Origin of the sequence: Streptococcus sp. SC1, from assembly GCF_030272855.1 — a bacterium.
Taxonomy (GTDB): domain Bacteria; phylum Bacillota; class Bacilli; order Lactobacillales; family Streptococcaceae; genus Streptococcus.
Genome location: NZ_JAQCMU010000004.1, coordinates 1 through 57671, shown reverse-complemented (window position 1 = coordinate 57671; position 57671 = coordinate 1). Strand labels below are relative to the sequence as shown.

Annotated in this window: 47 protein-coding genes, 1 pseudogene and 1 other annotated feature (1 of these 49 running past the window's edge); of the genes and pseudogenes, 44 read left to right on the top strand and 4 right to left on the bottom strand. The window is 41.4% G+C overall.

What is annotated here, in order from left to right:
* The 5 genes in view from trpD to trpA are tightly spaced (each overlapping or abutting the next) and all read left to right on the top strand, a layout consistent with a single transcriptional unit that may run on beyond the window.
* Positions 1 to 667, top strand: the 3' portion of a protein-coding gene (gene trpD, locus PAN94_RS06835; protein WP_125382368.1) for an anthranilate phosphoribosyltransferase. 338 nt of this gene lie to the left of the window's left edge; 667 of the gene's 1005 nt are visible here — the last part of the coding sequence; the start codon falls outside the window, past its left edge; the stop codon is at positions 665 to 667.
* The gene (gene trpC / locus PAN94_RS06830) at positions 664 to 1431 is read left to right on the top strand and encodes an indole-3-glycerol phosphate synthase TrpC (protein ID WP_239191410.1); all 768 of its coding nucleotides are present in this window, start codon (positions 664 to 666) and stop codon (positions 1429 to 1431) included. The genes trpD and trpC overlap by 4 nt, the downstream gene beginning before the upstream one ends.
* Complete coding sequence (locus PAN94_RS06825) at positions 1418 to 2005, top strand: phosphoribosylanthranilate isomerase (protein WP_239191409.1); 588 nt, start codon at positions 1418 to 1420, stop codon at positions 2003 to 2005. Before trpC ends, PAN94_RS06825 begins: the two co-directional genes overlap by 14 nt.
* On the top strand, positions 1995 to 3218 hold the full coding sequence (trpB, locus tag PAN94_RS06820) for a tryptophan synthase subunit beta (protein ID WP_239191408.1): 1224 nt from the start codon (positions 1995 to 1997) through the stop codon (positions 3216 to 3218). Before PAN94_RS06825 ends, trpB begins: the two co-directional genes overlap by 11 nt.
* Positions 3211 to 3990, top strand: a complete 780-nt coding sequence (gene trpA / locus PAN94_RS06815) for a tryptophan synthase subunit alpha (RefSeq protein ID WP_239191407.1) — start codon at positions 3211 to 3213, stop codon at positions 3988 to 3990. Before trpB ends, trpA begins: the two co-directional genes overlap by 8 nt.
* Before the next feature lie 205 nt (positions 3991 to 4195).
* Here the strand turns inward: trpA and PAN94_RS06805 are convergent, their stop codons facing one another.
* Complete coding sequence (locus PAN94_RS06805) at positions 4196 to 5095, bottom strand: helix-turn-helix transcriptional regulator (RefSeq protein WP_239191403.1); 900 nt, start codon at positions 5093 to 5095, stop codon at positions 4196 to 4198.
* 78 nt (positions 5096 to 5173) lie between these two features.
* Here PAN94_RS06805 and PAN94_RS06800 point away from each other — a divergent pair, with 78 nt between their 5' ends.
* A complete protein-coding gene (locus tag PAN94_RS06800) occupies positions 5174 to 5623 on the top strand; it encodes an effector binding domain-containing protein (protein ID WP_125380460.1) in 450 nt (149 codons plus the stop codon).
* On the opposite strand, the gene PAN94_RS06795 is transcribed toward PAN94_RS06800, so the two are convergent.
* Positions 5617 to 6279, bottom strand: coding sequence for a prepilin peptidase (locus PAN94_RS06795; protein ID WP_285875239.1), 663 nt, complete (start codon positions 6277 to 6279; stop codon positions 5617 to 5619). The genes PAN94_RS06800 and PAN94_RS06795 overlap by 7 nt on opposite strands.
* Before the next feature lie 166 nt (positions 6280 to 6445).
* On the opposite strand from PAN94_RS06795, the gene PAN94_RS06790 reads away from it, so the two are divergent.
* The 4 genes and pseudogenes from PAN94_RS06790 to PAN94_RS06775 all read left to right on the top strand — a co-directional run.
* Positions 6446 to 6961 carry a Dps family protein gene (locus PAN94_RS06790; RefSeq protein ID WP_285875238.1) on the top strand — a complete coding sequence of 172 codons (516 nt, stop codon included), beginning with the start codon at positions 6446 to 6448 and terminating at the stop codon, positions 6959 to 6961.
* A gap of 380 nt (positions 6962 to 7341) precedes the next feature.
* A complete protein-coding gene (locus PAN94_RS06785) occupies positions 7342 to 7560 on the top strand; it encodes a YqgQ family protein (RefSeq protein ID WP_285875237.1) in 219 nt (72 codons plus the stop codon).
* Position 7561: 1 nt separating this feature from the next.
* Positions 7562 to 7942, top strand: a complete 381-nt coding sequence (locus PAN94_RS06780) for a rhodanese-like domain-containing protein (protein WP_005590811.1) — start codon at positions 7562 to 7564, stop codon at positions 7940 to 7942.
* A 39-nt stretch (positions 7943 to 7981) separates the two neighbouring features.
* Positions 7982 to 8128, top strand: a pseudogene (locus PAN94_RS06775) (DUF4190 domain-containing protein); the annotation flags it as partial.
* 35 nt (positions 8129 to 8163) lie between these two features.
* Here the strand turns inward: PAN94_RS06775 and PAN94_RS06770 are convergent.
* Positions 8164 to 8889, bottom strand: a complete 726-nt coding sequence (locus tag PAN94_RS06770; protein WP_285875236.1) for a pseudouridine synthase — start codon at positions 8887 to 8889, stop codon at positions 8164 to 8166.
* A gap of 192 nt (positions 8890 to 9081) precedes the next feature.
* Here PAN94_RS06770 and typA point away from each other — a divergent pair, with 192 nt between their 5' ends.
* The 18 genes from typA (at position 9082) to PAN94_RS06680 (ending at position 29764) form a co-directional block, all read left to right on the top strand.
* Positions 9082 to 10929 (top strand): translational GTPase TypA, encoded by a 1848-nt coding sequence (gene typA, locus PAN94_RS06765; RefSeq protein WP_285875235.1) that lies wholly within the window; start codon positions 9082 to 9084, stop codon positions 10927 to 10929.
* A gap of 34 nt (positions 10930 to 10963) precedes the next feature.
* Positions 10964 to 11221, top strand: coding sequence for a DUF3165 family protein (locus PAN94_RS06760; protein WP_005590808.1), 258 nt, complete (start codon positions 10964 to 10966; stop codon positions 11219 to 11221).
* 394 nt (positions 11222 to 11615) lie between these two features.
* Positions 11616 to 12968, top strand: a complete 1353-nt coding sequence (gene murD / locus PAN94_RS06755; protein WP_285875358.1) for a UDP-N-acetylmuramoyl-L-alanine--D-glutamate ligase — start codon at positions 11616 to 11618, stop codon at positions 12966 to 12968.
* Between the two features lies 1 nt (position 12969).
* Positions 12970 to 14040 carry a UDP-N-acetylglucosamine--N-acetylmuramyl-(pentapeptide) pyrophosphoryl-undecaprenol N-acetylglucosamine transferase gene (locus PAN94_RS06750; protein WP_285875234.1) on the top strand — a complete coding sequence of 357 codons (1071 nt, stop codon included), beginning with the start codon at positions 12970 to 12972 and terminating at the stop codon, positions 14038 to 14040.
* Positions 14037 to 15233 carry a cell division protein FtsQ/DivIB gene (locus PAN94_RS06745; RefSeq protein WP_285875232.1) on the top strand — a complete coding sequence of 399 codons (1197 nt, stop codon included), beginning with the start codon at positions 14037 to 14039 and terminating at the stop codon, positions 15231 to 15233. Before PAN94_RS06750 ends, PAN94_RS06745 begins: the two co-directional genes overlap by 4 nt.
* Positions 15234 to 15356: 123 nt before the next feature.
* Complete coding sequence (gene ftsA, locus PAN94_RS06740) at positions 15357 to 16712, top strand: cell division protein FtsA (protein WP_048791714.1); 1356 nt, start codon at positions 15357 to 15359, stop codon at positions 16710 to 16712.
* Positions 16713 to 16728: 16 nt separating this feature from the next.
* Entirely contained in the window at positions 16729 to 17994 is a 1266-nt protein-coding gene (gene ftsZ, locus PAN94_RS06735; protein ID WP_285875231.1) for a cell division protein FtsZ, read from the top strand.
* A 4-nt stretch (positions 17995 to 17998) separates the two neighbouring features.
* Entirely contained in the window at positions 17999 to 18670 is a 672-nt protein-coding gene (locus tag PAN94_RS06730) for a YggS family pyridoxal phosphate-dependent enzyme (protein WP_285875230.1), read from the top strand.
* 9 nt (positions 18671 to 18679) lie between these two features.
* A complete protein-coding gene (locus tag PAN94_RS06725) occupies positions 18680 to 19246 on the top strand; it encodes a cell division protein SepF (protein WP_148887197.1) in 567 nt (188 codons plus the stop codon).
* Positions 19247 to 19249: 3 nt separating this feature from the next.
* The gene (locus PAN94_RS06720) at positions 19250 to 19525 is read left to right on the top strand and encodes a YggT family protein (RefSeq protein WP_061910824.1); all 276 of its coding nucleotides are present in this window, start codon (positions 19250 to 19252) and stop codon (positions 19523 to 19525) included.
* A complete protein-coding gene (locus tag PAN94_RS06715; RefSeq protein WP_125380415.1) occupies positions 19519 to 20304 on the top strand; it encodes a YlmH family RNA-binding protein in 786 nt (261 codons plus the stop codon). The genes PAN94_RS06720 and PAN94_RS06715 overlap by 7 nt, the downstream gene beginning before the upstream one ends.
* A gap of 9 nt (positions 20305 to 20313) precedes the next feature.
* Entirely contained in the window at positions 20314 to 21099 is a 786-nt protein-coding gene (locus PAN94_RS06710; RefSeq protein WP_048764070.1) for a DivIVA domain-containing protein, read from the top strand.
* Positions 21096 to 21299, top strand: a binding site (T-box leader). Its footprint overlaps the gene before it by 4 nt.
* Before the next feature lie 50 nt (positions 21300 to 21349).
* Positions 21350 to 24142 (top strand): isoleucine--tRNA ligase, encoded by a 2793-nt coding sequence (ileS, locus tag PAN94_RS06705; RefSeq protein WP_285875229.1) that lies wholly within the window; start codon positions 21350 to 21352, stop codon positions 24140 to 24142.
* A gap of 193 nt (positions 24143 to 24335) precedes the next feature.
* A complete protein-coding gene (locus PAN94_RS06700; RefSeq protein WP_005590796.1) occupies positions 24336 to 24779 on the top strand; it encodes an NUDIX domain-containing protein in 444 nt (147 codons plus the stop codon).
* Positions 24780 to 24887: 108 nt separating this feature from the next.
* The gene (locus PAN94_RS06695) at positions 24888 to 25190 is read left to right on the top strand and encodes a DUF1827 family protein (RefSeq protein ID WP_005590795.1); all 303 of its coding nucleotides are present in this window, start codon (positions 24888 to 24890) and stop codon (positions 25188 to 25190) included.
* A gap of 274 nt (positions 25191 to 25464) precedes the next feature.
* Positions 25465 to 26589, top strand: a complete 1125-nt coding sequence (locus PAN94_RS06690; protein ID WP_015605492.1) for an AI-2E family transporter — start codon at positions 25465 to 25467, stop codon at positions 26587 to 26589.
* A gap of 97 nt (positions 26590 to 26686) precedes the next feature.
* A complete protein-coding gene (locus PAN94_RS06685) occupies positions 26687 to 28333 on the top strand; it encodes a phosphoenolpyruvate carboxykinase (ATP) (protein WP_285875227.1) in 1647 nt (548 codons plus the stop codon).
* A gap of 90 nt (positions 28334 to 28423) precedes the next feature.
* The gene (locus PAN94_RS06680) at positions 28424 to 29764 is read left to right on the top strand and encodes a hemolysin family protein (RefSeq protein WP_285875226.1); all 1341 of its coding nucleotides are present in this window, start codon (positions 28424 to 28426) and stop codon (positions 29762 to 29764) included.
* 343 nt (positions 29765 to 30107) lie between these two features.
* Here PAN94_RS06680 and treR read toward each other — a convergent pair whose 3' ends face one another.
* A complete protein-coding gene (treR, locus tag PAN94_RS06675) occupies positions 30108 to 30821 on the bottom strand; it encodes a trehalose operon repressor (protein WP_239191383.1) in 714 nt (237 codons plus the stop codon).
* Positions 30822 to 31006: 185 nt separating this feature from the next.
* Here treR and treP point away from each other — a divergent pair, with 185 nt between their 5' ends.
* The 16 genes from treP to PAN94_RS06595 all read left to right on the top strand — a co-directional run.
* On the top strand, positions 31007 to 32974 hold the full coding sequence (gene treP, locus PAN94_RS06670; protein WP_285875225.1) for a PTS system trehalose-specific EIIBC component: 1968 nt from the start codon (positions 31007 to 31009) through the stop codon (positions 32972 to 32974).
* A 62-nt stretch (positions 32975 to 33036) separates the two neighbouring features.
* Positions 33037 to 34662, top strand: a complete 1626-nt coding sequence (gene treC, locus PAN94_RS06665; protein ID WP_285875224.1) for an alpha,alpha-phosphotrehalase — start codon at positions 33037 to 33039, stop codon at positions 34660 to 34662.
* A gap of 378 nt (positions 34663 to 35040) precedes the next feature.
* Complete coding sequence (gene pflA / locus PAN94_RS06660) at positions 35041 to 35838, top strand: pyruvate formate-lyase-activating protein (protein ID WP_285875223.1); 798 nt, start codon at positions 35041 to 35043, stop codon at positions 35836 to 35838.
* A gap of 504 nt (positions 35839 to 36342) precedes the next feature.
* The gene (locus PAN94_RS06655) at positions 36343 to 37566 is read left to right on the top strand and encodes a glycosyltransferase (RefSeq protein ID WP_285875222.1); all 1224 of its coding nucleotides are present in this window, start codon (positions 36343 to 36345) and stop codon (positions 37564 to 37566) included.
* A 170-nt stretch (positions 37567 to 37736) separates the two neighbouring features.
* Positions 37737 to 38996 (top strand): accessory Sec system protein translocase subunit SecY2, encoded by a 1260-nt coding sequence (gene secY2 / locus PAN94_RS06650; RefSeq protein WP_285875221.1) that lies wholly within the window; start codon positions 37737 to 37739, stop codon positions 38994 to 38996.
* A gap of 6 nt (positions 38997 to 39002) precedes the next feature.
* A complete protein-coding gene (gene asp1, locus PAN94_RS06645; protein ID WP_285875220.1) occupies positions 39003 to 40604 on the top strand; it encodes an accessory Sec system protein Asp1 in 1602 nt (533 codons plus the stop codon).
* Positions 40591 to 42150, top strand: coding sequence for an accessory Sec system protein Asp2 (gene asp2 / locus PAN94_RS06640; RefSeq protein ID WP_285875219.1), 1560 nt, complete (start codon positions 40591 to 40593; stop codon positions 42148 to 42150). The genes asp1 and asp2 overlap by 14 nt, the downstream gene beginning before the upstream one ends.
* Positions 42147 to 43181, top strand: coding sequence for an accessory Sec system protein Asp3 (gene asp3, locus PAN94_RS06635; RefSeq protein ID WP_285875218.1), 1035 nt, complete (start codon positions 42147 to 42149; stop codon positions 43179 to 43181). The genes asp2 and asp3 overlap by 4 nt, the downstream gene beginning before the upstream one ends.
* The gene (secA2, locus tag PAN94_RS06630) at positions 43171 to 45558 is read left to right on the top strand and encodes an accessory Sec system translocase SecA2 (RefSeq protein ID WP_285875217.1); all 2388 of its coding nucleotides are present in this window, start codon (positions 43171 to 43173) and stop codon (positions 45556 to 45558) included. The genes asp3 and secA2 overlap by 11 nt, the downstream gene beginning before the upstream one ends.
* Positions 45559 to 45627: 69 nt before the next feature.
* Entirely contained in the window at positions 45628 to 48528 is a 2901-nt protein-coding gene (locus tag PAN94_RS06625) for a serine-rich family protein (protein ID WP_285875216.1), read from the top strand.
* Positions 48529 to 48591: 63 nt separating this feature from the next.
* Positions 48592 to 49767, top strand: coding sequence for a family 1 glycosylhydrolase (locus PAN94_RS06620; RefSeq protein ID WP_285875215.1), 1176 nt, complete (start codon positions 48592 to 48594; stop codon positions 49765 to 49767).
* Between the two features lie 266 nt (positions 49768 to 50033).
* Positions 50034 to 50882 carry a coiled-coil domain-containing protein gene (locus PAN94_RS06615; RefSeq protein ID WP_285875214.1) on the top strand — a complete coding sequence of 283 codons (849 nt, stop codon included), beginning with the start codon at positions 50034 to 50036 and terminating at the stop codon, positions 50880 to 50882.
* A 14-nt stretch (positions 50883 to 50896) separates the two neighbouring features.
* Positions 50897 to 52426, top strand: coding sequence for an accessory Sec system glycosyltransferase GtfA (gtfA, locus tag PAN94_RS06610; protein ID WP_285875213.1), 1530 nt, complete (start codon positions 50897 to 50899; stop codon positions 52424 to 52426).
* 30 nt (positions 52427 to 52456) lie between these two features.
* Positions 52457 to 53785: an accessory Sec system glycosylation chaperone GtfB gene (gene gtfB, locus PAN94_RS06605; RefSeq protein ID WP_285875211.1), complete on the top strand. Its 1329-nt coding sequence runs from the start codon at positions 52457 to 52459 to the stop codon at positions 53783 to 53785.
* 70 nt (positions 53786 to 53855) lie between these two features.
* Positions 53856 to 54032, top strand: coding sequence for a hypothetical protein (locus PAN94_RS06600; RefSeq protein WP_045498459.1), 177 nt, complete (start codon positions 53856 to 53858; stop codon positions 54030 to 54032).
* Positions 54033 to 54463: 431 nt separating this feature from the next.
* A partial coding sequence (locus tag PAN94_RS06595) for a KxYKxGKxW signal peptide domain-containing protein (RefSeq protein ID WP_285875210.1) occupies positions 54464 to 57671 on the top strand: 3208 nt, incomplete at its 3' end.

The following is a 57671-nucleotide window of genomic DNA, read 5'->3' as shown; positions in this document are numbered from 1 at the left end:
TACCTCTAAATCAGGCTCAGCTGATGTTTTAGAAGCTTTGGGGATTAACCTAAACATGGATACAGCCAGCTTGGGTAAGGTCTTTGATCAGACGGGAATAGTCTTTCTTTTTGCTAAAAACCTTCATCCAGCTATGAAATATATCATGCCAGCTCGTCTCAGTCTAGGTGTTCCCACTATCATGAACCTGACTGGGCCGCTCATTCATCCGATGGTTCTAGAGACCCAGCTTTTGGGCACCAGTCGGCCAGATATGCTAGAGAGTACGGCAGAGGTTTTAAAAAATATGGGCCGCAAGCGTGCAGTGGTCGTGTCGGGTCCAGATGGTCTGGATGAGGCCGGTCTTCATGGTCGTACCCAGTACGCTTTGCTGGCAGATGGGGAGATCAGCCTGCATAGCTTTCTACCGTCAGATATTGGTATGGAAGAAATTCCTCTTGAAGCGATTCGTGGAGGTAATGCCAAAGAAAATGCAGATATTCTGGTATCTGTCCTGCAAAATCAAGCCAGCCCTTATCTGGAAATGACAGTTCTGAACGCAGGTCTAGGCTTCTTTGCCAATGGGAAAACAGACAGCATAGAAGAAGGAATAGCTTTGGCCCGCCAAGTGATCGCTAGTGGCGCAGCCTACGAAAAACTCAAGCAACTACAGGAGTATCAGAAATGAGCAAAGAATTTCTCCCGACCATTCTAAAGCAAAAAGAGCAGGAAGTGGCGGTCATGTCTTATGAAGAGCTGCGGCCCCTGCGCTCGACCTATTCTCTCTATGAGTATCTCAAAAGTCATCCTCAAGAGCTGCAGCTGATTGCTGAGGTTAAAAAAGCCAGCCCCAGTCTGGGAGATATAAATCTCGGTGTGGATATTGTGGAGCAGGCTCGCACCTATGAACGATGTGGTGCAGCCATGATTTCGGTCCTGACAGATGAGATTTTCTTCAAAGGACATCTGGATTACCTGAGAGAGATTTCCAGTCAAGTGACCATTCCAACCCTCAATAAGGATTTTATCATTGATGAAAAGCAGATTGTTCGCGCCCGCAATGCTGGAGCGACAGTTATTCTCTTGATTGTGGCTGCCTTGCCTGAAAAGCGGCTGCAAGAACTCTATGATTTTGCGACGAGGTTAGGCTTGGAAGTTCTGGTCGAAACCCATAATCTGGCGGAGCTGGAAATTGCCCATAGAATAGGAGCACAGATAATCGGTGTCAATAACCGCAATCTAGTCACTTTTGAGACAGATATCAATACCAGTCTCCAGCTGTCTGCCCATTTCAAAGATGACAGGGTTTATGTATCAGAGTCAGCGATTTTCAGCAAGGAAGATGCTGAGCTAGTCGCTCCTTATTTCCATGCGGTTTTAGTCGGAACAGCCCTGATGCAGGCTGAGGATGTGGCAGAAAAAATTAAGGAGCTAAAAATTGACAAAGATTAAGATTTGCGGCTTATCAACGGCCAGCGCTGTGGAAACGGCATGCCAGGCTGGTGCAGATTACATTGGCTTTGTCTTTGCTGAGAGCCGTCGGAGGGTTAGTTTGGAGCAAGCTCAGAAGCTAGCTGCCTTGGTGCCGCCTGCTGTCCGAAAGGTAGGAGTTTTTGTTTCTCCAAGTTTGGCAGAGCTGCAGGAAGCTATTTCAGTGGCAAATCTGGATTTGGTACAGATTCATGGCGATTTTGATGAAGAGCTTCTGACTCAGATTGGCCGGCCGGTTATTCGAGCTTATCAGGTCAAGGGAGCGTTAAAAGATGTCAGCCAACAAGCGGACTACCTGCTCTTTGATGCACCACTTGCTGGTAGTGGCCAGACCTTTGATTGGCAATCTTTTGATAAGAGTCAAATCCACCAGCCCTTCTTTATCGCCGGTGGTTTGAATGCAGGAAATGTCCGAGAAGCGATTCAGCACTTCGCCCCTTACGCAGTTGATGTCTCAAGCGGGGTCGAGACTGACGGTCAGAAGGACTTAGAGAAGATAAAAGAATTTATAGAAAGAGTGAAATATGGCATATAATCAACCCAATCAAGAAGGATTTTACGGTGAATTTGGTGGACGATTTGTTCCCGAAACGCTGATGACAGCAGTTTTGGAGCTAGACAAAGCCTACCGTGAGAGTAAAAAAGACCCAGCCTTTCAGGCTGAGCTGGACGAGTTGCTGAAGCAGTATGTAGGGCGGGAGAATCCTCTCTATTTTGCAAAAAATCTGACAGCCTATGCTGGTGGTGCTAAGATTTATCTGAAGCGGGAAGACCTCAACCATACCGGGGCTCACAAAATCAATAATGCCCTAGGCCAGGTCCTATTAGCCAAACGAATGGGTAAGAAGAAAATCATTGCAGAGACTGGTGCGGGTCAGCACGGAGTAGCCACAGCCACGGCTGCAGCCCTTTTCAACATGGACTGTACTATCTACATGGGCGAAGAAGATGTCAAGCGCCAAGCCCTCAATGTCTTTCGGATGGAACTTCTTGGAGCCAAGGTGGAGTCAGTGACAGATGGCTCTCGAGTCCTCAAGGATGCAGTCAATGCTGCCTTGCGAGCTTGGGTGGCCCAGGTCGATGATACTCACTATATTATGGGCTCAGCCTTGGGACCTCATCCCTTCCCAGAGATTGTCCGTGACTATCAGAGTGTGATTGGGCGTGAGGCCAAGCGCCAGTTTGCTGAGCAAAATGCAGGTGCCTTGCCAGATGCTTTAGTGGCCTGTGTTGGCGGTGGCTCCAATGCTATTGGACTCTTTTATCCCTTTGTAGACGATAGCACAGTTGCCATGTATGGAACAGAAGCGGCTGGGCGAGGCATCGATACAGATGAACACGCTGCGACCTTAACCAAGGGCCGGCCGGGTGTTTTGCACGGTGCCTTGATGGATGTCTTGCAGGATGAGCAAGGGCAGATTCTGGAAGCTTTCTCTATCTCTGCCGGGCTAGACTATCCGGGCATCGGTCCTGAACATTCTCATTTTAATGCTATCAAACGCGCCACTTATGTGCCAGTCACAGATGAAGAAGCCTTGGAAGCCTTCCAGCTCCTGTCTCGCATTGAAGGAATTATCCCTGCTCTAGAGTCTAGCCATGCTATTGCTTACGCAGTTAAGCTGGCTAAGGAGTTGGGACCAGATAAATCAATAATCGTCTGCCTATCTGGCCGTGGTGACAAGGATGTCGTTCAGGTAAAGGAACGCTTGGAAAGAGAAGCGGCTCAAAAAGGAGGTGCCCATGACTAAAACACTCACTCAGCATTTAGAAGCCATCAAAAAAGCAGGAAAGGGGATTTTCCTTCCATATATCATGGCTGGTGATCACGAGAAAGGTTTAGCAGGTTTGCCGGAAACTATCGCATTTTTAGAAAACTTGGGCGTGTCAGCCATTGAAATCGGTCTGCCGTTTTCAGATCCTGTTGCAGATGGGCCAGTTATTGAAGAAGCCGGTCTGAGAAGTCTGGGTCACCATACTTCCGCCAAGTCTTTAATCGCAAGCTTGCAGAAGTTGGACACTCAGCTGCCTCTCATCATCATGACCTACTTCAATCCCATTTTCCAGTACGGTCTCAAAGATTTTGTCAAGGACCTAGCTACGACGCCGGTTAAAGGATTGATTATTCCGGATCTGCCCTACGAGCACAGAAATTTCATCTTGCCTTTACTGGAAGATTCAGATCTTGCTCTTATTCCTTTAGTGAGCCTGACGACTGGACTAGAACGTCAGCAGGAGCTGATCAAGGAAGCTGAAGGTTTTATCTATGCTGTAGCCATCAACGGTGTGACAGGTAAGAGCGGAAGCTACCGCAATGATTTGGACCAGCACTTGAGTAAGCTTCGTGATATTGCAGAGATTCCAGTGCTGACGGGTTTTGGTGTTTCAACTTTAGAGGATGTCGACCGCTTCAATCAAGTCTCAGACGGAGTTATTGTCGGATCTAAGATTGTCAAAGCTCTTCATGAAAAGGACGCCAGCATAGCAGCCTTTATCCAAGAAGCAGCAGCTTATAAGAAATAAGAACCACCACACCAAACAAAAGACAGGGTACAAATGCTAGCCTGTCTTTTTTCTTTTTAAAGCAATAACAAGCGAGACCAGAGAAGCTAGCGATTTGGATAAGAACTAGAGCCTGACCCATGTTCTTGAATTTTAGCACCATAAAAAAGTAACTTTGGTATAATTCATTTTTAAAAAATGTTTGATTTTTGATGTTGATTGAATATTAGTTTGGGTATTGCTTATGAATGGTATCTATATAGCTGGTGAAATGTTTCAAGAAATGCTTAGGAGATATAACAGTGATGTATTTTCCAAAAGCAAGCAAGGTATTGTATCCCCAATCATTGTCGTTTAACGGATAAGTAATCTCGTAAATATCGCTATTAATAGGTTTTATGGCATTATAGCCTAAGAGTTCCACAAATCGATCAAGGACAATTTTCTGGACATGCAGGATGACAGGTACTTTGTTTTCATTCATCCATGTACCACCATCATAGGGAAGTGGTGTAAAATGTCTTTTTGAAAAAGTATCGGAGAGAGTAAGTTCACTAATTCTAGCAACTTTAAAAACAGAAAAACGCGCTTTATCAGTATCGTAGGCATCCATATACCAGCTCCGGTCCTTATAGACAATACGGTAAGGCTCACAATTTTTTTGACTCACCAGTCCTTGTGCATTAATATAGGAAAATTTTATTTTTACTCTACCTCTGATAGCTTCCAATAATTTAAAAATCAAAGTTCGTATTTCCAAGTTCCCTTGAGATAGAGACAAATCAATTTCGAAATCAGAGTATGTATTGGTAGCATTTAATTTCAATATAGCATTGAAAGTAGAGGTATCTTCCAATACTTGATAGCGACTTTTTAAACCGGATTCGATTGAAAGTCGTTCGGATTGAGTCAAGGGAGGTTTATCAGTTTGAAAGTCTTCCATAAGAAAAATTCCTCCGTTTTTTCCTTTCATTACATAGAGAGGAATGCCTGCAAGAGATAAATCATCAATATCTCTCATAATAGTTCGGGTGCTGACTTTAAAAAGTTCTGATAATTCTTTAGCTGTTGTTTTTCGTTGATTTACTAAATGAGAAATTATTCCCATTTGACGGTCAATTTTCATGATTTTCTCCTTAAATATGACAGATAGGTGTCATATTACCTTTGTTATGATTATACCATAAAGAAAGGAGTTCATATAATGAAACATCAAACCAAACCATCGTTTACCCTGATTGGCAGGAGTATTTTGATAGAAGGAACTACGGTTCATGAACAGCACTATTCTAAAGAGAAGACAGCGTTCTATGCTCAGTTATTTAAAGAAGGAATGCTGGGGAAATTGATGCCCCATTCTCTAGACAAAAAAGGCTATGCTTTGATTGTTCCTCATAAAGATGGTATTCAATACTACGCAGGAGTTGCGGCAAAGAATGCTGTGGCAGGCTACGAAAGCATTCTTGTCCCAGAGAAAGATTATTTAGTAAGTTCAGCCAGTGGTGATAAATCAAGACTCCTGTTTGACCAATTGGAGGATAACTTTTTTGAGGAAGAAAGCAGTTCCCTTTACCAAGATGGAATTATCTTAGAAATACTTTTAAACGGGAATCCTATGGATGCAGAAGTTGAGCTTTGGGTTCCAGTTCAGTAAAAGAGTAGGAATTTATAAGAAATAAGAGCCACCACACCAAACAAGAGACAGGGTACAAATGCTAGCCTGTCTTTTTTCTTTTTAAAGCAATAACAAGCGAGGCCAGAGAAGCTAGCGATTTGGATGAGAATGAGAATTTCTGTCAGGCTGAAAATGGCTGAGCAGGAAGCAAGAAAGAGAAAGTCGCCAGCTCCAATGCGAAGATCAAAAAAGAAGGCTAGAAGTCCCAGAGTTAGAAAGAAGAACATGAGTGGATTGATACCCGCTGTCGCCATCAGCAAGAGCTGAAAAGCCAGCCAGACCAGAAGGGGGTATTCTTGCTCGCGCTGATCGTAGATGGCCAAGGTCAAGCCCATAGTTAGCAGTAAGAGCTGGGCTAGCGGAAGATAGCCTAAACTCCAGCTTAGAAAAAGCAAGCCCAGCACTAACTCAAAAGCAGCATACCAGATAGGAAGGCGGATCTTGCAGAAACGGCAACGGAAGCCATTAAGCAACTGAGACAGGATAGGGACCAAATCCCGTGCTTTGAGCATCTGCTTGCAGTTGTCACAGTGACTGCTTGGAGAGATGATGGACTGTGCAGGGAAGCGGTCAATGACCAAGCCTAGAAATGAGGCTAAAATCGTTCCGACCAGAAAAAAGTATAGATGTATCATACTTATTTATTCGTGATTTTGAGCAGAAAAATTTTGAAATTTTACAACTTTTCTAATAAAGTAAAATTTTTAGTTTTAAGACTTGACTTTCTTAATTAGAAGCATTATAATTAAAACATAATCAATAAAGATTAGAATAATTATAAATAAAAAGAGAGGTATCATTATGACTCAAGTAAAACATGGCGCTGCAGCAGACGTAGCAACTTTCACTAATCAAAATTCTTTACCAAAAACAAAAGCAGTTCTTAACCAAGTGGTTTCAGATCTTTATACAGCTCGTATCGCTCTTCACCAAGTTCACTGGTATATGCGTGGTGCAGGCTTCATGGTATGGCATCCAAAAATGGACGAATACATGGATACAATTGACGAAACATTGGATGAAGTCAGCGAACGCTTGATTACTCTAGGTGGTAAGCCTTATTCAACTCTGACAGAGTTTATCCAACACAGCAAAATTGAAGAAAGGGCTGGCGAATTCAGCAAGAATGTTGAAGAAAGCTTGGAGCGCGTGATTGAAATCTTCCGTTATCTGACAGATCTTTACCAAGAAGCTCTGGATGTGACGGATGAAGAAGGCGACGATGTGACCAACGATATCTTCGTTGGAGCTAAGGCAGACCTTGAAAAGACGATCTGGATGTTGACAGCTGAGCTTGGCCAAGCACCAGGTTTGTAAAATGATGTTTAAAGAGGCTGGGACAAAAGTCCTAGCCTCTCAATTGTCTTTGGATTGTCGAGCAAGACGCAGTGGTTGAGTGGGCTCTATTACGCTGATTTCATCAGCTTTTACAGCCCTACTCAACTGTGCGGAGGTGGGACGACGAAATCGAATTCTAACGAATTACCGATTTCTGTCCCACTCTCTGTTTTTTCTTAAGGATTGTTTAAGCTTCTTCCTTTATATTAGGATTATCAAATGAAGACCTCCTAACTTTGTTTGATAGAACTCCTAAACTTTTCTTTTTCATAATAATCTCCTGAAAAGGCAGCCTCTGTGGCTGTCTTTTCTGTTTTGTCATCTTGAAAACTTTGCTAAAATCTGATAAAATATAGCTCATGAAAACACTCTATGATGTGCAGCAATTTCTTAAAAATTTCGGGATCATTATCTATATGGGCAAGCGTCTTTATGATATTGAGATGATGAAAATTGAGTTGGAGCGGATTTACAATGCTGGCCTGATGGATAAGCTTGATTATCTGGAGGCTGAGGCGGTTCTTCGCAGAGAACATCAAGTAGAGTTGAAGTATTTAGAAGATAAAGGGAGAAACTAGAATGGGAATTTGGATTTTATGGGCAATCTTGCTGGGAATGTTAGCTTGGATGGGCTTCAATTATTTCCGTATTCGTCGTGCAGCTAAGGTGGTAGATAATAGTGAGTTTGAAGCTTTGATTCGTCAGGGACAATTGATTGACCTGCGTGATCCATCGGATTTCCATCGCAAGCATATCTTGGGGGCGCGCAATATTCCGTCTCAACAGCTCAAGTCTAGTATCAATGCACTTCGCAAAGACAAACCAGTTCTTCTTTATGAAAATAGCCGTGGACAACGTGTGACCAATGCGGCAATCTACTTGAAGAAGCAAGGCTTTAATGATATTTATATCCTGTCTTACGGCCTTGATTCTTGGAGCGGCAAGGTAAAGACAAGCTGATTCTTTGTAGAAATATATACAAAGTTAAATACCTATAATTTAATCGGTTTGATTTTGGGCAATTCCCATTAAAAAGAAACTCAATTAGATTATAAAACAGAAAGAATTCTTAATATCGTCGGAATTGTCATTTCTGTCATCAACTGGATTGCAGGTATTATTCTGAGATTGAATAGATTTATGTAACAAATAATAAAAAGGCTTTAATAAGCCTTTTTGTTTTACCAAGTTTGTTCCAAATAGCCTCTGATAATCTCGAGTTCGGAAGGCTTCAGCGGTCGATAGCTGCCTTCTGTTAGATTGGGATCCAGCTGAAAATCACCGAAATGAGTGCGTTTGAGATAAGTGACTTTGACACCAACTGCTAGAAACATTTTCTTGACCTGATGAAATTTTCCTTCAGAAATGGTAACTGAGGCGGTGGAGTGCTCGGGGCTAGTCGTGTGAATCTGAAGTTGAGCGGGCTTGCAACGAGTGCCATCCAGAAAAACAATGCCTTGCTGAAAAGCGATTGTGGCTTCTTGGTCAAGAGGGCCGTTGACTTCGACATAGTAGGTCTTTGCGATATGGTATTGTGGATGGAGGAGTTGAAATCCCAGTGGCCCATTATCTGTAATCAGAAGCAGCCCCCGTGTATCGCGATCCAAACGGCCGATGGCGTAAAGCTGGTCCTTAAAATCTTCTGGGGCAATTAGATCTAGGACAGTCATCTTGTCCGAGTCAGAATTGGCAGTGACAGTACCGGCGGGCTTGTTCAACAGAAAATAATGGTGGGCTAGGTGGTTTAAAGCTTTACCAGCCAGGCTAATGGACTGGAGGCCACTATCGACATTTTGACTGAGAGAGCGAGCTGCTTGGCCGTCAATTACAATCTGCCTTAGTCGCAGTTTTTGTTTCATCTCTTTCCGGCTAATCTTAGCTAGGGCTAAGAATTTATCAAGGCGCATGAGTTTTCCTTTCAACGGTTTGGATCGATTCTTTTTTCTTTTTATCATACACTTTCGGAAGTAAAATTGCAAAAATAGCTACAGTTTACGATTTACCTATGAAAACATTTACACTTGGTTAGCCCGTGTTTTTTGGAAAAAACTGTGTTATAATTTTTAGTTGGAAATAAATAATAAGATTTAGAGGAAAACATGACAAAATTAAGAGAAGATATCCGTAACATTGCGATTATCGCCCACGTTGACCACGGTAAAACAACCCTCGTTGACGAATTATTGAAACAATCTGAAACTCTTGATGCCCGTACTGAATTGGCAGAACGTGCTATGGACTCAAACGATATCGAAAAAGAGCGTGGAATTACCATCCTTGCTAAAAATACAGCTGTTGCTTACAATGGAACTCGTATCAACATCATGGATACACCTGGACACGCGGACTTCGGTGGAGAAGTTGAGCGTATCATGAAAATGGTTGACGGTGTAGTATTGGTCGTAGATGCCTACGAAGGAACTATGCCACAAACTCGTTTCGTATTGAAAAAAGCCTTGGAACAAGATCTTGTACCTATCGTTGTGGTTAACAAAATCGATAAACCATCAGCTCGCCCAGCAGAAGTAGTGGACGAAGTATTAGAACTCTTCATTGAGCTTGGTGCAGACGATGACCAGCTTGATTTCCCAGTTGTTTATGCTTCAGCTATCAACGGAACTTCTTCACTTTCTGACGATCCTGCTGATCAAGAAAAAACAATGGCGCCAATCTTTGATACGATTATCGACCATATTCCAGCTCCAGTGGACAACTCAGATGAGCCTTTGCAGTTCCAGGTGTCACTCTTGGACTACAATGACTTCGTAGGTCGTATCGGTATCGGACGTGTCTTCCGTGGTAGTGTGAAAGTTGGGGACCAAGTTACCCTTTCTAAACTAGACGGCACAACGAAGAACTTCCGTGTTACAAAACTCTTTGGTTTCTTTGGTTTGGAACGTCGTGAGATCCAAGAAGCTAAAGCGGGTGATTTGATTGCCGTTTCCGGTATGGAAGATATCTTCGTTGGTGAAACAATCACTCCAACAGATACCATTGAACCACTTCCAATTCTTCACATCGATGAGCCAACGCTCCAAATGACCTTCTTGGTTAACAACTCACCATTTGCAGGTCGTGAAGGAAAATGGGTAACTTCTCGTAAGGTGGAAGAACGCTTGCAAGCAGAATTGCAGACAGACGTATCCCTTCGTGTTGATCCAACAGATTCACCAGATAAGTGGACCGTTTCAGGTCGTGGAGAATTGCACTTGTCAATCCTGATCGAAACCATGCGTCGTGAGGGATATGAGCTGCAAGTATCTCGTCCCGAAGTTATTGTAAAAGAAATCGACGGTGTTAAATGTGAGCCGTTTGAGCGTGTCCAAATCGACACTCCAGAAGAATACCAAGGATCTGTAATCCAAAGCCTTTCTGAACGTAAAGGTGAAATGTTGGATATGATTTCAACTGGTAATGGACAAACTCGTTTGGTCTTCCTTGTTCCTGCGCGTGGTTTGATCGGATACTCAACTGAGTTCTTGTCAATGACGCGTGGTTACGGTATCATGAACCATACCTTCGACCAATACTTGCCACTCATCCCAGGTGAAATCGGAGGCCGTCACCGTGGTGCCCTTGTTTCGATCGATGCTGGTAAGGCTACAACTTACTCAATCATGTCTATCGAAGAGCGCGGAACTATCTTTGTCAACCCAGGTACTGAGGTTTACGAAGGAATGATCATTGGTGAAAACTCTCGTGAAAACGACTTGACTGTTAATATCACCAAGGCCAAACAAATGACCAACGTTCGTTCAGCTACCAAGGACCAAACAGCTGTTATCAAGACACCTCGTATCTTGACCTTGGAAGAGTCACTCGAGTTCTTGAACGACGATGAGTACATGGAAGTAACACCTGAGTCTATCCGTTTGCGTAAACAAATCCTCAACAAGGCAGAGCGCGAAAAAGCTAATAAAAACAAGAAAAAACAAGCAGCAGAATAAATCATTGAGTTGATTGGTGGTAGAAAGGAGCAGCATGATTTACCTGATTATTGGAATATTAATCCTGCTTTTCTATGTATTTGCCATTCCAACTAGTATTAAGGGAACACTGAATGTCTTGACATTTGTACTTTTGCTAGTTGCCTTAATCATTTTGCTTGCTTTGGCAATTTTTCAAATTTTTAAATTGCCTGGAGAATTATTTGTGAGTATCTTTTTGATTATTATTACAGTGTGGGCCTTGATGGACATCGAGCGTCTAGTACCATCTCAGAAATCAAAAGAACTTTAAACTCATAAACTAAAAGGAAGGAATTAGGATTTCAAAGGTCGTGTAGACTTTTGGTAGCCTAGTTCCTTTTGTTTATCTAAAGCGAGATTCTTCGATGGTAGTTTTGACTGAGTAGAAAGATAATGCAGATACCGATGTTTTTCATTTAAAGAAGGCCCGATTCTTTTGAATGCTGTTGATCATCAGTGAGTAGGCAGGTTTGATAAGACACTAGCAATCAAATGTTCTGGATAGTTATCACCTGTATAAATAGGTTTTTCGAAGGTTTCAAATAGAATAACATTTCTTCTTATTTATTAAAAGCTGATAACAGTTAAAATAAAAGCCTGATATGACTTTTTTATTTTCGCAAAAAAAGGTAAAATAGAAGGTAGTATGAATGAAGAGGTACATGATGAAGACTATTTCAAAATTTGCCAATAAGAAAGTTTTGGTGTTGGGTTTAGCAAAATCAGGGGAGTCAGCTGCCCGCCTTTTGGATAAGCTTGGAGCGATTGTGACGGTCAATGATGGGAAACCTTTCAAGGAAAATCCAGCTGCCCAATCTTTACTGGAAGAAGGAATTAAGGTCGTGACAGGTGGTCATCCTCTGGAACTGTTGGATGAAGATTTTGAATGGATGGTGAAAAATCCGGGCATTCCTTACAATAATCCTATGGTCATGAGGGCTTCGGAAAAGAAGATCCCTGTTATTACTGAAGTAGAGCTGGCTTATCTGATTTCGGATGCACCGATTATTGGGATTACTGGTTCCAATGGAAAAACGACTACGACAACCATGATTGCGGAAGTGCTAACAGCAGGCGGACAAAATGGCCTCTTGTCAGGAAATATCGGATTTCCAGCTAGTCAAGTTGCCCAAGATGCGGGTGAAAGAGACACATTGGTCATGGAACTTTCTTCTTTCCAACTAATGGGAATCGAAGCCTTCCATCCAGAAATAGCAGTGATTACAAATCTGATGCCAACGCATCTGGACTATCACGGATCTTTTGAGGAATATGTGGCAGCCAAGTGGAATATCCAAAAAAATATGACAGCTTCTGACTATGTCGTGTTGAATTTCAATCAAGACTTGGCGAAAGAATTGGCTAATAAGACGGCTGCCAAAGTGCTTCCTTTTTCGACCAAAGAAAAGGTTGATGGAGCTTACTTGGACGGCGATGTGCTGACTTTCCGTGGGGAAGCTATTATGAAAGCTTCTGAACTAGGCGTGCCTGGTAGCCACAATGTAGAAAATGCTCTAGCAACCATTGCAGTAACCAAACTTCGTGGGATCGACAATCAAGTTATTAGAGAAACCTTGGCTCATTTTGGTGGTGTCAAGCATCGTCTCCAGTATGTGGGCGAAATCAATCAAGTCAAATTTTACAATGACAGTAAATCTACGAATATTTTAGCGACACAAAAGGCTTTGTCAGGCTTTGACAATAGCAAGGTCATTCTGATTGCTGGTGGTTTGGATCGTGGCAATGAATTTGATGAATTGGTGCCAGATATCAAGGGCTTGAAAAAGATGGTGATTCTGGGAGAATCGGCTGCGCGTGTTAAGCGGGCTGCAGATCAGGCAGAAGTAAGCTATCTGGATGCTTCAGATGTCAGAGATGCTACTCACAAGGCCTTTTCTGTAGCGGAGCCTGAAGATATTGTCCTTCTCAGTCCAGCAAATGCCAGCTGGGATATGTATAAGAATTTTGAAGTGCGGGGCGATGAATTCCTTGCCGTGTTTAAAGAATTAAAGGAATAGAATGAAAAAAATAGTATTTACAGGTGGAGGGACAGTTGGCCATGTGACCCTCAATCTTTTGCTGATGCCTAAATTTATCGAAGAGGGCTGGGAAGTCCATTATATCGGTGACCGTCATGGGATTGAGTACAAGGAAATTCAAAAATCAGGTCTACCTGTTGTTTTCCATTCGATTGCAACTGGCAAGCTCCGTCGCTATTTTTCTTGGCAGAATCTTTTGGATGTTTTTAAAGTGGCAGGTGGCATTCTCCAGTCGCTGGGCATCATGTTAAAAGTCCGTCCCAAAGCCCTATTTTCAAAAGGAGGCTTTGTGTCTGTTCCGCCAGTGATTGCGGCGAAGGTGACCGGCGTTCCAGTTTTCATTCATGAGTCTGATTTGTCGCTTGGTTTGGCCAATAAAATCGGTTATAAATGCGCGACAAAGATGTTCACGACTTTTGAGCAAGCTGAAGGACTGAGCAAGGCTGAACATGTTGGAGCGGTGACCAAGATTGCTGCCCCCTCTCAAACAGAACCAGCTGAGATTGAGAAAATCAAGGCTCATTTCACAGAAGGAAAACCTACCTTGCTCTTTGTTGGTGGCTCAGGAGGCGCTAAAGTTTTCAATGATTTTATTACAAAAAATAAGGATCGCTTGATTGAAAAATATAATATTATCAATCTCACAGGCGATGCTGGCTTGGATGAGCTTTCCCACCGTATCTACCGAGTGTCCTATGTGACAGACCTATATCAGCCACTGATGGCTATGGCAGATGTCGTCGTGACACGAGGCGGTTCCAATACCATCTTTGAATTACTGGCTATGAAGAAGTTGCAAGTGATTGTACCTTTAGGGCTGGGGGCAAGTCGAGGAGATCAGATTGAAAATGCCAATTACTTTTTGGAAAAAGGCTATGCGCTTAAAATCAATGAAGAAAATTTGAATCGGGTCAATCTCCAAGTAGCAGTGGATGATTTACTAAGAGAAAAGGATGCCTATTATCAACGAATGGAAAAAGCACCTGAACTAACATCAGTAGATGATTTTTATGAAATTTTGAAGCAAGATATTGACAAAGGGAAAAAATGAAAAAAAGCAAGGAAGATAAGCAAGAAACTGCTCAACTTTCTCTTTCTGAATGGCAAGTCAGAAACAAAGAGTATCTTGAGAAAAAAGCTCAAGAAAAGGCAAAAAAGCAAGCTGAGTTAGAGAAAAAAAGAGCTGAACTAGAGCAGAGAAAAGAAGAAATGAAGGCGGAACGGGAAAATCAGGAGCCTTCTAACGAAGAAGATACAGTCTCCGAAGAAATTGACACAGACTCTCCTATAAGTGAGGAAGAAGATGAAGTTCAAGATTCTGAAAGTGAGTCTGAGGTTGAGGAGCAAGATGAAGCCGAATCTCAGGATCAAGAGCAAGATGAAGAAGAAGTAGAGCAGGTTGAGCTTCCAAAAGTTCCAATTGAGAAAATTCACTGGTATCGAGCTTTGCCAGTTTTAGTGACAAGCTCCCTAGTATTTTTAGCTTCTCTTTATTTCCTCACGCCACTTGCAACTATGAAAACCATTGAATTTACTGGGAACAAGGTGGTGAGTCAGGAGGAGCTAAAAAGTAGTAGCAAAATCGATCAGCGCGATTATACTATCACTGTTTACAAAAATCGCCATCATTATGAGCAAAATCTGAAAGCTTCTAGCCCCTGGATTGAAAATGTAGAGATGACCTATCAATTTCCGCTGACTTTCAAAATCGATGTTCAGGAATATGGCATTTTAGGTTATTTGCAGAAAGATTCTAAGTATTATCCTATTTTAACGAGTGGAGAATACGTAAAAAATGAGGTTGCGGCTGATGCCTTACCCGAAGAGCGGATGGATGTGACCTTTTCGGATGCAGGCTTGATCAAGGAGTTTGTTCAACAACTGAAGAATGTTCCTAATTCAGTAAAAAAGAGCATCAGAAAAGTTGATTTAACTCCTAGCAAGGTGACAGAGGATTTAGTGACTATTACCATGTTTGATGAACACCAAATTTTAGTTCCTATTTCTCACATTGCTAAGAAACTTCCCTACTATGAAGGAATTCATCCTCAGTTGGAAGTGCCAAGCGTGGTCGATATGGAGGCTGGTATTTTTAGCTATGCGCAAGGCACAGAAAGTGAAGTTATCCATGAAGCTAGTAACGATGCGCAAAATACAGAATCTTCGGCTCAACATGCAGAGCAATCTACCGAGCATTCTGCTCAATCTCAGGCAGAAAAGCCAGATATTTCTGAAAATAACTAATTATTATAGATAAAAAACTGCGCCAATTTCGTATTTTTATGATATAATAAAGTTTGGATAACCCTATTTTCTAGAGTTATTTGTATTAGAATGGAAACGTGGAAGACAGAGAGGATTGATGTAATGGCTAGAGATGGCTTTTTTACTGGATTAGATATAGGAAGTAGCACAATTAAAGTGTTGGTGGCAGAGCACATCAACGGTGAAATGAATGTTATTGGAGTCAGCAATGCAAAGAGTGCTGGCGTTAAAGATGGGATTATTGTCGATATTGAAGCAGCAGCAGCGGCTATTAAGTCAGCAATTTCTCAAGCAGAGGAAAAAGCGGGGATTTCAATTGGACTAGTGAATGTTGGCTTGCCTGCAAATCTACTGCAAATTGAGCCAACTCAAGGAATGATTCCTGTGACTAGTGACTCCAAAGAAATTACCGATGAAGATGTCGAGAGCGTTGTAAGATCTGCCTTGACCAAGAGCATGACTCCTGACCGTGAAGTAATTACCTTCATTCCAGAAGAGTTTGTTGTTGATGGCTTCCAAGGGATCCGTGATCCTCGTGGTATGATGGGGATTCGCCTAGAAATGCGTGGCCTACTTTACACTGGTCCTCGTACAATCCTGCATAATCTCCGTAAAACAGTGGAGCGTGCAGGAGTGAAATTGGAGAATATTATCATTTCTCCTTTAGCGATGACAAAATCCATCTTGAACGAAGGAGAACGGGAGTTTGGTGCGACAGTCATTGATATGGGTGGCGGACAAACTACAGTTGCTTCTGTAAAAAATCAAGAATTACAATTTACCAATATCTATCAAGAAGGCGGCGACTATGTCACAAAAGACATTTCAAAAGTCTTGAAAACTTCTCAGAAATTGGCAGAAAGCTTGAAATTTAACTATGGTGTAGCTTATGTACCATTTGCAGGCACTGAATCTTTCCCAGTTGAAGTCATCGGGGAAGTTAATCCAGTTGAAATAACAGAAACCTATCTAGCTGAAATCATCTCTGCTCGTATCAAACATGTTTTTGAACAAATCAAGCAAGATTTAGATAGAAGACACGTGTTAGATCTTCCTGGTGGTATCGTCATCGTTGGTGGTGGAGCGATCTTGCCTGGCGTTGTAGAATTAGCTCAGGAAGTATTTGGTGTTCACGCTAAATTATATGTACCAAATCAAATCGGTATCCGTAATCCAGCTTTTGCCCACGTGATTAGTCTTTCAGAGTATGCTGGTAATCTGACCGAAGTGGATCGAATTGCACAAGCTGCTGTTCGTGGAGACGAGCAGTTGCGTCATCAAGCAACTAGCTTTGAACGTCCAAGTCATAGAGTACCTCGCTTTGATCATCAGCCGGTTGAACCAGTTCAAGAGGTGGAACCAGAAATTGCACCGCTTAGAAATGAAGAACCACAAGAGGAACCAAAGGCTAGTCTTACAGATAAGATGCGCAATTTAATTGGTAATATGTTTGAGTAAGGAGAATAAATAGATTATGACATTTTCATTTGATGCGGCTGCAGCACAAGGCGCAGTCATTAAAGTAATTGGTGTCGGCGGTGGCGGCGGAAACGCTATTAACCGTATGATCGATGAAGGTCTTGCTGGTGTAGAATTTATCGCAGCAAATACAGATGTGCAAGCACTTAGCAGTGCAAAAGCAGAAACAGTTATCCAGCTTGGTCCTAAGTTGACTCGTGGTCTGGGTGCTGGAGGTCAACCTGAGGTTGGTCGTAAAGCAGCTGAAGAAAGCGAAGAAGTTTTGACAGAAGCCCTTCAAGGAGCAGACATGGTCTTTATCACTGCTGGTATGGGTGGTGGCTCTGGTACAGGTGCTGCACCAGTTATTGCTCGCATTGCTAAATCAGTAGGCGCCCTAACTGTAGCAGTCGTGACACGTCCATTTGGCTTTGAAGGAAGCAAACGTGGTAATTTTGCCGTTGAAGGAATCAATGAACTGCGTGAACATGTAGATACTCTTTTGATCATTTCAAACAACAACCTTTTGGAAATTGTTGACAAGAAAACTCCGCTTCTGGAAGCCTTGAGTGAAGCTGATAACGTATTGCGCCAAGGGGTTCAGGGTATTACTGACTTGATTACTAGTCCTGGCTTGATCAACCTTGACTTTGCAGACGTGAAGACTGTTATGGAAAACAAAGGTAATGCTTTGATGGGTATCGGTATCGGAAGCGGTGAAGAACGTGTTATCGAAGCAGCTCGCAAAGCTATCTACTCTCCACTTCTTGAGACAACTATTGACGGTGCAGAAGACGTGATCGTCAACGTTACTGGTGGCCTAGATATGACTTTGATTGAAGCAGAAGAAGCTTCTGAAATCGTTAATCAGGCAGCTGGTCATGGTGTCAACATCTGGCTCGGTACTTCTATTGATGAATCTATGAAGGATGAAATCCGTGTGACTGTTGTTGCAACAGGTGTTAAAGAGGATAAGGTTGATAAGGTAAGTGGATTGCAAGGCGTTAAATCTGCGAGCCGAGCTGAGCAAGTACGCTCAGCACAATCATCTGCTCATTATGATCGAAACTTCGATATGGCAGAAACAAGAGAAATGCCAGCTCCTTCTCATCGCTCAACTGTGGAAACTTCTAGAGCTTCAGCCTTTGGAGATTGGGATTTACGTCGTGAATCAATCGTTCGCCAAGCAGAACCTGTGCCTTCTAGCCGTGTAGAGCGCTTTACAGATATTAAGGAAGAAGATGACGAACTTGAAACACCGCCATTCTTTAGAAATCGCTAATTAAATGAATTTTCAAGCAAATAAAGATTTAATTTTTCAAAATGTTGCTCAAATAGTTGAAAAAGAAAATCGATTGAAGGACTCCGTAAACATTATTGCGGTTACCAAGTATGTTGACTGTGAAACAGCGAAAAAACTCATGGATACAGGAATCAAACATATTGGAGAAAATCGAGTAGATAAGTTTCTTGAAAAATACCATGCCTTAAAGGAAGAGAATCTTACTTGGCATTTAATTGGTAGTTTGCAGAGAAGAAAAGTGAAAGATGTGATCAACTATGTTGATTATTTCCATGCTTTAGACTCTGTCAAATTGGCTCAAGAAATCAACAAGCGAGCGGATCATGTGATTAATTGTTTCTTGCAAGTCAATATTTCAAAAGAAGAAAGCAAGCACGGTTTTTTAGTTGAAGAACTAGATAGTGTTTTACCGGAGCTTGCAGCCTTAGAAAACATTTGCATTGTTGGCCTGATGACCATGGCTCCACTCGAAGCTGATCATCAAGAACTGAATCAGATTTTTTCAGAGGCACATCAGCTTCAATTAAACTTACAAAGCAAACAGTTAAAAAACATGCCCTTTTCTGATTTGAGTATGGGAATGAGCCGTGACTATCCCGAAGCGATTGCCAACGGCTCTACCTATGTCAGAATCGGAACAGCATTTTTTAAATAGGAAAGAACTATGTCATTTAAAGATAAATTTGATAAATTTATAGAATACTTTACAGAAGATGGAGAAAAGTCTGACTTACCAGTACAGCCTTTAGATGAATCTGATTCTGTTTTGAAGCCTGCAGAGATCGAGCCAGTTCCGGCTGCATCAGCAAAGGAAAACGCACGTACTCGTTCAGCTTCTTCACAAGTCCAACAAAAACCTGCGACGGAAAATATTACTAGATTGCATGCTCGCCAACAAGAACTAGCTCAGCATCGAGTGAAATCTAGTGAGAAGGTTACGATTGATGTTCGCTATCCGAAAAAATATGAGGAAGCAACAGAGGTTGTTGATTTACTTGTGGCGAATGAGAGTATCTTAATTGATTTTCAATATATGACAGAGGTACAAGCAAGACGTTGCTTGGATTATCTTGATGGAGCACGCTATGTTTTGGCTGGGAACTTGAGAAAAGTTGCTAGTACCATGTACTTGCTTACTCCAATCAATGTTGTCGTCAATGTAGAAGATATTCGCCTTCCCAACGATGTGGACCTGAGTGAATACGATTTTGATATGAAACGCAGCAGATAATCAATGATTTACTTTATTTTAAAATTAGTTTCTAATCTAATTGATCTTTACTCCCTTCTCGTCTTCGTCTATGCACTCTTGTCTTGGTTCCCTGGAGCTTACCAAACAGCCCTAGGAAGGCTTGTTGGTTCTCTGGTTGAACCATTTTTGCGTTTGTTCCGCAGGTTGCCTTTGCAGTTTGGTAGATTAGACTTTACTGTTCTGGTGGCACTTTTTGCCTTAAGAGTGCTTGATACTTTATTTCTACACTTCCTCGCCTCCTTGTTATTGCTATGGTAAACAAGATCTATCAGCATTTTTCTCAGGATGATCAAGATTTTCTGGATAAAAGCATGGAATTGCTTCAAAGAGTAGAAAATCAATATAGCTATGAGACGACTGCTTTTTTGAATCCTCATCAGGTCAATATTCTCAAAAATTTGAGTAAGCAATATGATGTGCAAGTATTTGCTAGTTCAGATTATTTTCCAAGTGAGTTTGCTAAAGTGTTGATTGCACCTAGCTATTATCAATTAGAACTCGAAGATTTCGATGTGGTCTTGCTAGAGATTACCTATGCAAGTAAGTTCTATAAGGTGACTCATTCACAAATTATGGGAACTCTTTTGCATCAGCTAGGGATTGAGAGGCGGACGTTTGGCGATATTATCGTTGTGGATGACCGTGCACAAGTATTTGTGGATAGAAGATTAGAAGAATATTTCATTACGAATGTTTCTAAAATAGCTAAAGTTCCAGTTCGGCTAAGAAGAGTTGATTTCAGAGAGCAGCTACAAGAGTCACCGGCGACTAAAACAACAGATGTTTTGGTCTCTAGTCTCAGATTGGATAAGCTGGTAGCCACAGTATTTAAGTTATCACGTAGTCAAGCTGTGGAACTAATCATGGGGAAGCAGGTAAAGCAGAACTACAGAACCATTGATAATCCTAGCCAACAGCTCTCTTTGGGCGATTTGATTAGCGTTAGGAAATATGGAAGATTTAAGATTTTAACAGAAAATGGTTTTTCCAAAAACGGGAAGCATAAACTAACAGTTGAATTATTACCTAGCAAATAAGGAGGAAATATGGCACTAACATCATTAGATATTAGAGATAAAGCTTTTTCGACCAAATTTAGAGGGTATGATATTGATGAAGTTGAAGAATTTCTTGATATCATTGTCAATGATTATGAGGAACTAATCCGCGAGAATCATGAGAAAGAAGCAAAAATCCGCAATCTTGAAGAGCGCCTAATTTATTTTGATGAAATGAAAGATTCGCTTAGTCAGTCCGTTTTGATTGCGCAAGACACAGCAGAGCGGGTCAAGCAGGCAGCACAAGAACGTTCAGGAAATATTGTGCAGCAAGCAGAGCAAGATGCGCAACGTTTATTAGATAGAGCTAAGTATAAGGCAAATGATATTCTTCGTCAGGCTACAGATAATGCCAAAAGAGTAGCTGTTGAGACAGAAGAATTAAAAAATAAAACACGTGTCTTCCATCAGCGCCTCAAATCGACGATTGAAAGTCAACTAAGTATTGTTGACTCTCCAGATTGGGAAGATATCCTTCGCCCGACTGCTACCTATCTTCAAACCAGTGATGAAGCCTTTAAAATGGTAGTTGAAGAAGCACTTGGAGAAAAGGTTGAGCTAGAGGAAGAAGTAGATGTTACGCGCCAATTCTCACCTGAAGAGTTAGCTGAATTACAAGAACGAATTGAGCAAGCAAATCGAGATTTGGCAGAAACACAGACTCTTCAGACTATAGATGAAGAGCTGATCCAAGCACAACAGAAAGAAATTTTAGAATCTGGAGAACTTTCAGATTTGGATGAAGATTCTAAAGTTCAAGTGGATCTTTTATAAGTGCAGAAACACAAGGCAAATAAAATATTTTCAGCGAGCAGGTGGTGGTGAAAGACCTGTAATCCCTTTTGTTTGACTTATCATTCTGCTTCATCGTTTCTGAAGCGAGTAAGAAACGACGTCCGCCTACGTTACAGGCTAAGAGGGACAGGCTTTTTCCTGTCTAAACAAAGGTGGTACCACGAATTTTCGTCCTTTCGGAGAAGTTTGTGGTTTTTTATTTTAAATTAAGATGAAATAAGGAGATTAAATGAAAATCAAAGAAACCCTGAATCTTGGGAAAACTGCATTTCCAATGCGTGCTGGCCTTCCAACCAAAGAACCAGTTTGGCAAAAAGAATGGGAAGAAGCAAAACTTTACCAACGTCGTCAAGAATTGAACCAAGGAAAACCGCATTTCACTTTGCATGATGGACCTCCATATGCAAACGGAAATATCCACGTTGGACACGCTATGAACAAGATTTCTAAAGATATTATTGTTCGTTCGAAATCTATGTCAGGATTTTATGCGCCTTATATTCCAGGTTGGGATACTCATGGTCTCCCAATCGAGCAAGTTTTGGCAAAACAAGGTGTCAAACGCAAAGAAATGGACTTGGTTGAGTACTTGAAACTTTGCCGTGAGTATGCTCTCTCTCAAGTTGACAAACAGCGAGAAGACTTTAAACGTTTGGGTGTTTCTGGTGACTGGGAAAACCCTTATGTGACCTTGACTCCGGACTATGAAGCAGCTCAAATCCGTGTCTTTGGTGAAATGGCTAAAAAAGGCTATATCTACCGTGGTGCCAAGCCAGTTTACTGGTCATGGTCTTCTGAGTCAGCCCTTGCGGAAGCAGAAATTGAATACCATGATTTGCTTTCAACTTCCCTTTACTATGCTAATCCAGTCAAAGACGGAAAAGGCGTTCTAGATACAGACACCTATATCGTTGTCTGGACAACCACGCCATTTACCATCACAGCTTCTCGTGGCTTGACGGTTGGAGCGGATATTGACTACGTTGTGGTGCAACCTGCCGGTGAAGCTCGTAAGTTTGTGGTTGCTTCAGAATTGTTGAACAGTTTGTCTGAGAAATTTGGCTGGGCTGATGTACAAGTCTTGGCGACCTACCGTGGTCAAGAATTGAACCACATTGTGACAGTCCACCCATGGGATACAGCTGTAGATGAGTTGGTGATCCTTGGCGACCACGTTACAACTGACTCTGGTACAGGTATCGTCCATACAGCGCCTGGTTTTGGTGAGGATGACTACAATGTTGGTGTTGCCAATGGTCTGGAAGTGTTTGTTACTGTTGATGAACGCGGAATCATGATGGAAAATGCTGGTCCTGATTTTGCGGGTCAATTCTATGACAAGGTAGTTCCAACTGTTATCGAAAAACTTGGCAATCTACTCCTTGCGCAAGAAGAAATCTCTCACTCATATCCATTTGACTGGCGTACGAAAAAACCAATCATCTGGCGTGCAGTGCCACAGTGGTTTGCTTCTGTATCTAAATTCCGCCAAGAAATCTTGGATGAAATTGAAAAAGTGAAATTTCACTCAGAATGGGGGAAAGTTCGTCTTTACAACATGATTCGTGACCGTGGCGACTGGGTCATCTCTCGCCAACGTGCTTGGGGAGTTCCCCTTCCTATCTTCTACGCAGAAGACGGCACACCAATCATGACAGCTGAAACTATTGAACATGTGGCTCAACTCTTTGAAGAGCACGGCTCTATTGTCTGGTGGGAACGTGATGCTAAAGACCTCTTGCCAGAAGGATTTACCCATCCAGGTTCACCAAATGGCGAGTTCAAGAAAGAAACAGATATCATGGACGTTTGGTTCGACTCAGGTTCATCATGGAATGGAGTGGTGGTTAACCGTCCAGAGCTTAAATATCCAGCTGATCTTTACCTTGAAGGTTCTGACCAATACCGTGGTTGGTTCAACTCTTCACTCATCACATCTGTTGCCAACCATGGCGTAGCACCATACAAACAAATCTTGTCACAAGGATTTGCCCTTGACGGTAAGGGTGAGAAGATGTCTAAATCTCTTGGAAATACCATTGCTCCAAGCGATGTTGAAAAACAGTTCGGTGCTGAAATTTTGCGTCTTTGGGTAACAAGTGTTGACTCAAGCAACGACGTGCGTATCTCTATGGATATCTTGAGTCAAGTCTCTGAAACTTACCGTAAGATCCGTAACACCCTTCGTTTCTTGATTGCCAATACCTCTGACTTTAATCCAGTTCAAGATGCAGTAGCTTACGATGAGCTTCGTTCTGTTGATAAGTACATGACTATTCGCTTTAACCAGCTTGTTAAGACGATTCGTGATGCTTATGCTGATTTTGAATTTTTGACAATCTACAAGGCCTTGGTGAACTTTATCAATGTTGACTTGTCAGCCTTCTACCTTGACTTCGCTAAAGATGTTGTCTACATCGAAGGTGCCAAATCACTTGAACGTCGTCAAATGCAAACTGTCTTCTATGACATTCTTGTCAAAATCACCAAACTCTTGACACCAATCCTTCCTCACACTGCAGAAGAAATCTGGTCATATCTTGAGTTTGAAGCAGAAGACTATGTTCAGTTGTCAGAATTACCTGAAGCGGAAACTTTTGCTAACCAAGAAGAAATCTTGGATACATGGGCAGCCTTCATGGACTTCCGTGGACAGGCTCAAAAAGCCTTGGAAGAAGCGCGTAATGCCAAAGTAATCGGTAAATCACTCCAAGCACACTTGACAGTTTATCCAAACGAAGTGGTGAAAACTCTTCTTGGAGCGGTGGACAGCAATGTAGCTCAACTTTTGATCGTGTCAGAATTAACCATTGCAGATGGACCAGCTCCAGAAGGTGCAGTTAGCTTTGAAGATGTTGCCTTTACAGTTGAACGTGCTGCAGGTGAAGTATGTGACCGTTGCCGTCGTATCGATCCAACTACTGCAGACCGTAGCTATCATGCAGTTATCTGTGACCACTGTGCAAGCATCGTAGAAGAAAACTTTGCGGATGCAGTTGCAGAAGGATTTGAAGAAAAATAATCCAGTCTAACATGAATAGGTTTGACTGATGGCTAGTAGAAGAAGTCCCGTCTCAACTGAGGCGGGCTTTTTTACTTGAGAACTAAGGGGCTAAGCTTCCTTGTGAAAGCTGAAAAAATAAGTTCAAACTCTTGACAGGCTAGTATAAGTTATTTATGATAGTAGTAAAGATTAGAAGGAATGAGGAAAGATAATGACCCATCCAGTTTTTGGAGTTCATGAGGAAAATGTCGAGTATGTGACACGCTATGGAGTTTACGCAGTGATTCCGGATGAAAAGAAAGAAAATATCATTTTGGTACAGGCACCTAATGGTGCGTGGTTTCTTCCTGGAGGACAAATGGAAGAAGGAGAGGACCAGCTGGCTACTCTCGAGCGGGAATTGCTGGAAGAGCTTGGCTTTAGCATCCAAGTAGGAGATTACTTTGGCCAGGCGGACGAGTATTTTTATTCTCGCCATCGGGACACGCATTTCTATAATCCTGCCTATATTTACGAAGCCCTTTCTTATCAAGAAGTGGAGAAGCCACTGGAAGATTTTAATAATCTAGCATGGTTTCCTGTAGATCTTGCAATAGAAAAATTGAAACGTGGCAGCCATAAATGGGGAATTGAGCAGTGGAAGCGCAAATATTAGAATAACTAACCTGCTATATGTAAAATGATATAAATTACAGGTAATCGTTCACAATTCCTGAAAAACGTGTTATAATAATAGCGACGATTTAAGGTAGGAGGCAAATGAATGAAGCTTATAAATACGACGAATACCCACGCAGAATTAGTAAAAAATCAGTTGGAAAGCACAGACGCAACGCTTGTAGAAGTTTATTCTGCGGGCAATAGTGATGTTATTTTCACAGAGGCTCCTAGCCATTACGAAATTCTCATTTCAAATAAGCATCGTGCGATACGAGAGCAAGAAATTGAAAAAATTAGAGAATTCTTTTTGAAACGAAAAATTGACCAAAAGAATATTGACGCCTCTGCCATTCGGACGATCTATGCTAATAGTTTGATTGAGATTTCAATCCCGATTAAGGGCTAATCATCTGCTTAAGATTTTAAACTTTTATAGCATTATCAATTGATCATCTGCTTCCTGATGGAAGTGATATCAAAAATCACTTGAAAGACTTTGCTTTTCAGCTCTTGCTTTCAGGTGATTTTTTATTTGTCTGATTTAGATTTTAAATTGTGTGATCTTTTCTGACTAGCCAAGTTCTTCGAACTTAATAATGTTTCCATTTTTATTCTTTCTTTTATGAAATAACCTTTATTTTATGATAAATTATGGTAAAATAACTTGGAGGAGAGTAAAGATGTTTCATAAAAGTAAGTTAATGTTTTGGACCAGTGAAGTCTTGCTGCTAACGATTATCTTTTTCATCTGGCGCCAGATGGGAGATATGATTACGCCAGTGGTGAGCGTTATCAATACGATTTTAATTCCTTTTGTTATGGGAGGATTTCTCTACTATATCACAAATCCTCTGGTGACACTGCTCGAAAAAAAATTGAAGATTAATCGTATCTTTGGGATTTTAATCACTCTTTTCTTACTGTTTGGTCTAGTGACAGTCGGAGTTATCTACCTCCTGCCAATTTTGATTAACCAGCTGTCCAGCTTGATCAATTCGACGCAAAATCTCTATTGGGAAATTCAGAGTTTTGTCAATCAATTATCCAAAAATCCCCTCTTTAAGAGTTTAAATATCCAGTCTACTATCCAGCAACTCAATCTATCTTATGTAGATATTCTGCAAAATATTTTAAATAGTGTTACCAATAGTCTGGGTAGTGTGGTGTCTGCTGTCATCAATACCCTCATGATTCTCATCATGACCCCGATTTTTTTAGTCTACTTCCTGATGGATGGACACAAGCTCCTACCAATGTTGGAGCGGACCGTTCTCAAGCGCGATAAGCTCAATATATCTAGTCTCTTGACCAATCTCAATGCGACCGTTGCCCGTTATATCAGTGGTATTTCGATAGATGCCTTGCTGATTGGGACCTTAGCTTATATTGGTTACAGTGTTATTGGACTCAAGTATGCCTTAGTCTTTGCTATTTTCTCGGCTTTGGCCAACTTGATCCCTTATGTGGGGCCGAGCATCGGCTTGATTCCCATGCTGATCACCTACTTTTTTACCGATCCTCATAAAATGTTGGTGGCCTTGATCTATATGTTGATTATCCAGCAAATTGATGGGAATATTCTCTATCCTCGTATTGTTGGGAGCGTTATGAAGGTGCACCCTATTACGATTATGGTTCTCTTGCTTCTTTCAAGTAATATCTATGGTATTATGGGCATGATTGTAGCGATTCCGACTTACTCTATCCTCAAGGAAATCGTGAAATTCCTTGCCAACCTTTATGACAATCACAAGGAAGCTCAGCAACAAAAGAAGAATGAAGAATTTGGTATTATAAAAAAATAGGAGAAAGCTCGCCTTTCTCTTTTTTACTGCATTTTTTATGGTTCATCATTGGATATTTATGCTAAAATAATAGTAATAGCATAAAGGAGGTATCATTATGGTAACACGTCGTAAATTTTCTCCGCAAGAAATAAGAAAAGATTCTTCTTATTTTTCGCCCTTGAAGACCATTGTAGAGACAGCCTTTTATGAGAATCAGGTTCAGGCAATCAAGACCGTAGAAGAGGCTTATCAACTGGCCTCGGTAGCTGCTGGAACGGTTGTGCTGGACATGCCGGTGATTCATACTAAGGAGCTGGGACTTCCTTCTTATGCCCGCGTTTTATTAACTAACTCGGGGGCTGTTGTCGGCCGAACTGCCAAGGCTAGACGCATTTATGGCAGAGATCGTCAGGAAGATGAGCACTTGCTGTTTCTGGTTCGTAGTGCTGTTTATCAGGCACATCAGAGGACCTTTTATAAGGCAGATGCAGTCGTGGGGTTGGATGAGGACTTTATGGTTTGCGCCCATCTGATGGTTCCTCAGGAAGAAATAAACAATCTTTATTCTTGGCTCTTGAATTTCCAGATTTTGGATGAGGAATTTAAGAACCGCCTACGAGCTTCTAAAAAGTACGAGGAAAATGATATCTTTGTCTTTTTTGATCCCAAGTGGACGCATCCAGACTATCCTGAAGGTTTGGTTTACTTTGATACCAATCATAATTGTGCCGTTATTCTGGGCTTAAACTATTTCGGGGAGCTGAAAAAGGCAACCTTGACTTTGGCGTGGGGAACAGCTGCCAGAAATGGCTATGTTGCCTGCCACGGAGGTCTGAAAATTTTCAAGCAAAATACGGACAAAGAGGACTATGTTGCATCTTTCTTTGGTCTATCCGGTTCAGGAAAATCCACATTGACGCATGCCAAACACGATTATAAATATGATATCAAGGTTCTCCATGACGATGCCTTCATTATCTCGGTCAAGGATGGCTCCTCTATTGCCCTCGAACCGTCTTATTTTGACAAGACTAATGACTATCCTACAGGTCATAGTGAGCAGGATTTCTTTGTGACCGTGCAGAATTGTGGAGTGACGCTGGATGAAAATGGGCGGAAAAAGCTAGTAACGGAGGACATCCGTAACGGGAATGGACGGACTGTTAAATCGCGCTTTGCGACTCCAAATCGAGTAGACCGGATTGATGAGCCCATCAACGCTATCTTCTGGATTATGAAAGATGACTCTCTGCCGCCTCTGGTTAAGATCAATGATCCACTGATGGCTTCCACAATGGGCTGCACCCTGATGACCAAGCGCTCCAATGCTGAGAATGTCACTGGCTTGCACGAAGACTTGGTTATTGAGCCTTATGCCAATCCTTTCCGCGTTTATCCATTGGTGGAAGATTATCGGAAATTCCGTCATTTATTTGAGTCAGGAGTTGCTTGCTACATTATCAATACTGGCTTTTATATGGGTAAAGGTATCTCAAAGGAAGTATCTTTAGACATTATCGAGCAGATTGTAGAGGGAAGGGCTCAATTTAAGCCTTTTGGACCTTTAGAAGGTTTTGAATACTTGGATTATAAGGGCTATGCTGTTCCAAGCTTTGACGACAAGTACAGACAGCTCATTCGTGAAAGAATGCAGGTCCGTTTAAACTTTCTATTGGCCTTTAATCAGAAATATCCCAAGACAGCCCTGCCTGTTGGAGCTATTTCTCGGCTAGAAAAAGTCTTGCAGGACTTAGAGGATTAATCTGCAAAACGCTTTCCTATAAATCCTTGTGCACGAATCCCAAAAATATGTTATAATCAAAGTTGATTATAATTTTTAGGAGAAGAATCCATGGAAGACCCTGGCAGTCAGAGTATTTTATTGCAAGCAATACTGCTATTTGTTTTAACCTTACTAAATGCCTTTTTCTCAGCTTCTGAGATGGCGATGGTGTCACTCAATCGAGCTCGCGTTGAGCAAAAAGCCGAGGAAGGCGATGCCAAATATGTTCATTTATTAAAAGTTCTTGAAAGCCCTAATAACTTTCTGTCAACGATTCAGGTCGGTATCACCGTCATTAATATCCTGTCGGGGGCAAGCTTTGCGGATAATCTAGGGAAAATCTTTGCTTCTTGGATGGGTGATTCCAAGACGGCACATGCAGTTGCTAGTTTCTTGGCTCTTGCCCTCTTGACTTATATTTCCATTGTTTTGGGGGAGCTTTATCCTAAGAGAATCGCTATGAATCTTAAGGATAGTTTGGCTGTTCGGACAGCACCAGTGATTATCTTCCTTGGGAAAATTGTCAGTCCGTTTGTCTGGTTGCTTTCAGCCTCTACCAATCTTCTCAGTCAGATGACGCCGATGAAGTTTGATGATGCGGATGAAAAAATGACCCGAGATGAGATTGAGTACATGCTGACCAATAGTGAGGAGACGCTGGATGCAGATGAAATCGAAATGCTGCAGGGGATTTTCTCGCTAGATGAAATGGTGGCGCGTGAACTCATGGTACCACGGACAGATGCCTTTATGGTTGATATTCAGGATGACACCAAGGAAATCATCGAAAGTATCCTCAAGCAAAATTTCTCACGAATTCCTGTCTATGATGGCGATAAGGACAATGTGATCGGTTTGATTCATACCAAGCGCTTGCTAAATGAAGCCTTCGCCAATGGATTCGACAACCTAAACCTCCGCAAGATTCTGCAAGAGCCACTTTTTGTGCCTGAAACGATTTTTGTGGATGATTTGCTCAAATCTCTCCGGAATACCCAAAATCAAATGGCGATTCTGTTGGATGAGTATGGTGGTATGGCAGGTCTCGTGACGCTTGAAGACTTGCTAGAAGAAATCGTCGGTGAAATTGAAGATGAAACAGACAAGGTTGCTATCGAGGTTCATGAAATCGGTGAGAACACCTACATTGTTTTAGGAACGATGACCCTCAATGACTTCAATGAATACTTTGAAGTTGAAATCGATAGTGATGATGTGGATACTATTGCTGGTTATTATCTGACTGGTGTTGGAACCATACCAAATCCAACAGAACGGCTCAGCTATGAAGTGGAAAGTCAGAATAAAAAACTGATTTTGACCAATGATAAGGTCAAGAATGGCCGTGTCACCAAGGTGAAAGTGGAAATATCTGAAATGATTGAAGAAGATGAAGAAGCTGAAAAATAAATTCAGCTTCTTTTGTTTTAAGTTTTCCGCAAGATTTTTATAAGGAATGCTTAAGCTGAAAGTCTTATACTAGTCTCAACAAATAAGAAATGAGGACAGTCCAATGACATATAAAGTAAAAGTAACCTATCAGAAATCATTCATTCGCTCCAAGTTAAACGAAGCAGCCTAACCAGTACTAGCAATAGAAGCAAGAAATAGATTCTCGTATAAGAATTTCATACATTTTTCATATCATCTCCTAAATATAAAACTAAAAAACAAACCAAAGAACAGGAAAACTCCTCTGCTCGCTAGATTTTAGCTGACAGAGGAGATTTTTTATGCTCGCTGAATCAAGACTTCATTCTTTCTGCCGAGTAGCAAAGTCCACGAAGCGAAATTTATCTAATTTGTGTCGACTCTCCGTGTATTGAAACTGGCGGCCATCAGCTAGATAGACCTGAGATTTGATAGAAACGACATGCTGGTCTCGGCCGATGTCCAGAAGGATCTGGTCTTGGTCACTAACATGATCGATGGTAATTTCTTTTCTGGCATAGGCAATGTTAAGCTTTAAGGTTTCTTCTAAGTAGGCATAGATAGAATGCTCTCCGATTTCTCTGGTCAGATCTGGCACCAAGCTTTTATCTAGATAGTCAATATCCAAGACAGAAGCAATGTTGTCGACCACTCGCTGCCGGACAATGCGCCAAACCAAGCGGTACTCTGGAAAGCCGGTTGTTTTTGAGAGCTTTTTATCTACAGTGATTTTATCAAGGCTGATGACATTGGTCTTGGACTGCAGTTGGTGCTGTGCCACTAATTCTTGATAACTGGTTAAGTTAGAAACAGGGAAGTCTAGTTGTTCCTGTTTGACGACTTTGGAGCCCTGCCCCCGCACTTTCTCAATCAGTCCCTCTTCTTGCAAGAGCGCTAAAGCCTTGCGAACCGTATCCCGACTGACTTGGTAGATTTCCATTAGCTGATGTTCACTAGGAAGAAAGTCACCGAGCTGGTATTTTTCGCCTAAAATATCTCTTTCAAGTTGTTTGAATAATTGTTTGTATTTCTTCATAAATCCCTCTCTTGTATTCTTTTTACCATACAACTATTAAAATTTTAGCAGAAATTCCTCCTTTTCACAACAAACAAGTTGCATACAAGATTGTTATCGGTTACAATTAAGTTCATAAGCTAGTCAGGAAACTAGCGACATCAAAATATAAGGAGAGTGCTGGATGATTTCCAGCCACAAGTCAAATGGGAAAATTTGAAAAGGAAGCTAAGGATTTGCTGAAGGCAATTGGCGGTAAAGAGAATGTCACAGCGGTCACTCACTGCGCGACTCGGATGCGTTTCGTACTTGGTGACGAAAAGAAAGCCAATGTTAAGGCCATTGAAGCCATTCCAGTCGTGAAAGGAACTTTTACTAATGCTGGGCAATTCCAAGTGATTATTGGAAATGATGTGCCGATTTTTTATAATGATTTCACAGCTGTATCAGGTATCGAGGGTGTTTCCAAAGAAGCAGCCAAGTCAGCAGCTAAGAGTAATCAAAATCCAGTTCAGCGGGTCATGACGACTCTAGCTGAAATCTTCACTCCAATCATTCCGGCCTTGATTGTCGGTGGATTGATCCTCGGCTTTCGGAATGTTCTTGAAGGCGTGCATTGGTCCATGTTGGATGGGAAAACCATCACAGAAGTGTCTCAATTCTGGGCTGGGATCAACCATTTCTTGTGGCTTCCGGGTGAAGCGATTTTCCAATTCTTACCAGTAGGAATCACTTGGTCTGTTTCTCGTAAGATGGGGACTAGCCAGATTCTGGGTATTGTTTTGGGGATCTGTTTGGTGTCACAGCAGCTACTCAATGCTTACGCAGTGGCATCGACACCAGCAGCGGAAATTGCTAAGGATTGGGTTTGGGATTTCGGTTTCTTCACTGTTAATCGTATCGGTTACCAAGCGCAGGTTATTCCAGCTTTGCTAGCAGGACTTTCCCTGTCTTATCTAGAAATCTTCTGGCGGAAACATATTCCAGAAGTGGTTTCTATGATTTTTGTGCCTTTCTTATCTCTTATTCCAGCCTTGATCTTGGCTCATACAGTCTTGGGTCCTATCGGTTGGGCAATTGGTCAGGGGCTTTCAACAGTCGTTCTTGCAGGTTTGACTGGTCCTGTTAAATGGCTTTTTGGTGCTGTCTTTGGTGCTCTTTATGCTCCATTTGTCATCACAGGTCTTCACCATATGACCAATGCCATTGATACTCAATTGGTAGCGGATGCCGGTGGTACTGGTCTTTGGCCAATGATTGCTCTGTCCAATATTGCTCAAGGCTCAGCTGTTTTTGCTTATTACCTTATGAATCGTCACGATGAGCGGGAAGCACAAATTTCCCTGCCGGCTACTATTTCGGCTTACCTTGGTGTTACTGAACCAGCCCTTTTCGGGGTCAATGTCAAGTACATCTATCCGTTCGTTGCGGGAATGATCGGTTCGTCTATTGCTGGTTTGCTCTCTGTAACCTTTAATATCACAGCCAATGCTATCGGGATTGGTGGCTTACCGGGTATTCTTTCTATCCAAGCAAAATATATGCTTCCATTTGCAGGAGTGATGCTTGTCGCAATTGCTGTACCAATGGCTTTGACCTTTTTCTTCCGCAAAGCAGGATTTTTCACAAAAACGGAAGACGATACAGAACTGCAAGCAGAATTTGCAGCTCAAGAAGAAGCAGAATTCGCTCATCAGGAAACAAAGATTGTCGCACCAGTAGAAATCGTTAGTCCTCTTGCTGGTCAAGTAAAAGAACTCAGTCAGGTAACTGATCCAGTATTTTCATCTGGCGTAATGGGACAGGGCTTAGTGATTGAGCCAAGTGAAGGTGAGTTGGTGTCACCTGTGAATGGTACGGTGACTGTTCTCTTTCCAACCAAACATGCCGTCGGCATAGTATCGGACGAAGGTGTGGAAATGCTTATGCATATCGGTATGGATACGGTCGGTCTAGACGGTAAGGGCTTTGAGGCCCACATTGAGCAAGGTGATCATGTGGCTATTGGACAAAAACTGATTAGCTTTGACATGGATGTTATCAAGGCAGCAGGACTCGTGACAGAAACACCTGTCATTATCACCAATCAGGATGCTTTTGTAGCAGATATAAGTGGAGAATATCCTAGCCATGTCAAACGTGGCGATAAATTGATGACAGCAAAACGTATCTAAGAATAGTTAACTCATGGGATGGCGGCTCTGAGCCCCTCCCTTTTATCGAAAAAGGAGAAAAAATGACACTTGATAAAACAAAGGTTGTCTACCAAATTTATCCAAAATCTTTTAAAGACACGACTGGCAACGGTTTGGGAGATTTTCGCGGGATTATTGAAAAACTTCCCTACTTGAAAGAGCTGGGAGTGGACATGATCTGGCTCAATCCTTTCTATCCGAGTCCACAGAGGGACAACGGTTACGATATTTCTGATTACACTGCGGTAGACCCTATCTTTGGAGATATGGCAGATTTTGAAGAGATGGTCAAGGTCGGCCAGCAGCATGGTATTGACTTTATGCTGGATATGGTTCTTAACCATTGCTCGATTGAACATGAGTGGTTCCAAAAGGCACTGGCTGGGGATTCCTACTATCAGGACTTCTTTATCCTGCGAGATGAGCCAACGGACTGGCTGTCCAAGTTTGGCGGCAGCGCCTGGGCGCCATTTGGCGATACGGGCAAATATTATTTGCATCTTTATGATGTGACACAAGCAGATCTTAACTGGCGCAACCCCAATGTTCGTCAAGAGCTCTTTAAAGTGGTGAATTTTTGGCGGGACAAAGGAGTCAAGGGCTTCCGCTTTGATGTCATCAATGTGATCGGTAAAGATGAGGTGCTGACGGACTGTCCAGAGCAAGATGGGAAGCCAGCCTATACCGATAAGCCAATCGTCCATGACTATCTGCGTATGATGAACGAAGCGACCTTCGGACAGGACGATTCCGTTATGACGGTTGGTGAAATGAGTGCTACGACGATTGAAAACTGTATCCTTTACACGGCACCAGATCGGCAGGAGCTGTCCATGGCTTTTAATTTCCATCATCTCAAGGTGGACTATGAAGCTGGACAGAAATGGACTCTTAAGGCTTTTGACTTTGAAGAGTTAAAACGCCTCTTCCATACTTGGGGCAAGGAAATGAGCGATCACGATGGCTGGTCGGCTCTCTTTTGGAACAACCATGATCAGCCGCGAGCTCTCAACCGCTTTGTTGATGTAGAAAATTTCCGCAATGAAGGGGCAACCATGTTGGCAGCCAGTATTCATCTGTCGTGCGGGACACCTTACATCTACATGGGTGAGGAGATTGGCATGGTGGACCCTGACTACGACTCCATGGAAGATTATGTGGATGTCGAGTCTCTCAATGCTTACCAGACTCTGCTTGCTGAAGGTCAATCGCCAGAAGCAGCCTTCAGGATTATCAAGGCTAAATCTCGTGATAATTCTCGGACGCCTATGCAGTGGGATGATTCAGTCAATGCAGGTTTTACAACAGGAACTCCATGGCTGAAGGTGGGCAAATCCTATCCTCTCATCAATGTGGAAAATGAAATCAAGGGACCGATCTTTACCTTTTATCAGGAATTGATTGCTCTGCGTAAGGAATTGCCTATCATCGCAGAGGGCAGCTATCAGCCAGCCTATGAGGACAGTCCTCAGGTCTATGCCTTTGAGCGGGAGTGGCAAGGACAAAAGCTTTTAGTCCTTAACAACTTCTATGCTGACCCAATTACCGTGGACATCCTACCAGACTATCAAAGCGGTCAGGTGCTGATTTCGAATTATGAGGAGCCAACGGTAGCCGCGACCATGACTTTGAAACCCTATGAAACATTAGCTATTCTAGTAAAATAATGATTAAAACCAGCTTAAGTTTCTTTTAAGTATGGTGCAGTATACTAGAAGCATCAAATGAAGACCTCTTAACTTTATTTGATAAAAGGAGTCCTTTAGTTTAACAGATGAGCAGCTGTTATAGCTATAGTTCCGCACCTTTTTTTCATAACAATCTCCGAAAAGGTCGCCTCTAGGGCGGCTTTTTTTATGGAGAAAGATAGAAGCGGAGAGTAATAGTTTTTAGAAAAACTGAAAAACTCTATCTGTTGTAACACAATGAAAATGAAACTGAAAAACAGTTTATTTTCTAAAAAATAGGCAGAATCTATCTATTTTCACTCGAATCGTGGTATAATGTAATTATAGTAAAACGTTTTCAGGTACAAGAGGATTATTATGGTTGAAGAAGCGATTGATTATGGGAAAGTAACGGGAATGGTGCACTCTACGGAGAGTTTTGGAGCAGTGGATGGACCAGGTATCCGCTTCATCGTCTTTTTACAGGGCTGTCATATGCGTTGTCAATATTGCCACAATCCAGATACTTGGGAGATGGAGACAAACAAATCTCAGCTGCGGACTGTGGATGATATCCTACAAGAAGCCCTTCGTTACAAAGGTTTCTGGGGAAATAAAGGTGGCATCACCGTCAGCGGGGGAGAAGCACTTCTGCAAATCGACTTTTTGATTGCCTTCTTTACTAAGGCTAAAGAGCTGGGGATTCATTGTACGCTGGATACTTGTGCTCTGCCTTTTAGAAATACGCCTCGTTATCTAGAAAAGTTTAATAAACTGATGGCGGTGACTGATTTGGTCTTGCTAGATATCAAGGAAATTAATGAAGCGCAGCATAGGATCGTGACCAGCCAGACCAATAAAAACATCTTGGCCTGTGCAAAATACCTCTCAGATATCGGAAAGCCAGTGTGGATTCGTCACGTTCTGGTGCCAGGCTTAACGGACCGTGATGAGGACTTGATTGAGCTAGGTAAGTTTGTCAAAACACTCAAGAACGTTGATAAGTTTGAAATCCTTCCTTACCATACTATGGGAGAATTCAAGTGGCGGGAGCTGGGCATTCCTTATTCACTGGAAGGCGTGAAGCCACCGACTGCTGATCGGGTCAAAAATGCTAAGGAACTGATGCAAACGGAATCCTATACCGAATACATGAATCGGGTGCATAATAACTAAGTGATGTAAGTAGGGTAAGATGAGGCTGGGACAAAAGTCCTAGCCTCTCAATTGTCTTTGGATTGTCGAGCAAGACGCAGTGGTTGAGTGAGCTCTACTATGCTGATTCCATCAGCTTTTACAGCCCTACTCAACTGTGCGGAGGTGGGACGACGAAATCAAATTCTAACGAATTACCGATTTCTATCCCACTCTCATTTTTCTCAAGAAAATATCTGCTAATTCTTTGGGATAGCCTGATTTTATAAGATTTGATAGCAAGATCAGCACGTATTTCAAGACGTTGCCGGTAGTGGCTGTCTGATTTTAAAAGGATGAATATATTAGAAGCGCTTATAGCAAGCTTTCTTCTTTTTGCCTGATTAGCTTTCACCTCTATTTTAAGGCTAGAAAAGTTAGGTCTAGCTTTCAAGAAGGTGTTTGAATAAAGGCGGAATTTATGGTATAATGAAGCCTAATAGCGATTTTTTAAGAGAATAGAATAAGCGTAGTGGGAGTAGTGTTTTGGAAAAGAAAAAAGCCATTGTGGTTTCGGGAGATTATGGGTATATTAGACAGATCGAAACGACCATAAAATCTCTTTGCTGTCATCATAAGAATTTAGATATTTATGTTTTCAATCAGGATATTCCTCAAGAATGGTTCTACTATACGCGTCGGAAGGTAGAAGCAGCTGGCAGTCAGTTGAACGATGTGAAATTATTCAATGATCAGATTGACGATCAGGTGAAATCAAAATGGGAAGCTGGAACTTACGCTCACATTAACTATATGGCTTATGGGCGCTATTTTATACCGAATTACGTTGCAGCAGATAAAGTTTTATATTTAGATTGTGATATTGTTGTGACACGAAATCTGGATCATCTTTTTGAGATGGATCTGGAGGATTATTATGTAGCAACGATTCGCGCGACGTATGGAGTAGGCTTGGGCTTTAATTCTGGAGTGATGCTCATCAATAATAAGCGTTGGCGTGAAGAAAACATGGCTCAGCAATTGGTCGAGTTGACAGATCGAGAATTAGCCAATTTTACTGAAGGTGATCAGTCTATCTTGAATTTGATGTTTGAGGGCAAAAAACTTGATTTGGAAGATACTTACAATTTTCAAATCGGCTTTGATATGGGAGCTGCGCTAGATAAGCATGACTGGATTTTCGAAATTCCGCTTTCCCCACTGCCTGCTGTTTTGCATTATATTTCTGGTCAAAAACCATGGAACACTGTATCCAACATGCGTCTGCGAGAAGTATGGTGGTTTTACAATTCTCTTGATTGGTCCACAATTATTGAGACAGATGAATTTGATGTCGAGAAAGCTATTAAACAGAGGGATGAAGGTTTTGCTCTCCACTGTGTAACCTTGACAAACTCAGATAGGTTAGAGGGAATTGAAGATTTGGTGAATGCATTACCAAACTGTCTATTTCATATTGCTGCCTATACACAGATGTCTGATAAGTTACTCAAACTGATGGCTTATGAAAATGTTCGTTTGCACCCTGCAATTCTGCCATATCCTTTGAGAGATTTACTTGCAAGCTGTGACATTTATCTTGATATCAATCACGATCAGAAATTCGATACTGTAATTAGAGAGTTTCAAGAGTCTGGTAAGCCTGTTTATGCCTTTGATAATGTACAAACAGAAGGGGTTTCAGAGCAAGTATTCTCACATGGGAATTATCAGGAAATGGTGGAAAAAATTCGATCAGATTTTAATTAAATGACGAACTGCCCCACATTTTGTAATCAAAATAGAGAAAGCAAGTTGATTCCTTATCTATAATTCTATGGAATGGGCTTGCTTTCTTAAGTCTTTGACTTAAAAGACAAGTTTATGTATGAAAAGAGGGCTCTGGGCAAGTCCACAATACAAATAATAAAGGATAATAAATGGAGCACTTTGGTCTTAAGATAAAGAAGCGTCAGAATATTTTTAGAAAGAGAATCTTCTTTACACTGTTCATTATAGCTATTTATATATTAGGAAGACATATCTTGCTTCCAGGCTACAATGGCAGTATGGAAGCTTTTCGGGTAAAGGAAGACAATCCCTTGGCCGCTTTCTATTTGCTGGCAGGAATTGATGTTTCTCAGATTTCAGTATTTTCTTTGGGCTTAGGACCCTGGATTACGACGATGATTGTATGGCAAGTCATGAACCTAAAGAAAAGCTGGAATATACAATCTTGGTCTCTTAAAAAAACAGATTTCTTTCAAAAAATTTTAACCTTGTTCTTTGCGATTGTGCAGGGACTAGCCATTATGTACACCGCTTATAGAGGAAATGGTCGCTTTCTACTTCTCGTGGATGATTGGCTCTATAATCTAGCAGTTTTACTCACAGTTGTGACAGGCAGTTTTATCATTATTTGGTTGTCAAGTCTTAATACTCGTAAGGGAGTGGGAGGGTCAACCATTATTATCATTTCAGGTATTTTACTCCAGTTTGCTGACCAATTAATAGTCCTGCTTGGGAAATCCTTGTCTTCTGTCCGAGGAGGAATGATTTTAATTGTGGCTTTATTGGCCTATCTTCTCTTGACTTTTGTTGCTGTCGTATGTGAGAAAGCCGAGATACGTCTGCCTCTCAATCGGATCATGTTAAGCAGTCGCTACTATGATAAATCTTATTTGCCAATTAAGTTCATTCCTTCTGGTGGAATGCCCATTATGTATGCGACAAGTGTCTTGATGTTGTTCCAATTATTACTAGACTGGACAGGGAAAGGATTTTCAGTAAAATTTGGGAATTTGTTTGACTTTACAAAGCCCTTGGGTCTCTTTGTTTATCTAGTTGCGATTTACTTGTTGGGTATTCTGTTTGCCTATATCAATTTGGAACCGGAAGAGACTGCCAAGCGCTTGCAGCGTCAGGGAGAATATTTTGACTATATTCAGCCGGGGAAAGAAACCTTAAAAGTGTTAAAACACTATATTTCTTTGCAATCAAATATAGGAGCTATCTATCTCATCTTGTATGTCGGCCTGCCCTATTTTATTAATTTCTTCTTGCCTTTACCAAGTTTCTTTTTGACCTTGCCAAGCACACTAGTCATTTTGATCAGTATGCTCTTACCCTTGCGTGAAGAAATACGAATCTTAAGAATCGGGACTTATTATCATAAAGAACTAGAAGTAAAAGGAGAATAGAGGGATATGTTTTACTTTGTACCTTCTTGGTATAAACAAGATCGAAAATGGTATTCTACTGCCCTACCTTTCTATCTGCAACCGAAAAATATGATGTTCGACGATGCCGTAAATTTATTGCGGATGTTTCAACAATCAGGAGAAGCCAACTCTGTCTTGATTTTGAATTATTCACCTCATATCCGGACTTTCTTTTATCAACAAAGACTTTCATCAGATGAAATGTGGAACCTATTTGATAGCATACAAGGTCTGACAGATGTGCCTGCACGAAAAATTCGTTTGGATGATTTGAAATGGCCTCAGGGAGCAGAAATCTTTTATACTCCTTTTATTGTAGATGTTCACGTTGATCACCTACCTCATGCTCAGATTAATTTTTCACAAATAGGTAATATTTTTGATATTACCTATTTTGAAAATAATCAGATAGATTATCAGCTTGTTTTTGATGACCGTGGCTTTGTCTCCAGTATTATCTATTTTGAGCATAATCAGCCTTATTATCAGGACTATCTGAATGCACAAGGAATATGGCAATTCAGAGAATTTTTGACAGCTGATAACCAGCAGGTCATTATCAATCCTGAGGCACAGGGCACATTTGCTAAGGATGTCTATCAGAATATTGAAGAGCTTGTTAAAGAAAAGCTAGAGCAGCATTTGGCTTCTGTTTTAACCAAGGATGATTCAATTATTGTTTCAGCAGATGTGCAGCATAATCATTTTTTCCAACAGATTAAGAAGGACCATCTTGTTGTTCTGTCCTTCTTTGGCAATCGTTATCCGATTACGAATACAGAACAATTATTCTCTGATTTAAAAGATACCCCATTTTTTGTGGTAGATAGCTTAGATAAAATCGTGAAGATTGCAGAACAAGTGGGGGAAGTAGAAGAAGAGCAACTTCCTGCTTATTATGAAATTCCACCTTATGATACACAGTTGAATCTTGGGCATAGTCAGCGGAAAAAAGAGTTGATCATCTATGTCAATTTTGATACTTTACCAGAACATCATCTTCAATATGTCTTTACTTCCTTGTTTGATATGATGTTGCAACATGAGTGGATTGACTTATTGGTTGGGACGCAGAGTCAGGATTTTGGTCGAGAAGCTTCTATTCGACAGTTTCTTGAGGAATCTTTGTCATCAACAAAGTATGCAGAAAAATTGCTCCTTGTTGACAAAGATAAGGCCGCTAAGAGTGGTGATCCACGCTTAGAAGATGATGATAGCCCCAGAGAGCGAATTGATACTGTGGTGATTCATAGTGATACCGATTTGGCGAAGGCTCTGAAGTATGTTCGGGTCATCTTGGATTTGGGAAGTCCAGCCGATATCCGAACCCAAATTGCAGGTATCAGCGGAGGGATTCCTCAAGTGAATTTGTATAGTTCTTCTTATGTCAAACACGGCGAAAATGGTTGGATCATGGATGATATTTCCAGCCTGAAAGAGGCACTCTTGTATTACCTCACAGATTTGGAACACTGGAATCAATCTTTGGTGCATTCGGTTAAGAGGATTGAGCTGTATACAAGGGGAGAAATTGTCGAAATGTGGAAAAATACGATAAAGGAATTAAAGCTAAATGAACAGAATTAGTGTCCTACAGATTGCCAATGAGAATTGGCAGCACCAATATGAGATTCCTAGTAATATCGCATGGACATTTGTTAAACCAGAAGATATCATGTCTCTCTTGCCAGAAGATATTGGTATTTTAAAAAAGGATGGGAAGAAACCGAAGGCTGCTAAGCCCTATGATGTTGTATTGGTAGATACTGTTGAGCATTTTGAGTACATTACAGTATTGGACAGCTTAATTCAGGTTTATCGCTTGTTTTATCATGAGCGCTGTCAGATCACTACAAAAACCTTGGAAAGATTCCTTTTACGCAAAAGGGCCGTTCAGTCTACTTTTGGAGATCCTGCTCAGATGCTGTATCTATTTTCAAGAGGCTTTTCTTCCAAGCAAAGTGGTACCAAGCTCAGTGTTAATCATCTAGCCGTCAATCCCTCCTTCTCAGGTCAGATTAACTATGAAGGAACTAACTATCTCCGTCTGTGTGGCCAATATGGTGAGGATTACCAAACTGTAGCAACCTATCAGTACAATATCTTTCTGAGTGCAGACGCCCCTTTGGATTTATGGCCAGAGTTCAGAAATTCTGAAGATTGCGCAATTCGTTATGTCATCAAGGGTTATCCAGTTGGCAATTCTCCCATGCAAGAATGGATTTATGATGAAGAAGCTTTTGAGAAGCCTCTCATTTTGGATACCAGCGATTCTTATTACCTAAGCGTCAGTGTTCAAGTAAAGGGGCAAGGAATTGTGAAAATTGGACCATTCCACCATCGCCAATCTCATTTGGGTTATGGGGATTTGTTGATTGGTGGAAATCGTGTCGTGGATAAAAATCGGGAGGAATTGATTTACTACTTCCATCCTGGTGATTTGAAGCCACCTCTCAATATTTATTTTTCTGGTTATCGTCCAGCTGAAGGATTTGAGGGATACTGGATGATGAACAATTTGGGAGCGCCTTTCTTATTGATTGGAGATCCGCGTTCTGAGGGTGGTGCTTTCTATCTCGGCTCAGAAGAGCTAGAGCAAAAGCTTGTTCAGGTCATTCATCACTGTTTAGATGAATTAGGCTTTACAAGGGATCAGTTGACCTTATCTGGACTATCAATGGGGACCTTTGGAGCTCTGTATTATGCTTCCAAGTTAGAGCCTCATGCAGTGATTGTCGGTAAGCCCTTAGTAAATTTAGGCGATATTGCAGAGAATGAATCCACGATTCGTCCTGGAGGTTTTCCTACTTCTTTAGATTTGGTGCTTCGTACAACAGGAGAATTATCAGAGGAAGGAATAGCTCAACTTAATGAGCACTTCTGGACAGCATTCAAAGAGGCTGATTTTTCAAGGACGAAATTTATTGTGTCTTATATGTATCATGATGACTACGATGGTACGGCCTACCCTGATATGCTAGAAGAGCTAGGAAAGCGAGCTTATCGCGTTAATGTCATTAGTAAAGGATTGACTGGACGACACAATGATGATACGCAAGGAATTGTCGAATGGTTCTTTAATCAATATAAAACTTTATTAGTGAATAGTTTTGAAAGGAAGTTTGATTCGTGAGATACAAGGAAGAAATCTATTTTGCTTATTGGGATATGCAAAGTGTATCACAGTATCTATATGGATCGTCTGTGAAGCTGCTAGCAGATGGGCATGTTTTATATGAGAATCAGTTCATGCCGTCTGGTACAGTCATTCATGAATGGCATTCGCAGGCAAACTATCAGGCTTTACGAAATACGAGCCAGCTTCCTGAATTGAAGCGAGGAGAAAAATATATCTTTGGCAGCCATCTGGAGACTCTTCCTGAAAATTCGACCTACTTGAAGATTGAATTTATGAATGCGCGTGATGAGGAGATTTTTAATCAAATCATTAAGCAGGGTGAGACGATGAGCGTTCGTGTTCCTAACAATACCCACCATTATAAAATTCAATTAGTGAGTTCAGGTTGCCATCGTTTCTTGTTTGAAAGCATCTATATTGCTGAAGAAGGTGTGGCAGATTATACTGTCGATCGCTATTGGATTTCGAAATTGTTGCATAAGGACGTCAATCAAGAGACGATTTACGTTTGCTTTACGGAGCCTGATTTTAATCGGACGGGCTACATTCCAGAAATTGTTCGGGAACATTTTCCAAATTTGTTGGTAGTCAATTCTTTCTATAAAGACGCTCTTTTGTATATGGAAAAAGAGTTCTTCGAAATCTTACTTGGAACAATTGAAAAGCTGTCTCGAGAATATTCTTTTGAAAAGGTCGCTTTTGCTGGCTATGGGCCGATTTCAAATATCGCAGCCTTGCTTTACTCACAGCAATTTGAAAATGCCTATGCTTTAGTGACTGATGATTTCATGCCAGAATTGGATTATCAGCATGTTCTTGATCGCTATCGAAATAGGGTGAATTATCCTTTATTTAGAGATTTGCTGCTGGAACGCTTCAATTCAGCTAGAGTAAAAGAATATGCCCATCTGAAAAATAGGCCGCGGGTACTAACCAAAATTGATTATTTGTTGGATCAGTCCTTTTTGCTTCAAAAAATAGACTTGGAGAAAACGGAAGAGTGGATGAGAAAGAATGAAGCCTAAAAAATTACATTTAGCTAATTCCTTTAAACTAAGGCGATATAAAAAAATCTTAGAAAAGATTAATCAGCTTTCTGACAATTATGCAGCCATGTCAGATGAAGAATTACAGTCCAAAACTCAATGGTTGAAAGGCCGTCTTTCTAAGGGAGAAAGGCTACAGGAAATTTTACCAGAAGCCTATGCCACCATTCGTGAAGCGGCTAAGCGCGTCTTGGGGCTCTACCCTTACGATGTACAAATCCTAGGTGCCTTAGTCATGCAAGACAATCAGATTGCCGAGATGAGGACGGGAGAGGGCAAAACACTAACAGCAATTCTGCCCTTATACTTAAATGCTTTGACTGGAAACAGCGCCATCTTAGTTACGGCCAATGAGTATTTGGCGATACGTGACGCTAAACAAATGGCTCCTGTTTTTCATTACTTAGGAATGACAGTTGGGATTGGTGTTTCAGAAAATCCAGCTAAAAAATTGAAGGTTGCGCAAAAGCAGCGGATTTATCAAAGTGATATCGTGTATACAACACATAGTGCGCTGGGATTTGACTACCTTGAAGAAAATTTAGCGACCTCTCAAGCAAAGAAATTCTTGCCTAAGTTCTATTTCTGTTTAGTGGATGAGGTTGATGCAGCTCTCTTGGATAGTGCACAGATGCCTCTGATTATATCAGGCTCTCCGCGGGTTCAGTCCAATCTATTTGTTACCTGTGATGAGTTTGTTAAGACCTTGAAGGAAGGGGAAGATTTTAAGCTAGATTCGACTCGGACTTCAGTCTGGTTGACGAGAAAAGGTGTCAAGGAAGCAGAAGTATACTTCCGTGTACAAAATGCTTACGATCCAAATAACTACCAACTGATCCGTCAAATCAATTTGGCCTTAAGGGCCAATCATTTATTTGAAAAAGATCGTCAGTATACTGTAGAAAATGGCGAAGTCAAGTTGATGGATGAGGCAACAGGGCGAGTTTTAGAAGGGAATAAACTTCAATCTGGTTTGCACCAAGCCTTGGAAGCGAGAGAACGCGTAAAGATTTCCTTAGAAACACGTTCCATGGCCTCTATTACCTATCAAAATCTGTTCAAGATGTTTCCTAAATTGGCGGGGATGACGGGTACAGGGAAGGTCTGTGAAGATGAATTTCGTGAAGTGTATGACTTGGGAGTGGTCGTTGTACCAACTAGAAAACCCAATCAACGGATTGATTATCCAGATGAGATCTATCTAACTATCCCTCAAAAACTTTATGCTTCTTTGGATTATATTAAAAAATTACACAAAAAGGGGCAACCAGTTCTGATTGCGACAGGATCGGTAAGAATGTCAGAAATTTACTCCATGCTCCTGCTGCAGGAAGGAATTGCTCATAACGTGCTAAATGCCTACAATGCAGCAAAGGAAGCAGAGATGATTGCACAGGCTGGCCGGCGTTCTGCGGTAACCGTCGCAACCTCTATGGCTGGTCGGGGAACGGATATTATCTTAGAAGAAGGCGTTGCTAAATTAGGCGGACTGGCGGTTATTGGAACAGAGAGAATGTCCAGCGAACGAGTGGATTTGCAGCTTCGTGGTCGTGCAGGCCGTCAAGGCGCACCTGGATTAAGTAAATTCTTTGTTTCACTTGAAGATGATATTATCACAAAGACTGGCAGTAAGTGGATCAATGATTTTTATCAAAAAGAAGTCGCCAAGCCAGAGGAAAAACAGAAGGTTCATCTAAAATCTGTTCGTATTAAATATGAGGTGACAGAAGCTCAGAGAAACAGCGATAATGCGGCAGCTGCTTCAAGACGATCAACGGAGCAGTATGACGAAAGTATCCGAATTCAACGGCAAATCATTTATAACAAGCGTAATGACATTATTGCTCGTCCTGACTTTAAACTAGAATATTTTTTATCTGTTTTATCAGATGCTATGGACGCCTATATGAAGAAGCATCCATTTAAAGAGCAGGCCGATTTGTATCGATTTGTTTTGGATAATATTAGCTACTATTGTCAAGGCATTCCAAGAGATTTTGATGTGACAAACATTCGTCAAGTTAAGAAGTTCCTATCTAAGCTTTTCATTGAAGAATATCAGCGAAAACGCGATAGAATTGAGGATTCAGAACTGTTTGGGCAGCTTCAGCGCATCGCAGTGTTAAGAGCAGTGGATGATTGCTGGGTGGAGCAAGTTGACTATCTCCAACAATTTCAAACTTTAGTGGTCAGTCAAGGTTATGCGCAAAAGAATCCTGTATATGAGTTTCATAAAGAGGCTTTTGAGTCATATAAGAGAATGAATGCAGACATGAATCTTAAAATTATAAAAAATATGGCGCTTAGTTATGTCAATGTTCAGCCTACAGGGAAATTAGAGGTTTTCTTTGGCTAAAGTTTTGACAGATTGTGCTATAGACTTTATAATAAGGATATAACTGCATTCGGGAGAAAATGTATATTTATGGGTAAGAATAATAAAGCAAAATCAAAGGGGTTTAAGCGCGTTATATCGAAGTTTAAACGATTGGTGACGGAGGATGATAATTATTATGATCCGGATGCAGCCATCTTAAAACCGATTAGCCGAAAACCCCAAGAGCAGAATCAGGTTGTGTTAGGTGTTAATGAAGAATTAAAACCAGAGACAGAACCAATTTCTATTATGGAAGACTTTGAGGATTTTCAAGCCAATAATAGCTTGGTAGTAGATGATCTGATAAAAAATGTCAGCCAAAGCTTATCAATGAGCGTTTCGACCTCAATGAGTTTGTCTGCTGAACATTTCGATAGTGACTCTGTTTCAACAAGCGAGAGTTCTCTTCAAGATTCGCTGTGGGAGAATGATTCATTAGAGACTTATTCTTTAGACTCTTCTTCTCACATTATCGATCAATCAGATTCAGAATCTGAGCTGGTTCTTGAGGATGAATCCTTATCCGCTTCTATCAGCACCAGCGAGAGTCTTTCCGAGTCTGAATACTGGAGTATTTTCGAATCTGAGTCCCTCAGCATTTCAGAGTCAGATTCACTTTATGAGAGTGAATGGCTATCCGCTTCTATTAGCACGAGTGAGAGTCTTTCCGAGTCTGAATACTGGAGTATTTTCGAATCTGAGTCCCTCAGCATATCAGAGTCGGATTCACTTTATGAGAGCGAATGGCTATCCGCTTCTATCAGTGCCAGTGAGAGTCTTTCTGAGTCTGAGTACTGGAGTATCTTTGAATCTGAATCTCTCAGCATATCAGAGTCAGATTCACTCTATGAGAGTGAATGGTTATCCGCTTCTATCAGTGCAAGTGAGAGCCTTTCTGAGTCTGAGTACTGGAGTATTTTCGAATCTGAATCTTTCAGTATATCAGAATCAGATTCACTCTATGAGAGTGAATGGTTATCCGCTTCTATCAGTGCAAGCGAGAGTCTTTCCGAGTCGGCTTCTATCCTTCTTAGCGAATTTGTTTCAACTTCAGTAGCGGATAGTCAGTCAGCTTCTCTGTCAGAATCCATTAGTGCTAGTCTGAGCCTTTCAGAATCTGAGTCTCTCAGTGCCTTAGAAGAGGCTTCTATGAGTCTTTCAGATTCAGTTTATGAGGAGGAAGCTGATTCACCTTCAGTAAACGAGAATAAGCCAGATACTTTCTTGATTTCTCTTAGTACTAGCCTGAGCCTCTCTACTTCTGAATGGTTGGCTCAGTCTGAATTTACTTCACTTAGCCTTTCGGCATCTGAATCTTTGAGCATCAGTCAGTCTCTATCCTTGAGTGAAGCATTTTCTCAACTTCTTTTTGAATCTGAATCAGTCAAGGAGAGTCAGCAGCTATCAGAATCACTTAGCTATAGCCAGTCCCTTTCTCTTTCAGAATCTTTGAGTGAATGGACAGTAACTTCTCTCAGTCTCAGTGAGTCAATCTCTTTGAGCGATTCAATCTCCCTGAGTGAGTCCATTGCCGAGTATACTTGGTTAAGTTCTTCATTATCGGTTAGTGCCTCTGTTGCTCAATCCGAATTGGAAAGCCAATTGGCATCAATTTCCGAGTCTATTAGTGTCTCAGAATCTCTCAGTCAGAGTGTGAGCGTCTTCACTTCTTTCAGCTTGAGTGAGTCAATTTCCTTGAGTGAATCCGAAAGCCTCAGTGCGTCAAGCTCCTTCAGTTTGAGTGAGTCCGCTTCTTTGAGTGAATCTGAAAGCCTTAGTCAGAGTCTCAGCCTTTCAGAATCCTTGAGCCAGAGTGTCAGCACTTCACTCTCTTTGAGCCTCAGTGAGTCAATTTCAGTCAGTCAATCTGAACAAGAGAGCCAGAGCCTTAGTGTGTCAGAATCCTTGAGTCAGAGTGCAAGCATTTCGACTTCATTTAGTTTGAGCGAATCACTTTCCGAGTATACTTGGCTCAGTTCGTCACTCTCAATTAGTGCTTCTGTTGCCCAATCTGAATTGGAAAGCAAGTTAACATCGCTTTCCGACTCTATTAGTCAGAGTGCTTCAATCTCTCTGAGTGTTTCAGAATCTCTCAGTCAGAGTGCAAGCCTTTCAACTGCCTTTAGTTTAAGTGAATCAGTTTCCTTGAGTGAGTCTGAGAGCCTTAGTCAGAGCCTCAGTGTTTCAGAATCCTTGAGTCAAAGCCTGAGTGTTTCAAGCTCCTTGAGTTTGAGTGAGTCTGAAAGTCTTAGCCAGAGCCTTAGTATCTCTGAATCATTAAGTGAGAGTGCAAGCCTTTCAACTTCTTTAAGTTTGAGTCAATCAATTTCAGAGTACAATTGGCTCAGTTCTTCACTCTCAGTTAGTGCTTCTGTTGCCCAATCTGCATATGAGAGCAAGTTGATTTCAGTTTCAGAGTCGGTTAGTCAGAGTACATCAGTCTCTATTAGTCTTTCAGAATCTCTTAGTCATAGTGTCAGCATCTCAACTTCCTTTAGTTTGAGTGAGTCGATTTCCCTGAGTGAATCAGAGCAAATCAGTCAAAGTATTGTGAGAGTTTCCTTATCTGAGTTTTATAGCATTTCAGTCTCAGAGTTGCTTTCTTACAGACAGAGTGTTTCAGAGTCTAAGTCAGTATCACATAGTTTACAAGTCTCAGAATCTCTTTCACTTAGCTTGTCTCGAACAGAGTCAATGCGTCTTGCCTATCAACAAGAATCGCTTGATAGTATGAACCTTGCATCTCAGGAACTTTCAGAGGCAGTTGCACTATCTCAAGAAATCCTGTCTGTTCAAGTGTCTACAACTCCAAACTTGAGCGTGACAGATCAAGATGCATATCAGATGGTAAGACCAGGTTTACAGCCAATTTCTCCTGACTTAAAAAATGTCGCTAGTACATTATCTGGATTGGCTTCTATCGCTCAGAATAAGAAAGACCAGCGATAATTTTAAAGATACTAGAGGATACAATAGTATCCATATATATTCACAAAATCAAAAGGAGTCATTATGATTAGAAATACGATGCCCAACAGCAATAAAGGTTTGGGAACGACGGATGTATTACCAATTAGTGAACCACGTATAGGAGTACTGACAGGGGAAATCAACTACAAAAAGGTACCAATAGGCGCCTATGATCTTCTGGGGCAATTTACTTTAGCGAGTCAACCGGATTATGTTAGTGATTTGAATATGATTCAATCGATGGGCTTCAATGTTTATAGAATTTCTATCTCTTGGGCGCGAATTTTCCCAACTGGAGAAGAAGCGCAGCCAAGTGAAGAAGGTTTGCAATATTATGAAGCTATCATTGATCAAGTGTTGCAAAAGGACATTGAACCGATTGTAACTTTAAGTCATTTCGATCTTCCCCTTCATCTGTATGAAAAATACGGTGCGTGGAAGAGCCGCAAGATGATTGAACTTTATGAGCATTATACAGAAGCTGTTTTCAGACATTTTAAAGACAAGGTAAAATATTGGATTACTTTTAATGAATTTAATATTTTACACCATTTACCATATCTTGGTGGCGGTCTGTCTTTTGAAGAGGGAGAAAATCGGAACCAACGAATCTGGCAAGCGGCTCACTATCAATTGGTCGCTTCGGCACGTGCTGTTAAGCTTGGAAAATCAATCAATCCAGAATTTCAATTTGGTGGCATGTTGGTAGTTAGTCGTAACTATAGTCAGAATCTAGATAGTGCGATTGATGCGATGGAAGCAGAAGTCAAGAACCGTGAAAACTATGTCTTTACAGATGTACAAGTTCGTGGCTCTTATCCAAACCATTTCTTGCGCCGTTTAGAACGTGAGCAGATTGCTTTGGATATTGAAAATGATGACTTCTTTGACTTACGAGTCGGAAAGGTTGATTTTGTTAGCTTTAGTTACCATGCATCTAGTAATTCTCAAGAAGTCTTTATCAATAAATATGGCTATAATAATACCAATAAGAATCCAATTGATCCTGTAGGTCTTCGTCTGGCTATGAATAATCTTTATGACCGCTATCAAAAACCACTATTTATTGTGGAAGATGATCTAGTATTAGATGAGTCAGACAGCCGCTCAATAGAAGAGCTAAAAACGAATATTCAAGAGATCGTTAAAACAGTAGAATATGATGGCGTTGAGCTTCTTGGCTATACACCTCTCAGCTGGGTAGATCTCAATTTCTAAAATAGATGCGTTTACATCTAGTTACCTTTTATGAAATACCTGAATGGATTATATGTCATCTATTCAGGTGTTTTTGCTTATAAAAGAATAAGGTTACAAAACTAAGAGAACCATGGAACTAGCAGGTGGATAGAATTTTATTAGCTCTTGTAGTATCCTGATTTTTTTGCTCGGAGACTTATAAAACAATGGTAATAAGCGTCATTTTATGCTACAATTGATAAGATAGTATATAATTAGAATAAATGAAGAATAGAGGGAGCAGAATGAGACTTAAAAAGACCCTATTTGGTAACTATCGTGCCAAGGAAGTTGAAGAATACATTGAATCGCTAGAAGAAGGATTTGATAGTGAAATTCGTAAAAAGAATGAGAAAATTGAATCTTTACGTAAAAAAATTGATGCTTTAAAGAACCAAGAAAGAGAAATCGGTGAAGCCGTTGTTTATGCTAAATCGCTGATTATTGAAGCACATGAAAAGGCAGAAAAAGAGGCTCAAGAGGTTCTAGAAAAAGCTCAGAAAGACTTCTTACAAGTAAGATCGTCTATCCTTGAAGAGATCGATGAATTGACGAAAAAACGTCTTGAAACGGAACAGCTCTATAAGGCGCAAAAGGAAAAAATCAAGGAGCTTCTTAGTCAAATTGGTCAGATTCTAGACGAAGAAACTTTAGAGGGTCAAATTGACATCGCAAGTCTAATCGAGGAAGCTTCGGAAGACGACGAATTTGCAAGCATATTTGATACTCCTTTAGAGGAAGATGAAGCTACGCGTTTGTTTGATACACCTTTAGAAGAAGACGAGGCTCCAAATGAGCAAGTTGAAGCTGAAAGTCTATTCGATGAAGCTTCTCTTGAAGCGCACGAAGAAGAAGTGAACGAATCAGATATTTTTGGTGAGGAAGAAGTCCCAGTAGAAATCTCTGCTCCACAAAAAGAAGTTGTGAATATTGAGCAAACATTTGCTAAGACAGGTACAGATAGCTCTGTTCCCGTTACTTACTTCACTTCTCCTGTCAAAAAGTCTAAAGACGAAGATAAAGAAAAAGACAAAAAGAAGAAAGGAAAAATCATCAAACGCCTTTCAAGAATTAAAAAAGATAATCTTTTGTAAGAGGAACATGGTTTATGACAATTTATAACATCAACCTAGGAATTGGTTGGGCAAGCAGCGGAGTCGAGTACGCACAAATTTATCGTGCAAAATTGCTTCGCAGTGTGGGCTTAGAGGCAAAATTCATCTTTATGGATTTTATTTCAGCCGATAATATTGAACATTTGACGAAGAATATCGGCTTTGAAGACTCTGAGGTCATTTGGCTCTATCAGTATTTTACAGATGTTAAGATTGCTCCAACGACCTACACTCTAGCACAAGTCTTAGCTAGTTTTGATAGAGAACCTCTAGAAATCGTCCGTAATCCTGAGAATAAGACCTTTCGGATCTTGTTTGGAGATAATGATTTCGTAACGTGCTATTCTTGCGATATGGATAATGAACTGATTGAGCGGGCAGAGATTGTTTCGCGTGGCTGTCTCATTCAGAAAGAATATTATACTTATACTAAAAACTTTATTGAATACTATAGTCCTGTAGATGGTCGGGCTCGTCTCTACCAACGGACTTGGCTCAATGAAGATGGTAGTGTGGCTTACGAAGAGATTATCGATGAAGTAGACGGTAAGCCAGAAACGCAAGTTTATCGTTTTCCGGATCAGGTCTTCTACTCCAAGCAGGAGTTTGTTGCTCATTTCATGAGAAGCTTGAAGTTGACAGATAAGGATTTACTGATTCTAGACCGAGAGACAGATATTGGCCAGCCAATCTTCGCCAATAAGGGGGCTGCTAAACTAGCTGTCATCGTTCACGCAGACCACTTTAGTGAAAATCCCGCAGAAAAAGAGTATATCTTGTGGAATAATTACTACGAGTATCAATTTGAATACGCAGAAGAAGTGGACTACATCATCAACTCAACGGATGCTCAAACAGAGTTGCTGAAAGAGCAGTTTGCTCAATATACCGACATCAAGCCGAAGAATATTTTAACTATTCCTGTGGGTAGCTTGGATCAGCTGCGCCGACCAGAAGGTCAGCGGAAACCTTTTGGTTTGATGACAGCTTCTCGTTTGGCCAGTGAAAAGCATATTGATTGGCTGATTCACTCTGTAGTGAAGGCGCATGAACAACTACCGGAAATCACCTTTGATATTTATGGCACCGGTGGTGAGGAAGCTATGCTGCGGAAGCTGATTTCGGATCTGCAAGCAGAAGAGTATATTCGACTGATGGGGCATCATCATATGGCGGATATTTACAAAAATTATTCCGCTTATCTAGCAGCATCTACAAGTGAAGGGTTTGGTCTGACTTTGTTGGAAGCAGTTGGTTCTGGTCTACCTATCATTGGCTTTGATGTTCGTTATGGCAATCCGACCTTTATCCGTGATGGAGAAAATGGCTACCTGATTCCCAAGGCTCGTCCAGATGATTTAGATGCCATGACGACAGAGTACGCAGAAAAGATTGTTCAGCTATTAACTCAACATTCTCAAGAAGATTTGTCCCGTGTATCCTATGAGGTAGCTGAGCCTTACCTTGATGAGCATATTGCCCAGCGCTGGTCTGATCTTGTCCGATCGGCTCAGGCTAACTAAGTAGGATTCAGAAAGAAAGGCATAACCACTATGATTTGTTTGTTTGACCGCTATGATCAAGCAAGTTTTGATTTATTACGTTCATTAAAAGCAACAGGACTTGATTGTCCTGTTGTTGTTGTACAAGACGATGGCTATCTTTCATCAGATGTCGAGTCTCCTTACAGTTATTTTACAGGAGATTTGGATACACCAGAGGGCCGTCCAATTTATTTTAATCTTGTCCCCAAACCGCACCTATGGGAGATTCGCTCCAGCAATGTAAATGGAGAAATCTTGGATATGGGCAAGAAGCGTGCCAATATTTTCTATCGCCAACCGACACATGAAAGACGTGTGCGGGCTGTCGAATGGTTGGATACAGAGGGGCAGGTTCGAGCAGCAGATATCTACAATCGCAAAGGACGGCTTTTCGCACAAATAACCTACGATCAGACACAACGTCCGACCCATACACGTTATTTTGACCAGAACAATGTCGTGGTGATTATGGAAAATCATCTGACTGGTGATATCATCTTGACACTTGAAGGAAAGCGTCACATCTTTAAATCCAAACAAGAATTTGTCGTCTTTTATCTGCAATATCGTGGATATGATACAGATCGTATTATTTATAATTCTCTAGCAACCCCCTTCTTGGTGGCCTATGCTCTTCGTCCTAAAAATGGTCGTGCAGAAGATGTTCTTTTCTGGCAAGAGCCTATCGGAGAATCCTTACCTGGTAATATGAAAGTAGCTATGAAAATGCCTCATCGCAATATCCGCATCGCCGTTCAGGATAGGCAGGTATACGAGAAGATTCAAAGCATGGCGACTCCAGAAGAAAAAGGCTATTTCCACAATCTTGGTTATATTTATGATTACCAACGCCTGAACAATATGAATCCAGAAGCCTTGATTTTGACCAATAGCGATCAGCTTGAGCAAATAGAGCAACTCGTGACTCAGCTGCCAAATGTACATTTCCATATTGGAGCCATCACAGAAATGTCTGGCCATTTAATGGGGCTCAATCGTTATCCGAATGTTTCGCTTTATCCAAATATTCGTCCGGCCAAGGTTGCAGAGCTGTTTGAGAGATGTGACTTGTATCTAGATATCAATATCAGCGATGAAATCCTTAATGCTTGTCGCACAGCCTTTGAGAACAACATGTTGATTCTCAGTTTTACAAACACTTGCCATAGTCGTCGATTTATTGCGGATGATCACATTTACGCACCAGAAAATGTCTCAACCATGGTGGATAAGATTCAAAGTGCCCTTGCCCATTCATCAGAGATGGAAGCAGCACTTACTAGACAGAAACGGGCTGCTAATCAAGCTAGTTTGGAGCAATATAAGGCCATTATTTAACAAGATACATGAGAACTTGCTTTCGATGAGGGCAAGTTCCTTTATGCAGATTTAGTAAGGGAGGACAATCATGCCAGAGAAGCAAAAGGGAATTCTGCAGGAACATATCAACGAGCAACTAGATAATCGTAGGAGACCGTTGAAAAGGGAGAAGCAAGAGTTTAGTATGATTGCAGTGTTAGGTGGCATTCTTTTTCTTATCACTCTCTTGGTCACAATCATCATGCAGTTGGGACACTTTTTCTAGGATTTTTTCTGGATGGAGGAGGTCTCTGGAAAAGATGAACCTTGACGAGCAAATCGTCAAGGTTTTTTTGCCTCTATCTAATTGAACTAGTGTGAAAGGGGGAGTAGGGGGTTCGAAAGATAATAAAACGCTTTCAACAATTTGAAGCTTAAAAGCGGATTTTCTGAAAAAATTAGCTATTTTCATTTGTTATTTTACATATAATTACTTGAAAAGGGGAATCCGTTTTGGTAAAATGATGAGTGGTATATACTGGATAAAAACGGCTGGTATATCCCAGATGGAATCTGCTTTTTCTGAGTCAAAGGGATAAAAACTGAAACTGACTGCAATTTTTATTAGCTCTGGTTTTGGGAGGCAGCGCAATCTACACTTTGTTAATGGTCATGAGATTAACAAAGGGTCGCAATTGGATAAAAGAAAGGAATCGAATGTTTCGAAGTAAAAAATTTAACAAAGATTTCGAGATCGTAGATGAGAAAAAGCGTTATAAGCTTTACAAGTCGGGCAAAAACTGGGTAAAAGCCTCGAACTCTCAATTGGATCTCTTCCGTATTGGTGGGATGGGCGAAGTTGTCTCTAGTACCCTGTCAGACACTGAAGAACTTGATCACGCACACCTTAGTTTTAACACGCTAGCGGGTATAGGGGGAATCCTGGCCGCGGGGGCTGCAGGATTTGTGATGACTCAAGAGCAAACTGTTTATGCGGATGAAACATCTGAGTATACAGAAAAGGATAAAACAGTCATCGCAGCTGAACCGAAAGTAGCTGAAACAACTGAAACAAGTGCCAACTCAATCATCGCTCAAGCGCAAGCGGAAGTAAAGAAAGCTCAAGCAGAACAAGCATCTGCAACAGCTTCTGTATCAGTCAGTCAATCTGTTGAGGATCAAGCGAGTGCGAGTCAGTCAGTTTCAGTCAGTCAATCTGCCTCAGCAAGTCAGTCAGCTTCAGTCAGTCAATCTGCCTCAGCAAGTCAATCAGCATCAGCTCCTACATCAGTCTCAGCAAGTGCAAAAGCATCTGCATCAGTAAGCTCTACACCATCAGAGTCAGCAAGCGCTCAAGCACCTGCCTCTGTAGTTGAGAGTACATCAGTTGTTAGCGAACCATCAGCTCAGGCTTCTGTGTCTACCTCAGCTTCTGCATCGCTCAACCTTAAGGTCAACCCTGCGGCAAGTCTTGTATCAGGTAGTGCTAACCAAAGTTTGGCAAGTGCAGCTCTTAGCACAAGCCAAGCAGCAACAACAAGCAACAACATCGCAGCTGGTGTTGTAGCAGATAAGAACCAAGCTCAAGGTAAGGATACAACCAAGCAAGCTGAGAAAAACCAAAAGGTTGACAATACTGTAGCGACTGCACCAAAGACAGGGTATTCTGGATTTAGAGCAAATCCGATCGATACTGGATCAAAAGAACCTTTCTTTCTAAATACCGATCCATATAGCATCAACTCTCCAGAAACAAGTGGTCGTTTAAATAGACAACGGGTCTTTCTGGGACGAGCAGGTGTTCCTTTCTCGGTAACATATTATATGCATAAGTCTCAATTTGATGCGGACGAATATCCTTACGGTTCATACAAGGATAGTGAGCTTGCAGGACTTTCTCCAAGAACAACTCTAGAGACTCGAAACTGGCAAGAAGCACAAGAGAAATATAATATTACCTCGGAAACAGGTCGTGTGGAAGTGGCTCCTGGACGTTATATTCCATATGTAACTTTCAAGAGTGATAACCCAAAAGCATTTAGTAGTAGTGTCAATCTGGATGTGACCTTTGATGGACGTAGCTTTCCTCAAACCAGCATATTCATAAACCTTACTACTACTCAGTTTAAGGGACCTGCTGTAACGTATGATGCTGAAGGGAAACAAGAAGCACTGGCTCCTCTTGCAAAATATAAAGTAGGCGATAGAGTTAATGAAACTTTATATTTCCATAATGATAAACAGTATAGATATGAGCAAGATGCTAAAAATTCTATGCTTTTGTACACTGGTAATGGTGGTACAACCAAATATAGTGGCTTGAGGTATGTTACAGGGGTGGAAAGGCGTGCTGATTTCACCTATGTTCCAAAACTCACTATTACAGGGACGGTTTTAACTGAAAATCCTAATGTACTCGTCAGACAGACTAATGGATCGGGAGGTAAGGATGCTGACTTCTTTACCTATCTAGGCCGTCCAGAAGAAGTTGTAACTGAGGCTGCGCAGGAGTCAATTATCAACAAGAGCAAAGACTCACTAATTCCTTCCCCTGAACCACTAGTTCCTGAGCTTGAAGTCGGTAAACGAGTTAATGAAACTTTATATGTTCATGATGGTAATAACAAAGGAGATAAGTCTGTTGGCTCTTGGCAAAGTTCTTACCTTGCAGATCAAGCGGTTGAACTGATTCATGGTAAGAAAGAACTAGAAGCTCTTGGATTAACAGTTACTACTAAAAGCAATGAACCAGGGGCTGGTAAAACTGGCTATATCCCATCTATCCAAATTTCTGGAACGCCTACTGGAACAGGAACTGTAACACTCAAATATAAGATCACTGACGAAGCGGGACAGCTTAACTTTAAGGACATTCAAGTAAATGTTAAAGAAAGCGGATCCCTTAGCCAATCAGTTTCAGCTTCTGTATCTGCAAGTCAAAGTGCTTCAGCATCTATCTCAGCAAGCATCAGTGCGAGCCAATCAGCATCAAGCTCAGTAAATGCTAGCCAAAGTGCATCAGCAAGCCAATCAGCCAGCGCATCCGTATCAGCTAGTCAAAGTGCTTCAACATCAGTAAGCGCCAGCCACTCTGCGTCAATTGGTGCGAGCCAAAGCGCTTCAGCATCTATCTCAGTAAGCATCAGTGCTAGCCAATCAGCATCTATCTCAGCAAGTACAAGCCAAAGTGCTTCAGCAAGTGCATCAGTAAGCGCAAGTCACTCAGCATCTGTATCAGCAAGCGCGAGCCACTCTGCGTCAATTAGTGCTAGCCAAAGCACTTCAGCTTCTGTATCTGCAAGCCAAAGTACTTCAGCATCAGTAAGCGTAAGCCAAAGTGCCTCAGCTTCTGTATCTGCAAGTCAAAGTACTTCAACCTCAGTAAGTGCAAGCCAATCATCGTCTGTATCAGCTAGCCAAAGCACTTCAGCTTCAGTATCTGCAAGTCAATCAGCTAGCGCATCAGTATCTGTAAGTCAATCAGCTTCAGCATCTGTATCAGCTAGCCAAAGCGCGTCAGCATCAGTAAGCTCAAGTCAATCAGCTTCAGCTTCTGTATCTGCAAGCCAAAGTACTTCAGCATCAGTAAGCGTAAGCCAAAGTGCCTCAGCTTCAGCATCTATCTCAGTAAGTGCGAGCCACTCTGCGTCAATTAGTGCTAGCCAAAGCGCTTCAGCATCTATCTCAGCAAGCATCAGTGCTAGCCAATCAGCCTCTGTATCAGCTAGTCACTCAGCTTCAGCTTCAGTATCTGCAAGTCAAAGTACTTCAGCATCAGTAAGCGCAAGCCAAAGTGCCTCAGCTTCAGCATCTAACAACCAGAACTCAGCGTCTATCTCAGTAAGCGCGAGCCAGTCTGCGTCAATTAGTGCGAGCCAAAGCACTTCAGCATCTATCTCAGCAAGCATCAGTGCTAGCCAATCAG

Bases quoted from the DNA above. Each gene is read 5' to 3' on its own strand.
- typA (WP_285875235.1), top strand. From the start codon at position 9,082: ATGACAAAATTAAGAGAAGATATCCGTAACATTGCGATTATCGCCCAC.
- trpC (WP_239191410.1), top strand. From the start codon at position 664: ATGAGCAAAGAATTTCTCCCGACCATTCTAAAGCAAAAAGAGCAGGAA.
- asp2 (WP_285875219.1), top strand. From the start codon at position 40,591: ATGAACAGAATTAGTGTCCTACAGATTGCCAATGAGAATTGGCAGCAC.
- PAN94_RS06725 (WP_148887197.1), top strand. From the start codon at position 18,680: ATGTCATTTAAAGATAAATTTGATAAATTTATAGAATACTTTACAGAA.
- PAN94_RS06620 (WP_285875215.1), top strand. From the start codon at position 48,592: ATGATTAGAAATACGATGCCCAACAGCAATAAAGGTTTGGGAACGACG.
- PAN94_RS06785 (WP_285875237.1), top strand. From the start codon at position 7,342: ATGAAAACACTCTATGATGTGCAGCAATTTCTTAAAAATTTCGGGATC.
- PAN94_RS06780 (WP_005590811.1), top strand. From the start codon at position 7,562: ATGGGAATTTGGATTTTATGGGCAATCTTGCTGGGAATGTTAGCTTGG.
- murD (WP_285875358.1), top strand. From the start codon at position 11,616: ATGAAGACTATTTCAAAATTTGCCAATAAGAAAGTTTTGGTGTTGGGT.
- PAN94_RS06710 (WP_048764070.1), top strand. From the start codon at position 20,314: ATGGCACTAACATCATTAGATATTAGAGATAAAGCTTTTTCGACCAAA.
- ftsZ (WP_285875231.1), top strand. From the start codon at position 16,729: ATGACATTTTCATTTGATGCGGCTGCAGCACAAGGCGCAGTCATTAAA.
- PAN94_RS06625 (WP_285875216.1), top strand. From the start codon at position 45,628: ATGGGTAAGAATAATAAAGCAAAATCAAAGGGGTTTAAGCGCGTTATA.
- PAN94_RS06805 (WP_239191403.1), bottom strand. From the start codon at position 5,095: ATGAAAATTGACCGTCAAATGGGAATAATTTCTCATTTAGTAAATCAA.
- secA2 (WP_285875217.1), top strand. From the start codon at position 43,171: ATGAAGCCTAAAAAATTACATTTAGCTAATTCCTTTAAACTAAGGCGA.
- trpA (WP_239191407.1), top strand. From the start codon at position 3,211: ATGACTAAAACACTCACTCAGCATTTAGAAGCCATCAAAAAAGCAGGA.
- PAN94_RS06790 (WP_285875238.1), top strand. From the start codon at position 6,446: ATGACTCAAGTAAAACATGGCGCTGCAGCAGACGTAGCAACTTTCACT.
- treR (WP_239191383.1), bottom strand. From the start codon at position 30,821: ATGAAGAAATACAAACAATTATTCAAACAACTTGAAAGAGATATTTTA.
- PAN94_RS06680 (WP_285875226.1), top strand. From the start codon at position 28,424: ATGGAAGACCCTGGCAGTCAGAGTATTTTATTGCAAGCAATACTGCTA.
- PAN94_RS06720 (WP_061910824.1), top strand. From the start codon at position 19,250: ATGATTTACTTTATTTTAAAATTAGTTTCTAATCTAATTGATCTTTAC.
- gtfA (WP_285875213.1), top strand. From the start codon at position 50,897: ATGACAATTTATAACATCAACCTAGGAATTGGTTGGGCAAGCAGCGGA.
- ftsA (WP_048791714.1), top strand. From the start codon at position 15,357: ATGGCTAGAGATGGCTTTTTTACTGGATTAGATATAGGAAGTAGCACA.
- PAN94_RS06770 (WP_285875236.1), bottom strand. From the start codon at position 8,889: ATGCGCCTTGATAAATTCTTAGCCCTAGCTAAGATTAGCCGGAAAGAG.
- PAN94_RS06760 (WP_005590808.1), top strand. From the start codon at position 10,964: ATGATTTACCTGATTATTGGAATATTAATCCTGCTTTTCTATGTATTT.
- PAN94_RS06715 (WP_125380415.1), top strand. From the start codon at position 19,519: ATGGTAAACAAGATCTATCAGCATTTTTCTCAGGATGATCAAGATTTT.
- PAN94_RS06795 (WP_285875239.1), bottom strand. From the start codon at position 6,279: ATGATACATCTATACTTTTTTCTGGTCGGAACGATTTTAGCCTCATTT.
- PAN94_RS06700 (WP_005590796.1), top strand. From the start codon at position 24,336: ATGACCCATCCAGTTTTTGGAGTTCATGAGGAAAATGTCGAGTATGTG.
- gtfB (WP_285875211.1), top strand. From the start codon at position 52,457: ATGATTTGTTTGTTTGACCGCTATGATCAAGCAAGTTTTGATTTATTA.
- treC (WP_285875224.1), top strand. From the start codon at position 33,037: ATGACACTTGATAAAACAAAGGTTGTCTACCAAATTTATCCAAAATCT.
- PAN94_RS06600 (WP_045498459.1), top strand. From the start codon at position 53,856: ATGCCAGAGAAGCAAAAGGGAATTCTGCAGGAACATATCAACGAGCAA.
- PAN94_RS06745 (WP_285875232.1), top strand. From the start codon at position 14,037: ATGAAAAAAAGCAAGGAAGATAAGCAAGAAACTGCTCAACTTTCTCTT.
- PAN94_RS06800 (WP_125380460.1), top strand. From the start codon at position 5,174: ATGAAACATCAAACCAAACCATCGTTTACCCTGATTGGCAGGAGTATT.
- PAN94_RS06690 (WP_015605492.1), top strand. From the start codon at position 25,465: ATGTTTCATAAAAGTAAGTTAATGTTTTGGACCAGTGAAGTCTTGCTG.
- secY2 (WP_285875221.1), top strand. From the start codon at position 37,737: ATGGAGCACTTTGGTCTTAAGATAAAGAAGCGTCAGAATATTTTTAGA.
- treP (WP_285875225.1), top strand. From the start codon at position 31,007: ATGGGAAAATTTGAAAAGGAAGCTAAGGATTTGCTGAAGGCAATTGGC.
- pflA (WP_285875223.1), top strand. From the start codon at position 35,041: ATGGTTGAAGAAGCGATTGATTATGGGAAAGTAACGGGAATGGTGCAC.
- PAN94_RS06730 (WP_285875230.1), top strand. From the start codon at position 17,999: ATGAATTTTCAAGCAAATAAAGATTTAATTTTTCAAAATGTTGCTCAA.
- asp1 (WP_285875220.1), top strand. From the start codon at position 39,003: ATGTTTTACTTTGTACCTTCTTGGTATAAACAAGATCGAAAATGGTAT.
- PAN94_RS06685 (WP_285875227.1), top strand. From the start codon at position 26,687: ATGGTAACACGTCGTAAATTTTCTCCGCAAGAAATAAGAAAAGATTCT.
- ileS (WP_285875229.1), top strand. From the start codon at position 21,350: ATGAAAATCAAAGAAACCCTGAATCTTGGGAAAACTGCATTTCCAATG.
- trpB (WP_239191408.1), top strand. From the start codon at position 1,995: ATGGCATATAATCAACCCAATCAAGAAGGATTTTACGGTGAATTTGGT.
- PAN94_RS06750 (WP_285875234.1), top strand. From the start codon at position 12,970: ATGAAAAAAATAGTATTTACAGGTGGAGGGACAGTTGGCCATGTGACC.
- PAN94_RS06615 (WP_285875214.1), top strand. From the start codon at position 50,034: ATGAGACTTAAAAAGACCCTATTTGGTAACTATCGTGCCAAGGAAGTT.
- PAN94_RS06695 (WP_005590795.1), top strand. From the start codon at position 24,888: ATGAAGCTTATAAATACGACGAATACCCACGCAGAATTAGTAAAAAAT.